The 56883-nt window shown below is 69.4% G+C and carries 50 protein-coding genes (2 of these 50 running past the window's edge); 29 read left to right on the top strand and 21 right to left on the bottom strand.

Going from position 1 to position 56883, the window contains the following annotated elements; genetic code table 11:
• Together DIE04_RS11995 and DIE04_RS11990 are read right to left on the bottom strand one after the other, a co-directional pair.
• Positions 1-2024, bottom strand: partial view of a pyridoxamine 5'-phosphate oxidase family protein gene (locus tag DIE04_RS11995; protein WP_124524417.1) — the 5' portion only. The gene continues 25 nt to the left of window position 1, outside the view; the window shows 2024 of its 2049 coding nt (coding positions 1-2024); the start codon lies at positions 2022-2024; its stop codon lies beyond the left edge, outside the window.
• Positions 2025-2056: 32 nt separating this feature from the next.
• Positions 2057-2701: a glutathione S-transferase family protein gene (locus DIE04_RS11990; RefSeq protein WP_124524418.1), complete on the bottom strand. Its 645-nt coding sequence runs from the start codon at positions 2699-2701 to the stop codon at positions 2057-2059.
• A gap of 126 nt (positions 2702-2827) precedes the next feature.
• Between DIE04_RS11990 and DIE04_RS11985 the strand changes: the two genes are divergently transcribed.
• Complete coding sequence (locus DIE04_RS11985) at positions 2828-3781, top strand: LysR family transcriptional regulator (RefSeq protein WP_124489836.1); 954 nt, start codon at positions 2828-2830, stop codon at positions 3779-3781.
• A 173-nt stretch (positions 3782-3954) separates the two neighbouring features.
• Here the strand turns inward: DIE04_RS11985 and DIE04_RS11980 are convergent, their stop codons facing one another.
• Positions 3955-4611 carry a TetR/AcrR family transcriptional regulator gene (locus DIE04_RS11980; RefSeq protein ID WP_124489837.1) on the bottom strand — a complete coding sequence of 219 codons (657 nt, stop codon included), beginning with the start codon at positions 4609-4611 and terminating at the stop codon, positions 3955-3957.
• Between the two features lie 88 nt (positions 4612-4699).
• On the opposite strand from DIE04_RS11980, the gene DIE04_RS11975 reads away from it, so the two are divergent.
• From DIE04_RS11975 to DIE04_RS11965, 3 genes are read left to right on the top strand one after another with little or no spacing between them, the layout of a single operon-like run.
• Positions 4700-5602, top strand: a complete 903-nt coding sequence (locus DIE04_RS11975; RefSeq protein WP_124520346.1) for an SDR family oxidoreductase — start codon at positions 4700-4702, stop codon at positions 5600-5602.
• Positions 5599-7164, top strand: coding sequence for an NAD(P)/FAD-dependent oxidoreductase (locus DIE04_RS11970; RefSeq protein ID WP_124524419.1), 1566 nt, complete (start codon positions 5599-5601; stop codon positions 7162-7164). The genes DIE04_RS11975 and DIE04_RS11970 overlap by 4 nt, the downstream gene beginning before the upstream one ends.
• Positions 7165-7171: 7 nt before the next feature.
• The gene (locus DIE04_RS11965) at positions 7172-8158 is read left to right on the top strand and encodes an alpha/beta fold hydrolase (protein WP_124524420.1); all 987 of its coding nucleotides are present in this window, start codon (positions 7172-7174) and stop codon (positions 8156-8158) included.
• A 40-nt stretch (positions 8159-8198) separates the two neighbouring features.
• On the opposite strand, the gene DIE04_RS11960 is transcribed toward DIE04_RS11965, so the two are convergent.
• Positions 8199-8597: a carboxymuconolactone decarboxylase family protein gene (locus DIE04_RS11960; RefSeq protein WP_044848113.1), complete on the bottom strand. Its 399-nt coding sequence runs from the start codon at positions 8595-8597 to the stop codon at positions 8199-8201.
• A 369-nt stretch (positions 8598-8966) separates the two neighbouring features.
• Between DIE04_RS11960 and DIE04_RS11955 the strand changes: the two genes are divergently transcribed.
• The 4 genes from DIE04_RS11955 to DIE04_RS11940 all read left to right on the top strand — a co-directional run bounded on the left by DIE04_RS11955 (position 8967) and on the right by DIE04_RS11940 (position 14139).
• Positions 8967-10844: a collagen-like triple helix repeat-containing protein gene (locus tag DIE04_RS11955; RefSeq protein WP_124573034.1), complete on the top strand. Its 1878-nt coding sequence runs from the start codon at positions 8967-8969 to the stop codon at positions 10842-10844.
• Positions 10845-10964: 120 nt separating this feature from the next.
• Positions 10965-12248, top strand: a complete 1284-nt coding sequence (locus DIE04_RS11950; protein ID WP_124522068.1) for an isoprenylcysteine carboxylmethyltransferase family protein — start codon at positions 10965-10967, stop codon at positions 12246-12248.
• A 586-nt stretch (positions 12249-12834) separates the two neighbouring features.
• Positions 12835-13512, top strand: a complete 678-nt coding sequence (locus DIE04_RS11945) for a histone acetyltransferase (RefSeq protein WP_185500348.1) — start codon at positions 12835-12837, stop codon at positions 13510-13512.
• Between the two features lie 54 nt (positions 13513-13566).
• Positions 13567-14139: an NADPH-dependent FMN reductase gene (locus DIE04_RS11940; protein ID WP_124520350.1), complete on the top strand. Its 573-nt coding sequence runs from the start codon at positions 13567-13569 to the stop codon at positions 14137-14139.
• A 30-nt stretch (positions 14140-14169) separates the two neighbouring features.
• Here the strand turns inward: DIE04_RS11940 and DIE04_RS11935 are convergent, their stop codons facing one another.
• The 4 genes from DIE04_RS11935 to DIE04_RS11920 are packed head-to-tail and all read right to left on the bottom strand — an operon-like array spanning position 14170 to position 19257.
• Positions 14170-14805, bottom strand: a complete 636-nt coding sequence (locus DIE04_RS11935) for a DUF2894 domain-containing protein (RefSeq protein WP_124520351.1) — start codon at positions 14803-14805, stop codon at positions 14170-14172.
• On the bottom strand, positions 14802-15446 hold the full coding sequence (locus DIE04_RS11930; RefSeq protein WP_124573032.1) for an OmpA family protein: 645 nt from the start codon (positions 15444-15446) through the stop codon (positions 14802-14804). Before DIE04_RS11930 ends, DIE04_RS11935 begins: the two co-directional genes overlap by 4 nt.
• A 3-nt stretch (positions 15447-15449) precedes the next feature.
• Positions 15450-18497 (bottom strand): DUF802 domain-containing protein, encoded by a 3048-nt coding sequence (locus tag DIE04_RS11925; protein WP_124522065.1) that lies wholly within the window; start codon positions 18495-18497, stop codon positions 15450-15452.
• 10 nt (positions 18498-18507) lie between these two features.
• Positions 18508-19257 carry a DUF3348 domain-containing protein gene (locus DIE04_RS11920; protein WP_124487639.1) on the bottom strand — a complete coding sequence of 250 codons (750 nt, stop codon included), beginning with the start codon at positions 19255-19257 and terminating at the stop codon, positions 18508-18510.
• A 489-nt stretch (positions 19258-19746) separates the two neighbouring features.
• On the opposite strand from DIE04_RS11920, the gene DIE04_RS11915 reads away from it, so the two are divergent.
• Entirely contained in the window at positions 19747-20958 is a 1212-nt protein-coding gene (locus DIE04_RS11915) for a hypothetical protein (RefSeq protein WP_124522063.1), read from the top strand.
• 269 nt (positions 20959-21227) lie between these two features.
• Here the strand turns inward: DIE04_RS11915 and DIE04_RS11905 are convergent, their stop codons facing one another.
• On the bottom strand, positions 21228-21866 hold the full coding sequence (locus DIE04_RS11905) for a LysE family translocator (RefSeq protein WP_124522061.1): 639 nt from the start codon (positions 21864-21866) through the stop codon (positions 21228-21230).
• 178 nt (positions 21867-22044) lie between these two features.
• Between DIE04_RS11905 and DIE04_RS11900 the strand changes: the two genes are divergently transcribed.
• From DIE04_RS11900 to DIE04_RS11870, 7 genes are all read left to right on the top strand, one after another.
• The gene (locus DIE04_RS11900) at positions 22045-22509 is read left to right on the top strand and encodes a GNAT family N-acetyltransferase (RefSeq protein ID WP_044845332.1); all 465 of its coding nucleotides are present in this window, start codon (positions 22045-22047) and stop codon (positions 22507-22509) included.
• The gene (locus tag DIE04_RS11895; RefSeq protein WP_124487641.1) at positions 22509-23084 is read left to right on the top strand and encodes a hypothetical protein; all 576 of its coding nucleotides are present in this window, start codon (positions 22509-22511) and stop codon (positions 23082-23084) included. Before DIE04_RS11900 ends, DIE04_RS11895 begins: the two co-directional genes overlap by 1 nt.
• Before the next feature lie 226 nt (positions 23085-23310).
• Positions 23311-24687 carry an FAD-containing oxidoreductase gene (locus DIE04_RS11890; RefSeq protein ID WP_124487642.1) on the top strand — a complete coding sequence of 459 codons (1377 nt, stop codon included), beginning with the start codon at positions 23311-23313 and terminating at the stop codon, positions 24685-24687.
• A gap of 202 nt (positions 24688-24889) precedes the next feature.
• Positions 24890-26119 (top strand): cyanate transporter, encoded by a 1230-nt coding sequence (locus tag DIE04_RS11885; RefSeq protein WP_124522059.1) that lies wholly within the window; start codon positions 24890-24892, stop codon positions 26117-26119.
• A 150-nt stretch (positions 26120-26269) separates the two neighbouring features.
• Positions 26270-27040 carry an ABC transporter substrate-binding protein gene (locus DIE04_RS11880; RefSeq protein ID WP_124522057.1) on the top strand — a complete coding sequence of 257 codons (771 nt, stop codon included), beginning with the start codon at positions 26270-26272 and terminating at the stop codon, positions 27038-27040.
• A gap of 313 nt (positions 27041-27353) precedes the next feature.
• Positions 27354-28853: an alkaline phosphatase family protein gene (locus DIE04_RS11875; protein WP_124487645.1), complete on the top strand. Its 1500-nt coding sequence runs from the start codon at positions 27354-27356 to the stop codon at positions 28851-28853.
• A 435-nt stretch (positions 28854-29288) separates the two neighbouring features.
• Entirely contained in the window at positions 29289-30851 is a 1563-nt protein-coding gene (locus tag DIE04_RS11870; protein ID WP_124522055.1) for a methyl-accepting chemotaxis protein, read from the top strand.
• A gap of 112 nt (positions 30852-30963) precedes the next feature.
• Here the strand turns inward: DIE04_RS11870 and DIE04_RS11865 are convergent, their stop codons facing one another.
• The 6 genes from DIE04_RS11865 to DIE04_RS11840 form a co-directional block, all read right to left on the bottom strand.
• Positions 30964-31347, bottom strand: coding sequence for a hypothetical protein (locus tag DIE04_RS11865; RefSeq protein ID WP_124522053.1), 384 nt, complete (start codon positions 31345-31347; stop codon positions 30964-30966).
• A gap of 131 nt (positions 31348-31478) precedes the next feature.
• Complete coding sequence (locus DIE04_RS11860) at positions 31479-32963, bottom strand: amidohydrolase family protein (RefSeq protein ID WP_124522051.1); 1485 nt, start codon at positions 32961-32963, stop codon at positions 31479-31481.
• Between the two features lie 103 nt (positions 32964-33066).
• The gene (locus DIE04_RS11855) at positions 33067-34545 is read right to left on the bottom strand and encodes a sodium:solute symporter (protein WP_044845341.1); all 1479 of its coding nucleotides are present in this window, start codon (positions 34543-34545) and stop codon (positions 33067-33069) included.
• Complete coding sequence (locus DIE04_RS11850) at positions 34542-34754, bottom strand: DUF3311 domain-containing protein (protein ID WP_124487649.1); 213 nt, start codon at positions 34752-34754, stop codon at positions 34542-34544. Before DIE04_RS11850 ends, DIE04_RS11855 begins: the two co-directional genes overlap by 4 nt.
• A 39-nt stretch (positions 34755-34793) precedes the next feature.
• Positions 34794-35909 carry a porin gene (locus tag DIE04_RS11845; RefSeq protein ID WP_409333447.1) on the bottom strand — a complete coding sequence of 372 codons (1116 nt, stop codon included), beginning with the start codon at positions 35907-35909 and terminating at the stop codon, positions 34794-34796.
• A gap of 315 nt (positions 35910-36224) precedes the next feature.
• Positions 36225-37115, bottom strand: coding sequence for an IclR family transcriptional regulator (locus tag DIE04_RS11840; RefSeq protein ID WP_124522047.1), 891 nt, complete (start codon positions 37113-37115; stop codon positions 36225-36227).
• Positions 37116-37409: 294 nt separating this feature from the next.
• Between DIE04_RS11840 and DIE04_RS11830 the strand changes: the two genes are divergently transcribed.
• From DIE04_RS11830 to DIE04_RS11795, 8 genes are all read left to right on the top strand, one after another.
• Positions 37410-38492 (top strand): ABC transporter ATP-binding protein, encoded by a 1083-nt coding sequence (locus tag DIE04_RS11830; RefSeq protein ID WP_044845344.1) that lies wholly within the window; start codon positions 37410-37412, stop codon positions 38490-38492.
• Positions 38493-39491 (top strand): ABC transporter permease, encoded by a 999-nt coding sequence (locus DIE04_RS11825; protein ID WP_124522045.1) that lies wholly within the window; start codon positions 38493-38495, stop codon positions 39489-39491.
• Complete coding sequence (locus tag DIE04_RS11820; RefSeq protein ID WP_124522043.1) at positions 39488-40282, top strand: ABC transporter permease; 795 nt, start codon at positions 39488-39490, stop codon at positions 40280-40282. The genes DIE04_RS11825 and DIE04_RS11820 overlap by 4 nt, the downstream gene beginning before the upstream one ends.
• Positions 40282-40629 carry a (2Fe-2S)-binding protein gene (locus DIE04_RS11815; RefSeq protein WP_124522041.1) on the top strand — a complete coding sequence of 116 codons (348 nt, stop codon included), beginning with the start codon at positions 40282-40284 and terminating at the stop codon, positions 40627-40629. The genes DIE04_RS11820 and DIE04_RS11815 overlap by 1 nt, the downstream gene beginning before the upstream one ends.
• Positions 40626-42071: an NAD(P)/FAD-dependent oxidoreductase gene (locus DIE04_RS11810; RefSeq protein WP_124522039.1), complete on the top strand. Its 1446-nt coding sequence runs from the start codon at positions 40626-40628 to the stop codon at positions 42069-42071. Before DIE04_RS11815 ends, DIE04_RS11810 begins: the two co-directional genes overlap by 4 nt.
• Entirely contained in the window at positions 42064-43215 is a 1152-nt protein-coding gene (locus DIE04_RS11805; protein ID WP_124522037.1) for an FAD-binding oxidoreductase, read from the top strand. Before DIE04_RS11810 ends, DIE04_RS11805 begins: the two co-directional genes overlap by 8 nt.
• Positions 43212-44258 (top strand): ABC transporter substrate-binding protein, encoded by a 1047-nt coding sequence (locus DIE04_RS11800; RefSeq protein WP_124522034.1) that lies wholly within the window; start codon positions 43212-43214, stop codon positions 44256-44258. Before DIE04_RS11805 ends, DIE04_RS11800 begins: the two co-directional genes overlap by 4 nt.
• Before the next feature lie 173 nt (positions 44259-44431).
• The gene (locus tag DIE04_RS11795) at positions 44432-45769 is read left to right on the top strand and encodes an MFS transporter (RefSeq protein WP_124522032.1); all 1338 of its coding nucleotides are present in this window, start codon (positions 44432-44434) and stop codon (positions 45767-45769) included.
• Positions 45770-45879: 110 nt separating this feature from the next.
• Here DIE04_RS11795 and DIE04_RS11790 read toward each other — a convergent pair whose 3' ends face one another.
• Both DIE04_RS11790 and DIE04_RS11785 read right to left on the bottom strand, forming a co-directional pair.
• Positions 45880-46890, bottom strand: a complete 1011-nt coding sequence (locus tag DIE04_RS11790; protein WP_124522030.1) for a 3-hydroxybutyryl-CoA dehydrogenase — start codon at positions 46888-46890, stop codon at positions 45880-45882.
• On the bottom strand, positions 46887-47993 hold the full coding sequence (locus DIE04_RS11785; RefSeq protein ID WP_124520361.1) for an NAD/NADP-dependent octopine/nopaline dehydrogenase family protein: 1107 nt from the start codon (positions 47991-47993) through the stop codon (positions 46887-46889). Before DIE04_RS11785 ends, DIE04_RS11790 begins: the two co-directional genes overlap by 4 nt.
• A gap of 149 nt (positions 47994-48142) precedes the next feature.
• On the opposite strand from DIE04_RS11785, the gene DIE04_RS11780 reads away from it, so the two are divergent.
• Together DIE04_RS11780 and DIE04_RS11775 are read left to right on the top strand one after the other, a co-directional pair.
• A complete protein-coding gene (locus tag DIE04_RS11780) occupies positions 48143-49117 on the top strand; it encodes an AraC family transcriptional regulator (RefSeq protein WP_124522028.1) in 975 nt (324 codons plus the stop codon).
• The gene (locus tag DIE04_RS11775; RefSeq protein ID WP_124522026.1) at positions 49114-50145 is read left to right on the top strand and encodes a LysR family transcriptional regulator; all 1032 of its coding nucleotides are present in this window, start codon (positions 49114-49116) and stop codon (positions 50143-50145) included. Before DIE04_RS11780 ends, DIE04_RS11775 begins: the two co-directional genes overlap by 4 nt.
• A gap of 32 nt (positions 50146-50177) precedes the next feature.
• Here the strand turns inward: DIE04_RS11775 and DIE04_RS11770 are convergent, their stop codons facing one another.
• The gene (locus DIE04_RS11770; RefSeq protein ID WP_124522024.1) at positions 50178-51308 is read right to left on the bottom strand and encodes a porin; all 1131 of its coding nucleotides are present in this window, start codon (positions 51306-51308) and stop codon (positions 50178-50180) included.
• 410 nt (positions 51309-51718) lie between these two features.
• On the opposite strand from DIE04_RS11770, the gene DIE04_RS11765 reads away from it, so the two are divergent.
• Entirely contained in the window at positions 51719-53122 is a 1404-nt protein-coding gene (locus DIE04_RS11765) for an MFS transporter (protein ID WP_124522022.1), read from the top strand.
• Positions 53123-53333: 211 nt separating this feature from the next.
• Entirely contained in the window at positions 53334-54314 is a 981-nt protein-coding gene (locus DIE04_RS11760) for a PDR/VanB family oxidoreductase (RefSeq protein WP_124522020.1), read from the top strand.
• A 58-nt stretch (positions 54315-54372) separates the two neighbouring features.
• Here the strand turns inward: DIE04_RS11760 and DIE04_RS11755 are convergent, their stop codons facing one another.
• The 3 genes from DIE04_RS11755 to DIE04_RS11745 form a co-directional block, all read right to left on the bottom strand.
• On the bottom strand, positions 54373-54609 hold the full coding sequence (locus DIE04_RS11755) for a hypothetical protein (protein WP_124487663.1): 237 nt from the start codon (positions 54607-54609) through the stop codon (positions 54373-54375).
• Between the two features lie 9 nt (positions 54610-54618).
• Positions 54619-54957 carry a hypothetical protein gene (locus DIE04_RS29740; protein ID WP_185500347.1) on the bottom strand — a complete coding sequence of 113 codons (339 nt, stop codon included), beginning with the start codon at positions 54955-54957 and terminating at the stop codon, positions 54619-54621.
• Between the two features lie 545 nt (positions 54958-55502).
• A complete protein-coding gene (locus tag DIE04_RS11745; RefSeq protein WP_124520367.1) occupies positions 55503-56423 on the bottom strand; it encodes a LysR family transcriptional regulator in 921 nt (306 codons plus the stop codon).
• A 139-nt stretch (positions 56424-56562) separates the two neighbouring features.
• Between DIE04_RS11745 and DIE04_RS11740 the strand changes: the two genes are divergently transcribed.
• On the top strand, positions 56563-56883 hold the 5' portion of the coding sequence (locus tag DIE04_RS11740; protein ID WP_124522018.1) for a Rieske 2Fe-2S domain-containing protein. 963 nt of this gene lie beyond the right edge of the window; the window shows 321 of its 1284 coding nt (coding positions 1-321); the start codon lies at positions 56563-56565; the stop codon falls past the right edge of the window.

Genomic DNA, 56883 nt, shown 5'->3' with positions numbered 1-56883 from the left:
ATGGTGCCCGTCGCGGGCCGCGCGACGCACAGCAGCGCACAGCCCGGTTCGACCGGCGCGTCGGGCGCTTGCACGTAATCGACCGCACCGGACAGCACGCGCGTCGCGCATGTGCCGCACGACCCCGACCGGCATTCGGACGGCACCGCCACGCCCCGGCCTTCGGCGAATTCGAGCAGCGTGCCGTCGGCGGGCGTCCATGCGGCGTCGCGTGCCGAGCGGCGGAACACGACCGGCACGCTTGCCGCCGGCGGCGCCCCGGCCGCGCGGGTCGCGCTGCGCACGACGCTCGACGGCCCGAACGCCTCGAAGCGGATACGCTCGTCCGGCACGTTCAGCGCGCGCAATCCGTCGTACATATCGCGCATGAACGCGGCGGGTCCGCACAGGTAGAAATCGTAGTCGTCGAACGGCAGGATGCGCTTCAGTTGCGCGATGTCGACACGGCCCGGTCGCGCCGCGCCGTCGCGCTGCGGCCGGCTGTCGAACCAGTGCAGCGACACGCGCGGGTCCGCGTCCGCGATGCGCGTCAGTTCCGCTGAAAACGGCCGGTCGGCCGTATCGCGCGCGCCGTGCACGAACACCACGCGGCGCGACGGTGCGTCGTCGGCCAGCGCGCGGCGCAGCATCGCGATCATCGGCGTGATGCCGATGCCGGCCGACACCAGCACCGCCGGACGCGGGCTCGCGACGTCGAACGTGAAGCGGCCGCGCGGCATCTGCGCATCGAGCGTCATGCCGGCACGCGCGTGGTCGTGCAGCCAGGCCGACACGCGTCCTTCGCGCTTCACGGTGATCCGGTAATGCGATGCGCCGGGTGCATCGGACAGCGTGTAGCTGCGAATCGTCGGCGCATCTTCGTCCGGCAGCGCGACGCGCAGCGTCAGATGCTGCCCGGCTTCGTAGGCCGGCAACGCGTCGCCGTCCGCCGCTTCGAAATGAAACGAGCGGATCGCGCGCGCTTCGTCGACGATCTTCGCGATGCGCAGCGGGCGCCAGCTGGAGGGGGACGAGGACGCAGGTGCCGGTACGGATACCGCCGGCACACCAGCCCTCGCCCTCCCCGCAAACTGCGGCGCCCGCTCGAGCGCCGACCACCGAAACGGCAGCACGCCCCGCGTGCGCCGCACTTCGCGCACGTGAAACCGCACGACCCGCTGCGCGCCGTCGAACGACGCGACGAGCGGCCCGTCCCACACGATCTCCGCGTGCGCAGCGACATACAGCAGGTCGCCGCTGTCGAAATCGACGAACAGCAGCCCCGCGCGCGGATCGTGCTGCAAGTTGCCGAGCGTATTGAAGAAGCGGTTGCCGCTGAAATCCGGCGTCGTCAGCGTGTGCGCGTCGTCGACGCGCACGAAGCCGGGCATGCCGCCGCGATGCGACACATCCGCGCCGCGCGCGGCACCCGCACCGGCCGACGTGTTCGCACTCGCGACGAAGAACGTATCGGCCTGCGCGAGCAGCGCACGATCCGCGTCGCTCAGCCGGTCCGACACGTCGGCCGCGACGGACGCATCGCCTTCGCGCGGCACGAACGTCGGCGTGCGGCCCTGAATGTACTTCGCACAGTTGCCGAAGCTCTGCTCGACCGCGATCGTCAGCGCGCCGCCGTCGACCGCGCGCACGATGCCGTTCACGCGATTGCGCCGGTGCGTGTCGAACTCGATCCCGAGCCCGCCGAGCGGCACGCCGGGCTGCCATGCTCCGGCCAGCGGATCGCCGGGCAGCGCGTCGCCGTCGATGCGCAGCGTGCGCGCGTCCGGCGTCGTCACGAAACCGGGCATCCCGACCCGCAGCGTCGCCCACGGCTGGCCGCCCGCATCGACGCCGCCGAGCACGAAGAACGGCAACTGCGCGAAGAACGTGCGGTGCTGGTCCGGCATGAAGCGCCGGATGCCGCGCCGGCCGGCCGCGTCCGCGGCCTGCGTCACGCCCGCACGCTGCTGCACGGCCAGCTCGCCCGCATGAAACGGCGCAATATCCAGTTCCCAGCCCGGTACGGCGGCGGTCGGCGCGGTCATCGTGTTCTCCCGGTGAAATCGCGGCTTCGCCGTCAGGCGGCGAGCAGGCCGGCGCGGGTCGGCGGCATCGCGACGAAGCCCGGCAGCGCCTCGACGCGCGCGAGCCACGCGCGCACCTGCGGATACGGTTCGAGCGACACGCCGCCTTCCGGCGCGTGCGCGATGTACGTGTAGGCAGCGATGTCGGCGATCGTCGGTTGCGCGCCCGCGGCGAACGGCTTGCCGGCGAGTTCCTGGTCGATCACGGCAAGCACCTTCGCGGCCGTGCGCTTGGCCGCGTCATGATCGAGCGGCGCGCCGAACACGGTGACGAGCCGCGCGGCCGCCGGCCCCGTTGCGATCGGCCCGGCCGCGTACGACAGCCAGCGCTGCACGGTCGCCGCGCCGGCGGCATCGTCGGGCAGCCAGTGCGCGTCGCCGTAGCGCTTTGCGAGATAGACGAGGATCGCGTTCGAATCGGCGAGCACGGTGCCGTCGTCGTCGATCACCGGCACCTGGCCGAGCGGATTGAGCGCGAGGAACGCCGGTTCGCGCTGCGCGCCGGACGCGAGGTCGACGTCGACGGTCTCGAACGGCAGCCCGAGGAGCGACAGGAACAGCCGGACGCGATGCGCGTGCCCGGACAGCGGGAACGAATAGACACGAACCGGACGGGCGGGCTTGCTGGCGGCTGGCATGGGAAAGCTCCTGGATCTCGCGCCGCCGGGAATCGGCGACGAACGGCCCCAGCGTAGCGCTCGCCGTTCGCGGCCAGAAGACGGATAATCGCTGAAACATTATCCGCTTCCATAGGACAATCGACGATGGCCGATCTGCGCGACGTGAACCTGAACCGGCTGGCGATCTTCGTCGCGGTGGTCGACGCCGGCTCGCTGACGGCCGCGGCCGAGCGGCTCGGCCTCGCGAAGACGGTCGTCAGCACGCACATGCAGCGCCTCGAATCCGAGGTCGGCGCGAACCTGCTGGTGCGCACCACGCGACGGCTGAGCGTGACCGATGCGGGGCGCGCGTTCTACGACGCGTGCCGCGACATCGTGCGCGCGACCGAAAGCGCGCTCGACGCGGTGTCGTCCGACGCCGGGCCGCTGCGCGGCACGCTGCGCGTGAGCGTGCCGATCGACTACGGCGCGCTGGTCGTCGCGCCGGCGATCGTCGCGCTGCGCGACGCGCATCCGCGGCTCGACGTCGAACTGATCGCGAACGACCGCATCGCCGATCTCGTCGCGGACAATCTCGACGTCGCGATCCGCATCGGCCGCCTCGCGGATTCGAACTATCGCGCGGTGCAGCTCGGCGAGTACGAGAAATGGCTGGTCGCGAGCCCCGCGTTCGTCGCGCGGCACGGGCTGCCGCGCGACCCGGACGCGCTCGCCGCGCTGCCGTTCGTGATGCTGTCGACGCTGTCGCGCCCGCATACGGTCGAACTCGACCACGCGCGCGGCGGCCATGCGTCGGTGCGTTGCGTCGCGCCGGTCGTGTCGAACACCGCGACGGCCTGCCGCGCGATCGCGCTCGCGGGCGGAGGCTTCGGGCTCCTGACGGATTTCTCGATCGCGGAGGACGTCGCGGCCGGCCGGCTCGTGCGGCTGCTGCCCGCGTGGCGCTCGGCGCGGGCCGGGATCCATGCGGTGTATCCGTCGACGCGGTTGCCGTCGCCGAAGGTGCGCGCGTTCATCGACGCGATGAAGGCAAGGATCGCGGCAACGGCCGCCGCGCCGCGTGTGCGCGCGACACGGGCGCGACGCGCCGACGATTGAAAAGGCAACCGTCCGACACATGACCTTCGCGTAGCGCCGCCTTTTGGCGACCGCTTCGCGTTTCGAGTCTCTTCGGGTTCGTACACAACGCGAATTCGTATTCCTGCGCGAAGGCCTTGCAGCTACGCGCGGCGTTCGCGTGACGGCACACGACAGGCACGCGCTCGCGCCGCCTACCCCGCTTCCCGCAACGTCCCCAGCAGCACCTTCCTGCAACTCGCGACCATCTGCGCCTCCGGGTCGCGATACCCGGTGAGCAGCCACGCCGCGCCGACGTTCGTCATCGCGCCGACCAGCGCGAGCCCGATGAGCCGCTGCTCGGTGCGCTCGGCGGGTGTCGCGGCCTCGCGGGCCGCGCCGATCGCCATGATCAGCTTGCCGAAGTCGAGCAGCATCCGCTGGTACGTCATGTCGGTATCGGCGCTCACGCCCATCACCTCGAGCAGCAGCACGCGCGCCGCGCATGGATCGCGCAGGAAGCCGAAGAACGCGGCGAGCCCCGCGTCGACGCTTTCGCGCAGATCGCCGCCGCGCTCGGCCACCGCGCGTGCGACCGCGTCGTGCAGCTGCTGCGCGTGATGCAGGTAGGTGCAGCGCAGCAGATCCTCGGTGCTGTCGAACGCCGCATAGAAATAACGGTCGTTGAGCTTCGCTTCCTGGCAGATCGACCGCACGGTCGCCTTGCGGAAGCCGACCGTGCCGAACACGCGCGTCGCCGCGCGGATCAACGCATCGCGCCGCTCGGCGGCCCGCACCTCGGGCGCCACGCCGCCGTACGCCCGGCCCCGTTTTTCCGTTTCGAGTGCTTTCTCCATTTCGCTATTTGACATCAGGACACCCGAAAACTAAAGTGGTGACGAATAACACCACAATAGGCGCGCCGCCGATGCAGCGCAAGCGGAACGGGAGGAACGACGCATGAAGGGGTTTTCCGGCAAGGTCGCCGCGATCACGGGTGCCGGTTCGGGCATGGGCCGCAGCCTCGCGGTCGAGCTCGCGCGGCGCGGCTGCGAGGTCGCGCTCGCCGACGTCAACGATGTCGGGCTCGCCGGCACCGCGGCCGCGTGCGCGAAGCACGGCGTGCGCACGAGCACGCGGCGGCTCGACGTCGCCGACCGCGACGCGGTGTTCGCGTGGGCCGATTTCGTGCGCGCCGAACACGGCAAGGTCAACCTGGTCTTCAACAACGCGGGCGTGTCGCTGGCCGCGAGCGCCGAGACTGCGCGCATCGCCGATCTCGAATGGATCGTCGGCATCAACTTCTGGGGCGTCGTGCATGGCACGCAGGCGTTCCTGCCGCACCTGCGCGCGTCGGGCGACGGGCACGTGATCAACACGTCGAGCCTGTTCGGGCTCGTCGCGATGCCGACGCAGAGCGCGTACAACGCGACCAAGTTCGCGGTGCGCGGCTTCACCGAGGCGCTGCGGATGGAACTCGAACTCGACGGCGCGCCGGTCAGCGCGACCTGCGTGCATCCGGGCGGCGTCGCGACCAACATCGTCGACGCGAGCCGCGTCGACACCAGCATCCACGCGCTCACGGGCCAGGACGAAGCGACCCACCGCCGCCAGGCGAACCGCCTGATCAACGCGACGACGGCCGACGACGCCGCGCGGCAGATTCTCGCCGGCGTCGAGCGCAACGCGCGCCGCGTGCTGGTCGGCGCCGACGCGCGCCGCCTCGACAAGCTCGCGCGCCTGCTCGGCGCCGGCTACCAGCGGCTGGTGCTGCGCCACGTGCGCCGCGCCCGCGCACGCAATCTCGAGCGCACCCGTGCCCCCGCCGCGCGGCCGACCACACCGACCAAGGATCCCGCATGACCTCGACGACGACGACCGACCGGCGCGACGCGCCGTCCGCCTCCGGCGATACCCGTGACCTCGACGTGCTGATCGTCGGCGCCGGCCTGTCCGGCATCGGCGCCGCCTATCACCTGAAAAAGCGCTGCCCGCATGCGAGCGTCGCGATCGTCGAGGCGCGCGACGCGATCGGCGGCACCTGGGACCTGTTCCGCTATCCCGGCGTCCGTTCGGACTCCGACATGTTCACGCTCGGCTACAGCTTCCGCCCGTGGCACAGCGACAAGGCGATCTCGGACGGCCAGACGATCCTCGACTATATCCGCGACACCGCGCGCGCGTACGGCATCGACAAGACGATCCGCTACGGCCAGAAAGTGGTCGCGGCCGACTGGGATTCGAACCGCGCGCGCTGGACGGTGCGCATCGAGCGCATGCGGGACGGCGCGCTCGACACGCTGGTCTACACGTGCCGCTTCCTCTACATGTGCAGCGGCTATTACGACTACGACGGCGGCTACCTGCCCGACTGGGCCGGCATGGAATCGTTCGAAGGCCGGATCGTGCATCCGCAGCAATGGCCGAAGGACCTGTCGTACGCGAACCGGCGCGTCGTCGTGATCGGCAGCGGCGCGACGGCCGTCACGCTGGTGCCGTCGATGGCGGTCGATGCGAAGCACGTGACGATGCTGCAGCGCTCGCCGACCTACATCGTGTCGCTGCCCGCCCGCGACAGGATCGCGAACGCGTTGCGCCGCGTGCTGCCGTCGCGGCTCGCGCACCGGCTCGTGCGCATGAAGAACGTGCTGCTGACGATGTACCTGTACAACGTGTCGCGTCGCAAGCCCGAGCGGACGAAACAGTTCATCATCCGCGCGGCAGGCAGGCAGCTCGGCCCCGATTTCGACGTCGCGAAGCACCTGACGCCGCGCTACATGCCGTGGGACCAGCGCGTGTGCCTCGTGCCGAACGGCGACCTGTTCAAGTCGATCCGCGCGGGCCGCGCATCGATCGTCACCGACGAGATCGAGCGCTTCACGCCGACCGGCCTGAAGCTGAAGAGCGGCCAGCAGCTCGTCGCGGACGTGATCGTCACCGCGACCGGGCTGAAGGTGAAGCTGCTCGGCGGCGCGCGCGTCACGGTCGACGGCCGCGCGGTCGATTTGCCGCAGACCGTGTCCTACAAAGGAATGATGTACAGCGACGTGCCGAACCTCGCGTCGTCGTTCGGTTACACGAACGCGTCGTGGACGCTGAAGGCCGAGCTGATCGCGCGCTACGTGTGCCGGCTGCTCAACCACATGCGCGCGAACGGCTACGACACCTGCGTGCCGCGGCTCGGCGCCGGTGACCTCGGCGACGTGCCGGCGGTGAACCTGAGCTCGGGCTACATCCAGCGCGCGGCCGGCATCCTGCCGAAGCAGGGGCACCGCAAGCCGTGGAAGTTCCACCAGAACTACGTGCTCGATCTCGCGTCGCTGAAGTTCAGCGGGCTCGCCGATTCGGCCATGCAGTTCGAACGCCGCGCGAAAGCCGGCCCGGCCGCCGCGCCGGTCGCCGAACCCGTACTCGAAACCCGTTGAGGCCGACATGAGCCATACGCTTCACCTGATCCAGAACGTGCTGCTCGGCGTCGTCGCGATGCTCGCCGCGCTCGCGCTGTTTTCCGGCTACGTCGCGCGGCGCGTGACGCGCGCGTTTCCGCCCGAAGGCCGCTTCGTCGACATCGGCGGCGACCACATCCACTACGTCGAGTACGGCAGCGGGCCGCCGCTCGTGTTCGTGCACGGACTCGCCGGCCAGTGGCGCAACTTCGCGTACCTGCCGCTCACGCGCCTCGCGCAGCACCATCGCGTGATCCTCGTCGACCGGCCCGGCGCCGGCCGCTCGCTGCGCGGCGCCGGCTCGCAGGCGAACGTGTTCGCGCAGGCCCGCACAGTCGCCGCGTTCATCGACGCGCTGAAACTCGACCGGCCCGTGCTCGTCGGCCATTCGCTCGGCGGCGCGATCGCGCTCGCGGTCGGCCTCAACCATCCGGAGCGCGTAAGCCGGCTCGCGCTGATCGCGCCGCTGTCGCACGAGCAGACCGAACCGCCGGCACCGTTCAAGCCGCTGATGCTGCCGTCGCCGCTGGTGCGCCGCTTCGTGTCGTGGACCTTCGCGATCCCGCTGACGATCCTGACCGGCCGCAAGGCCGTCGATCAGGTGTTCGCGCCGGAAGCCGTGCCGCGCGACTTCCCGGTGAAGGGCGGCGGGCTGCTCGGGCTGCGGCCGCACGTGTTCTACGCGACGGCGACCGACCTGCTGTCGGCCCCCGTCGACATGCCCGCGATGGTGCGCCGCTACGCGGACCTCGCGCTGCCGGTCGACGTGCTGTACGGCCGCGCCGATCCGATCCTGAACTGGCGCACGCACGGCGAAGCGCTCGCGCAGAAGTCGGCACGCGTGAGGTTGAAGGTCGTCGAAGGCGGGCACATGCTGCCGGTCACGATTCCCGACGCAACGGCGGACTGGCTGCTCGAAGTCGCCGCCGCGCCGGTCGAGGCGCCGGCGCAGGGCGCGCACGTCGAGCATTGAGCGTCGGCGGGCCTGCCGGCCGCGCCGCGGCGCGCGCCGGTCAGGCTTCGTCGTCGGGCAGCGACAGCCCGAGCTCCGCGATGACCTCGCGCGCGCTGCGAAACGCCTCGACCGCCGCCGGCGCGCCCGCGTACAGCGCGCTGTGCAGCAGCACCTCGCGGATCTCGACGAGGCTCGCGCCGTTGTTGAGCGCGCCACGCACGTGGCCCTTCAGTTCCGTGCCGCGGCCGAGCGCCGCCAGCATCGCGCACGTACAGAGGCTGCGCGTCTTCAGGTCGATGCCGCCGCGCTGCCACGTGCTGCCCCACGCGTGCTCGTTCAGCCAGTTCTGCAGCGGACGCGAAAAACCGTCGAGGTCGCGCATCGCGCGCTCGACGAATGCCTCGCCCATGACTTCGGTGCGGCGCGCCTTGCCCTGTTCCCTGTCCTGTTCGCTCATGTCGTGTCCTGTCTGAAGTCTTGGCCGCTTCGGCGTCGCCCGCGGCCGGGTGGGTTCGCGTCATGTTCGCGGCGCGGGGGTGTTTCGTCAAAGAACGTGCCCTCGGGGCGCGGCCGGCTGCGTCAGACGCGGAACACCGGGCCGAACGCTACGTAACATCCAGCCCGGCGTTACGGCACCTTACGGGAACATCACGGCGCGCACACCGGCGCAACCGGCGCGCCCGTCACGCGAAACCCCCATTCCTCCGTTTAAATCGCGCCGATATTCCCGATTCCCGCAACAAAGCGCCGGCGCATTGCGCGGAAGATGTCATGGCGCGGAATTTGCAGTAATGGCCCGGACACAACTTCCAATGTCGAGGCCACCATGCACCATTACTTAAAAAAGACGACGGTATCGCTGGCCGTCCTGTCGCTGCTCTCACTGTACGGCTGCGGTTCGGTCGACGGGCCGGTCACGCCGTCGATCAAGCCGAGCACGTCGGGGACGTCCGGGACTTCGGGGACTTCCGGAACGTCCGGCGGCGGCTCGTCGGGTACGTCCGGCGGCGGTAGTTCGGGGACGTCGGGGACTTCGGGGACTTCGGGGACTTCGGGTACTTCGGGTACTTCCGGCACGTCGGGTACTTCCGGCACGTCGGGCACTTCCGGTACGTCGGGCACGTCGGGCACTTCCGGTACGTCGGGTACTTCCGGCACCTCGGGCACTTCCGGTACGTCGGGCACCTCGGGCACCTCGGGCACGTCCGGCACGTCCGGCACGTCCGGCACGTCCGGCACGTCCGGCACTTCCGGCACTTCCGGCACGTCCGGCACGTCGGGCACTTCCGGCACGTCCGGCACGTCCGGCACGTCGGGCACTTCCGGTACTTCCGGTACTTCAGGCACTTCCGGTACTTCAGGCACCTCCGGCACCAGCGCCACCCCGCTCGGCAACGTCCTCCAGCAAACCGGCACGCTCGTCACGGCACTGGGCACGACGGTCGCGAACGGCGGGTCGCAGATCGGCGGCGTACAGGTCCCCGGCACGAACCCGACGACGGCCACCAGCATCGGCAATGCGGTCACCAGCCTCGGCAGCGGCGTGCAGTCGCTCGGCAACGGCGTCGCGGCCGGCCTCGGCTCGATCGGCGTGTCGCCGAACCCGCTCGGCCCGACGCTCACGTCGACCACCGGCCTGCTGACCGGCGCCGGCGGCGCCGTCAACAACCTCGGCAACGCGGTGACGAGCCTCGGCACCGGTCCGCTGGCGCCGCTCGCGCCGGCGACGACCCTGGTCGGCAGTCTCGTCAACACGGTCGGCACCGCGGTCAACTCCACCGCATCGGCGCTCAACACGGCGCTGAACAGCGCGCCGGTGCAGCAACTCGAGACGCAGCTCGGCAGCGTGATCAACCCGATCACCAACACGCTGACCGGCGGCGTCACGACGCCTGGCGCCACGCAGACGCTCGGCAACGCGACCCTGCTCGGCGCCCCGCTCAGCGGCCTGCTGAACACGCTCGGCAGCGGCCTCGGCCTCGCCGGTACGCAGGTCGGCAGCGCGACCGGCAACCCGGTCGGCACGAGCGCCGGCAACAGCGTGTCCCAGCTCGGCAACACGGTGTCGTCGACAGGCGGCCTGCTGTCCAGCGGCAGTTCCAGCAGCGGCACCAACCCGCTCGCCCCGATCACGGGCGTGCTCGGTTCGCTGACGGGCGCCCTCGGCGGCGGCAGCAGTTCGAGCGGCTCCGGCGGCACCAGCGGGACGAGCGGCACCAGCGGCGGCCCGCTCGCGCCGATCACGGGCCTGCTCGGCACGGTGACGGGCGCCCTCGGCGGCCTCGGTTCGAGCGGTACGGGCGGCACCAGCGGCACGAGCGGTACCAGCAGCTCGGGCGCCGGCAGCCTGCTGGCACCGGTCACCGGCCTCGTCAATTCGCTGACGCCGCTTGGCGCAAGCCTCACCGGCACGGTCACGACGCCGGGCGGCAACCTGACCGGCAACCTCGGCGGTGCGCTGACGAGCGGCCCGGTCGGCACGCTGACGGGCTCGCTGACGTCGGCGGTCGGCACGCTCGGCGCAGTCGGCACGGCCAGCCCGGGCGGCGCGGCCGGCACGGTGACGACGCCGTCCGGCAGCGGCACCGTCACGGCCGGCCTGACCGGCAGTTCGAACGGCGGCACCGCGGCTGGCGCGACCAACCTGCTGGCACCGGTGACGAACCTGCTCGGCGGCCTGCTCGGCACCGCCCCGAAGAAGTAACGCGTCACGTATCAGAACCACAGGCCAATGGCCGGGCACATACCAATCCAAAGCCCGGCCGATGGCCGGCGCCACCCGCCAAGCGGGGGCGCCGGCCGTCATCCCGACGAGGATCCGATCATGAATTCCACGCTCGACGGCATCGCCGCGGTCCAGGACCGCCCGCCCCGTTCCGCCACGCCGTTCCGCGCCGGCCTGCTCGGCATCGCGGCCGGTCTCTTCGCGCTGTGGATCACGCGCGACCAGCCGAGCCTCGATGCGGCCACGCGCGCGGTCGTCGCCAGCCTCGCGATCATCGGCACGATCGCGCTGCACGAAATCTTCATCTCGCGCGTCTACCTGCGCCCGAGCGCGGGACTGTCGCGCCAGGCCGTGCGCCCGCTCGGGCTCGCCCGCGTCGCGACGCGGCTCGGCGCGCTGACGTCGATCTACGCCGGCATCGCCGCGATCTACTGGCTGCTGCCCGAATATCACGGCGCGTTCTACCTGCCGTTCTGGTCGCTGCTGCGCTCGCTCGCGCCGTACGTGATCGTCGCCGCGCCGTTCTACTTCGCGTGGATGGATCGCCACCAGCGCGAGACCGACGACGCGTACCTGCTGTGGGGCCGCTACCTGTTCCGCCGCGAGCAGCCCGCGAGCTGGCAGCCCGTGCGCGAGATGCTCGCCGGCTGGGGCGTGAAGGCGTTCTTCCTGCCGCTGATGACGGTCTACCTGTCGAAGGACGCCGATCACCTGAGCGCATCGCTTGCGCACGCAGTGAACGCGCCGATGACGATCGCGACCTTCGTGTTCCTGTACGACCTGTCGTTCACGATGGACCTGATGTTCGGCACCGTCGGCTACCTGTGCACGTTCCGCATCCTCGACAGCCACGTGCGCACCGTCGAGCCGACCACGCTCGGCTGGGTCGCCGCGCTGATGTGCTACCAGCCGTTCTGGTCGCTGATCTCGAACAACTACATCCGCTACGAAGGCTCGCTGTTCTGGGACAACTGGCTGCTGTCCGCGCCGACGCTGCGCGTGATCTGGGGCGCGGCGATCATCCTGCTGCTGATGACCTATGCGCTGTCGACGATCTCGTTCGGGCTGCGTTTCTCGAACCTCACGAACCGCGGGATCATCACGTCGGGCCCGTATCGTTTCACGAAGCATCCGGCGTACATCACGAAGAACCTGTCGTACTGGATGGTGTCGGTGCCGTTCGTCGAGCCGCTCGGCTGGCAGGTCGGGCTGATGCACTGCGCGGGGCTCGTCGCGGTCAATCTGATCTACTACACGCGGGCGAAGACGGAGGAACGTCATTTGATGCGTGATCCTGACTATCGCGCGTATGCGGAATGGATCGCGCAGCATGGGTTGTTCGCGCGGGTCAGGCGGGCGTTCGGAGTGCGGCAGGCAGGGTGAGGCGGCGGCGCGACGAGATCGCCGCAACCACCGGGTGAAGAAGGTCGTTGCGGCTCGGCGATCCGTGGACGTGCCCGCTCCCATGAGCAGATCCTGATGAAGTTCGTTTGCCGTGAAGTGTGTGCAATTTCGAGACAAACACCGACAAGCGACATCGACACATCCGCCCCTTGCGACCGATTGTCGCGAAACACCCCCGATTCCCCGCGTTTCGTCGCTTTTCTCCCGCCGTCCGGTTGCCCGCCCCGTGCCCGTCGCGTATGGTGCTGACCGTCCGCGCGCCTGCCGCCCGGACCTTCGACCGTCGTCCCGCACGACGGCCGCGCGGGCCGTGCCCGCCATCACCGTCTCCGCGGCACCGCCGTTCGGCGCCGCGCGTTCATGAGGAGAGAGGCGTGATCCACAAAGTCCTGATCCTGTTCGCACTCTGCATCGCGGGCCTCGCCGCGATCGCCGCCGGTTTCCAGCACATCCCCAGCTGATTCGCGGCCCCGGCTCGCACGTCGAGCCCGGGGGCCGCTGCCATTTCCTTTCCCGTTTGCGATGAACCCCTTTCTCGATGCGCCCGGGACGGGCGCCTTTTGCCATGCGTATCGACGTACAGCATTCCCAGCACGACATCGACGATGAACTCGACATGCTCCACGCGCGTCTGAACCAGCCGGGCCATCGCCTGCACGGCCTGCCGGCCGTCGCGCTCGGCGACTCGGGCCTGATCGTCCGCCACCGCGAGGCCGACGGCGAATATTTCCTTTACGTCGAGGATCCGTCGGCGCGGCAGCTCGCCGGCTACACGATCTTCAACCGGCTTCCCGAACTGCCGCGCCGCGCGGACCGCTACCTGCGCGCGCCGCATACGCGGCTGCGCGGGTCCGCGCAACGCAAGGGGCTTGCGACGACGCTGTATCGATGGGGACTCGACGCGGGTCTCTGCCTGATCAGCGGCGCACGCCAATCGGTCGGCGCGGCACAGCTGTGGACCGCGCTCGCGCACGACTACCGGCACGGCTTCGTCGACGTCGAAGGCCGCGCGCTGCGCTATCTCGGCGAAACCGTCGCGGACGACGTGTACGGTGCGCTGCATACGCGCCGCCTGTTGCTCGGCGACGGATGGACACTCGGTGACCTGGCACGGGCAACCGGGATGCGCGACACGGTTGCCACCCGGGGTCAGGACACGCCGTTGCCGCGGGACGGACGCGAATCGCATCACCTGCGCCGCGTCGCCGACGCGCGGCACGTCGCTCACGCGCCGATGCGATAATCCGGCGGATCCGCGCGCCGTCGCCGCGCAAGACCCCCACCCCTACGCTCCTTGATGGCTACCGAACCCCGAACCGATTCCGAGCGCCGCATCGACATCGTCGCGCTGTGCGGCAGCCTGCGTGCACAGTCGTACAACGCGGCGCTGCTGGACGCAGCCGCCCGCGTTGCGCCGCGCGGGATGCGCATCACGCGTTTCGATCGTCTCGGCGAGTTTCCGCTGTTCAACCCCGATATCGAAGATCCGTCGCCGGCCGCGGTGCGCGACCTGATCGAGCGGCTGAATGCCGCGGACGGCGTGCTGATCGCGAGCCCGGAATACGCGCACGGCGTGACGGGCGTGATGAAGAACGCGCTGGACTGGATCGTGGGATGCGAGGCCGTCGTGTACAAGCCGGTCGCGGTATTGAACGCGTCGCCGCGCGCGACGCATGCGGACGCGGCGCTGCGGGAAACGCTGTCGGTGATGTCGGCGTGCATCGTCGAGCGCGCGTCGATCACGCTGCCGATCCTCGGCAGCCGGCTCGACGCGGCGGGCATCGCAGCGCATCCGCCGTTCGCGTCGGCGCTGACCGACGCGTTGCACGCACTGCGCGCGGCGATCGACGAGCAGGCGACCGCTCGCTAGACAGCGATCGGCGCGACGCAATCGCGTGCGTTATCGCACCTTGGTGCGCGTGGTCTTCTTCGCCGGTTTCAGCGTCTTCGCGGCTTTCGCGCGCGGCGCCTCCTTCTCCGGCTGCGCGCCGCCGCCGGCCAGATCCTCGAGCCACGCCAGCGCATCGATGTACGACAGGAACTGCTGCAGGTATTCCGGCGACAGCTCGCGCATCGTCGCGAGCGACCGGTGCACGAGGCTGTTCGAATTGAGCGGTCCCGCGTTGCGCGGCACCTGGTCGAGCGACTGGCGGTACTGCTGTTCGGTGCGGACCTTCGACCACATCGCGCGGAAGTAGTCGATCAGCGCGGGATCGATCCCGCGCCGGTCAGCCTCTGCATCGCGCGCGAGGCGCTCGACGAGCCCGCCGATCGCACCACGCACAGGCGCCTGCGCGTTCGCTTGCGCCGCCGAGCTGGCGGCTGCCGCTTCACCGGCTCGCGCGACGATCTGCGCAAACCCTTCCAGCAGCATCGCGAGCCGCGCATCGAGCAACGCGCGCGCATCGCCGTCGAGCGCGGCCGCGCGCTTCTCGAGCGCGTCGAGCCGATGGAAGCGCACCGGATCGAGCCGGTCGGCGCCCTGCTCGCGCCACGCGTCGAGCGTCGCGCGCACGTGCGTCGCGTCGTCCGTCACTTCGCCTTCCCTCCGCTCGACGCGGTCTTGCGCGGCACCGGCGCGATCTCCACGCGGCGGTTCTTCGCGCGGCCTTCATCGTCCGCATTCGAGCTGACCGGCTGCTCGGAGCCGAACGCGGCCGCGAACACCGACTTCGCCGGCGCGCCGGCGTCGATCAGCGCACGCGTGACCGTCAGCGCGCGCTTGGCCGACAGTTCCCAGTTGTCCGCGAACTGGCGGTTGCCGGCACGCACCTGCTGGTCGTCGGCGAAGCCGCTGATCATCAGGATCTCGTCGCGCGTCGTCAGGTAGGCGGCCAGCGGCGCAGCCAGCGTCTTCAACAGATCGCGGCCCTCGGGCTGCAACTGGTCGGAGTTCAGCGCGAACAGCACGTTGCCGCTGATGCCGATGCGGCCGTTTACGAGCGTGACGCGGCCGGCCGCGAGCGGCCCGGCCAGCGCCTCCTCGAGCGACTTGCGCTGCTGCGCTTCCTGCTGGCGCGCGCGCACGGCTTCCTCGAGCTTCGACGTGAGCTGCAACTGCATGCCGATCACGCCGACGAGGACCAGCACGAACGCGCCGAGCAGCACCGACATCAGGTCGGCGAACGCGGGCCACACCGGCGCGGAAGGCGCGCCGTCGTCGATTTCGTCGTGCATGCGTTACGCTCCGACCGATGCCCGCCGACCGGCGATCTGCTGCAGGTCCTCGACGATCTGCTTCTGCGACATCATGCTCAGGTCGATCACCTCGCGCGCCTGCGCGACGTAGTACTCGAGCTGCTCGTCGCTGCGCGCGAGCGATTTCTCGAGCGCGGCCTCGATGCGTTGCAGGTGGTTCAGCAGCTTGTCGTTCGACTCGCCGAACACCTGCACGGCCGCACCGAACGCATCGCCGAGGCTCGCGACCTCGACCGCACCGGCCGTGACCTGTGCGGCGACCGAATCGAGCTTGCGCGTTTCGGCATCGACGGTGTCGTTGAAGCGCGCGCCGACGCGCTCGAGCAGGTCGGCCGACGTGCTGACGAGTGCGTCGATCGCGGTGCGCTGTTCGGTCGACGCGTGATTGACCGCGCCGAGCAGCGTCTCGAGCGTCGCGAGCAGGCGGCTGCGCTCCTCGAGCATCGCGGTGTCGCGCACCATGCTGTCGGACAGGCGCTGGCGCAGTTCGGCGACGACGTCGGCCGCGGCCTTCGGCGCTTCCGATGCGGCCTGCACGAGGCGCGAGATCTCGTTGATCGTGTCGCTTGCATGCACCTGCGCCTGCGCGGTGATGTCGTTCGCGGTGCGGGTCAGCGTGTCGCAGATGTCCTGCTGGCGCGTCGCGGCCTGCGCGCTCGTCTGCGCCCATTCGTCGCGCAGCGCGGCGGCCATCGCGGCGAGCGAGTCGTTCCATGCGGACAGGCGTTCTTCGTCGCGCGCGGCCAGTTGCGTTTGCAGGCCGGCGTGCGAATCGCGGATCGTCGACAGCAGGTCGTTCGAGCGTTGTTCGAACGTAGACGCTTGTGCCGCGAGATCGCGCGTCGTTTGTGCGAGTGCGTCGCAGATTTCCTGCTGACGGCCCGCGCTGTGCACGCCCGCGCGCTGCCACTCGTCGCCGAGCTTTGCAGCCATCTCGGCCAGCGAATCGTTCCATGCCGACAGGCGTTCTTCGTCGCGTGCGGCCAGTTGCGTCTGCAGGCCCGTGTGCGATTCGCGAATCGTCGCCAGGAGGTCGTTCGAACGTTGCTCGAACGTCGCTGCTTGTGCGGTCAGATCGCGCGTGGTTTGTGCAAGGGCGTCGCAGATTTCCTGCTGACGGCCCGCACTGTGCACGCCCGCGCGCTGCCACTCGTCGCCGAGCTTCGTCGCCATCGCGGCGAGCGAGTCGTTCCATGCGGAGAGGCGCTCCTCATCGCGCGCGGCCAGTTGCGTTTGCAGCCCCGTGTGCGAATCGCGAATCGTCGACAGCAGATCGTTCGAACGTTGTTCGAACGTAGACGCCTGTGCCGCGAGATCGCGCGTCGTCTGTGCGAGCGCATCGCAGATTTCCTGCTGACGGCCCGCGCTGTGCGCGCCCGCGCGCTGCCATTCGTCGCCGAGCTTCGTCGCCATCGCGGCGAGCGAGTCGTTCCATGCGGACAGACGTTCCTCGTCGCGTGCCGCGAGTTGCGTCTGCAAGCCCGTATGCGACTCGCGGATCGTCGACAGCAGATCGCTCGAACGTTGTTCGAACGTAGACGCCTGTGCCGCGAGATCGCGCGTCGTTTGCGCCAGCGCATCGCAGATTTCCTGCTGACGGCCCGCGCTGTGCGCGCCCGCGCGCTGCCATTCGTCGCCGAGCTTCGCGGCCATCGCCGTCAGCGACGCATTCCACGCCGTCAGGCGTTCCTCGTCGCGCGCGGCCAGTTGCGTCTGCAGCCCCGCATGCGACTCGCGCATCGCGGCGAGCGCCGCGCCGGAATGCCGCTCGAAGGTCGCGGCAGCTTCGCCGAGCGCCTGCGCATGCTGGCCGGCCAGCGTCGCGCCGACCTGCTCCTGGCGCGCGAGCGCATCGCGCCACACGTCGGATAGCCGGCTTTCGGTCGATTCGAGGCGCGTCGCGACGCCGTCGAGCAGGTCCGTCGACCGCTGCGCGAAGGTGTCGGTGAACTGGCCGAGCGTCGTCTGCAATTGCTGCGCGACGGTGTCGCCCGCGCGGCGCTGCTCGTCGAGCGCGCGGTTCCAGACGGCCGTCACGTTCCCGGTGGTCTTCTCGAAACCGTCGGTCAGCCCGTCAAGCTGACGCTGCACGGCGCCCGTCACGGTGTCGCGCAACGCGGCCATCTCCTGCGCGAGCCCCGTCATCGTCGCCGCGACGACCGGCTGCAGCGCGGCACCGGCGACGCGCGCGCTCTCGGCGGCGCTTTCCTTCAGCGCATCGCCGACGTTCGACGCCAGGCCCGCATACGCGCGCTCGGTCCGATCGAAGAACGCCTGCTGGCTTTCGATCTGGCGATCGTGCAGCGCGACGCTGCGCGCCTCGAGCGTCGTCATCATCGTCTGCAGCCGGTCGACCAGGGCCGGCATCACGTCGGCCTGGCGCTGCAGCAGCCGGAAGGATTCGTCGCGCTGGTGTGCGGACGAATGCACGCGCAGCGTCGTCGCGATCTTCGCGTCGAGTTGCTGGCCCGCGTCGAGCCGTTCGCGGCGCACGAGCGCGGACAGGAGGCCGAGCATCGCCGACGTCGCGACGCCCGCGATCGACGTGCCGAACGCGAAGCCGAGGCCCTTCACCGGCGCGATCAGCGACGCGCGGATCGCGTCGAGGTCGGTCGCGCTTTCGAGCGCGGCGCCCGTGCCCTTCAGCGTGACGACCATCCCGAGCAGCGTGCCGAGCATGCCGAGCAGCACGAGCAGGCCGACGAGATACGGCGTCAGCGACGGGCCCGGCAGCGCGACGCGCGCGCCTTCGACGCGCGCCCGCACGGCGCCGCGCAGGCCCGCGGGCAGCGTGTCGAGCCAGGTGTCGAGCTGCGCCGGCGGTTCGGTCAGCCCGGCCACCGCGCGCGACAACGTGGCGGTCGCCTGCCGGTAGCGCCGCAGCTCCCACGCACCGGCGACGTAGCACGCGCCGATCAGCAGCGTGACGGCCGTCGCGAGCGGGTTCGACGCGACATAGCCGACGCCGATCCAGCACACTGCGAGCAGGCCGGCGATGAAGACAACGAGATCAAGACGAATTCTGGACATAGCGTAGGGATTAGCAGGTACGAAGGGCCGCGAGCAGCCCGTCTACCGTTTGAAACCGGACTTCGAGTTCGGCGAGCAGGATGCTTTGCATCTCGTTGCGGAACGTGTCGAGCCACGTGCCGGGCACGATCGCCACAGCGGGCGGTGCGTCGCCGTCGGGATCGGCAGCGGCCGCCGCTTGCGCGTCGGCCAGCGCCTGCCGTTCCGCGTCGCGCAGCCGCTCGAAGCGCGTGCCGAGCAGCGCGGGCACGGCGGACAGCAGGCTGCGCTCGCGCGCGCCGAGCACGCGCTCCATGATCGCGTCGAGCGCCGCGAGCCGCGCCATCCCGGACGCGCGCGCGGCCAGCGCGACCCGCAGGCGGCCGCGCAACTGGCCGATCGCCGTTTCCATTTCCTGCTGCAGGGACAGACAGCTCTGGCGGAAATCCGCGAAGTCCGCCGTGTCGGCGGGCGGCGGCGGCATTTCGCCGGGGCGCCGCCGCGTACGCGGACGGTGGGCGGCCGTGATCGCCTGCGCGAGGTCGTGACGCACGCGCGCGCAGTCGCGCTCGGCGTCGTAACCGCGCACGCCGGCCGCGACGCCGGGCGGGCTCGCATTCAGCGCGGACGACAGCGTGATCGCGTCGGTCCAGCCGAGCCACTGGCTCAGGCGGTCCGACAGCGTCTGCCGGGATTCCGCGACGTCGGCATCGGTCAGGCGCGCGAGCAGCCGGACGAGCGTCGGGCCGCTCAGTGCCGGGCGCGGGGGTGCTTGCACCATGCTGCAAACCGTCAAAAAAGGCAGCAGTTTACACGTCGTCGGGAGGTCGGCCGCCAGAATCGGGGAAGCAGCCCGGCCCGGCACGCCGTGCAACCGGCGCGAACGCCCGCCGTACAAGGCTCGCGGGGCGGTTGTCGGGGTTTCCCGGTGCGCCGGCGTCGGTCAGGCGACGAGTCGGGCCGCGTTCCAGAGCCGGAGCGGGCGGGCGCGGGCCGGTTCGGGGTTCGGTGCTCTCGCCTGCGCATCAACAAACGTTCACCCACACGCGTTTCCATCACGGACGTGCGGTACCATCGCGACACCCGCCACGCGAATCGCGTCCGACGCGGGCCCGCGCCGCCATGCAGCCGGCGCGCGGGCCGCCACCGGCCGCATTCCGGGTATCAGGCCGATATCCGCGGGCCGCAGGCGTCGCGCCCCCGGCAGACGGGTGCCGCCGCTCACGACAACGAGAGATCAATAACAGACGGGCCCGCCCGACCGCATACGATGATTTCCGACTTCGTCGCGCGCCTGCGCGAGCGCTTCAGCAAACCGCCCAGCCGGCAGGACTTCGCCGAACGCCTGATCGCCGCGCTGCGCGCGACCGGCGACACGCGCGAGTGGCTTCACGAACACGACAAGGGCCGACTCGTGCAAGCCGATGCCCCGTCGAACATCATCAACCTCCACAACCTGTTCCGCGATTACGCGGACGCGAAGCCCACCGAGCGCGAAGCGACGCTGCTGCGCCAGGCGAACGCGATGATGCAGCACGAGATTCCGGCGAACTTCGCCGACGTGCGCGCGCGGCTGCGCCCCGTGATCCGCAGCGCGACCGAGCGCGGCACGGTCGCGCTGCAGCTCGCCGGACAGCCCGAAGCGTCGGAGGTGGCGTTCCGGCCACTGTGCGAGAACCTCGAGATCGGCATCGCGTACGACGGCGAATTCAGCGTCGCGCGGCTGACGAGCGCGCGGCTCGCCGAATGGGGCGTCAGCTTCGACGCCGCCTGCGACATCGCGATCGACAACCTGCGCGGCGCGTCGTCGGCACCGTGGGTCGCGTTGCGCGACGGCGTGTTCCTGTCGCAGTTCGGCGACTACTACGACGCGTCGCGGCTGCTGCTGACCGACCTGCTGCATCGCCAGCCGATCTCCGGCGCGCCGGTCGTGATGGCGCCGAACCGGGCCGTGCTGCTGCTCACCGGCGACCGCAACACGGCCGGTCTCGCGACGATGGTCGAACTTGCCGAACACGCGCGCGCGCAGCCGCGTCCGCTGCCGCCGCTGATGCTGCGCTGGGACGGCGCCGCGTGGCGGAACTTCATCCCGGCAGGACTGGAGGCGAAGCTGCACGCGCTGCGCGTGGACGAACTCGCCGGCGACTACCAGGATCAGCGCACGCAGCTGGACGACCTGCACAAGCGGGACGGCACCGACATCTTCGTGGCGACCTACACCGTGTATCGACGGCAGAACGGCGAACTGTTCAGTGTCAGCGTGTGGAGCGACGGCGTGCCGACGCTGCTGCCCGAGACGGACATCGTCGTGCTCTACCGGGAAGCGACGCGGCAGTCGGCGCACGTGCCGATGGCCGCGCTGCGGGACGCGTGCGGCGACCTGATGACAGCCACCGCGCATCGCCCGGTGCGGTATGAAGTGAAGGCGTTTCCGGACGAGGCGCGGTTCGCGGCGCTGCTGGAGCGGTTTCCGGCGGTGTGACGCGCGCTCGCGCGGGCGGATTGAGCGGATTGAGCGGATTGAGCGGATTGAGCGGATTGAGCGGATTGAGCGGATTGAGCGGATTGAGCGGATGAGCGGATGAGCGGATGAGCGGATGAGCGGATGGGCTGATGGACGGACGGATGGGGCGGATGGGCCCAAAAGAATCGCCCGGCTCGGACCGTCCCGCCACCGGACGGAATGACCGGCCGCGCCGGCATGCCCGTCGGGAATGAAACGACGGTGCGCGCGAGCGGCACCGCCTGCCGTCAGATCCCCGCTTTCGGCGCGTTCAGGATCAGCCGCAGGCCGAGCAGCGTGATCGCGCCGGCCGCGACGCGGTCGACCCACTTCTTCGCGCGCAGGTATAGTTCGCGCGGCCGGCGGGTCGAAAAGCACAGCGCAACGATCGTGTACCAGCCGAATTCGACGCCGAACACGAGCGGCGGCAGCGCCAGGTAGCACCACAGCGGCGGATGCTGCGGCAACAGCGCCGCGAAGATGCTGCCGTACCAGATCGCCGTCTTCGGATTGCTCAGCTGGGTCGTGAGGCCGGTCCAGAACGACTTGGGCGCGCTGCCGGCGACGACGGCCTGCGGGTCGTCCATCGCGATCGGCCGGTCGGCGCCGCGCCAGATCTTCGACGCCATGTAGATCAGGTATGCGCCGCCGGCCACCTTGAGCCCGACGTACAGCCATTCGACCGCCTGCAGCAGCGTATAGAGCCCAGCCAGCGCGACGCCGCCGAACGCGATCCCGCCGACACCCATGCCGAGCGCGGTCGCGAGCCCGTCGCGGCGCGACAGCCCGATCGAATTGCGGGCGACCAGCACGAAACTCGGTCCCGGAATCATTGCGCCAAGCCACAGCGCGGCCAGAATGGCGAGTACGGCAGCCGATGCAGTCATCGAAGTCTCCTTGGTCGACGGCGCCGACATGCCGGCGCCTGCGTGTCGCGTCGAGAATCGAGTCGCATTGCATCGATCGCCGACGCTGAAGCCGACGATTCTGGCACGCTTCGCCGCCCGCCGAAAGCGCCCGCGCGCTGCTATGCTGGCTGCCGTTCCCGCCCTCGCGCCCCGCCCCATGATCGAGATCCGCGCCGCCCGCTATCCCGACGATGCCGCCGTCGTCGAAGCGATCTTCCGCGAATACATCGCAAGCCCCACCGTCAGCCTCGCGTTCCAGGACTACGAGCCGGAGCTCGCCGCACTGCCGGGCAAATACGCGGCCCCGCGCGGGCAACTGCTGCTCGCATGGCACGGCGAGCGCGCGGTCGGCTGCGCGGCGTTTCGGGAAATCGACGCGACGACGTGCGAGATGAAGCGCGTGTACGTGCGCCCAGACGCGCGCGGGCTGAACGTCGGCCGCCAGCTCGTCGAACGGCTGCTGCGCGACGCGAAGGCGGCCGGCTATGCGCGGATGTGCCTCGACGTGCTGCCCGAGTTCGTCGCCGCACGGCAACTGTATGGTTCGCTCGGCTTCACGCCCGCGCCGCCGGTCGCGTTCAATCCGGTGCCAGGCACCGAGTTCCTCGGGCGGGATCTGTGATGATCGCCACCGCACGCTGCGCCCTGGTTGCGCTGCTCGCCGCACTGTCGTCCGGCGCACGCGCCGGCGACCTGCCGCCATCGGTCGCGACGCAACTGCCGTCCGGCTACCGGCCGCTCGTTGTACAGGAAGGGCCGGACCTCGGCAACGGACGGCGCAGCTTGCTCGTCGTCGTGCATCGCGAAGCCGATACGCGCGCGCAGCCGTCGCCGCGCCCGCTGCTGATCTTCGAGGAACAGCCCGATCGCGCGTACCGGCTCGCCGCGCGCAACGACCACGTCGTCCTGCGCGCGAACGAAGGCGGCCAGTGCGATCCGTTCGATCCCGAAGACGCCGCCGACAGCGGCCTCGCGGTGAAAGGCCGCTATTTCACCGTGCAGAACTTCGTCGCCTGCGGGCAACACTGGAGCGACTTCGTGACGTTCCGCTACGACCCGCGCACCCGGGGCTGGCTATTCTCCAGCGAGATCTATACCGAATCGTTTCCGCTCGACGAGCAGCCCGACCAAGTCACCGTCACGCGCGCCGATGCGCACCGGCCGGTATCGTTCGGCCAATGGCGGCGCAAGGACTGAAGGACCCGCGCAGCGCAATCCTCAACCGGCGCGCAGCCGCGTTGCCGCCGGCCATGAAGCCTGCCGGCCGTCATGAACAATGTTCCGCGTCGCCCGCATCCGTACGACTCGCCTCCCCCCGCCAACCGGTCTACCATAGGCGCTCGTCGTCGTTCGGGCGCGCGCCGGCGCGGCATGCGGCTTGCGCGTGGTCCCTTCCCACGTTGAACCAGCGCAGGAGGACGTCATGACGCAACACTTCGATGCGATCGTCATCGGCACGGGCCAGGCCGGGCCGCCGCTCGCCGCACGGCTCGCCGGCGCCGGCATGAAAGTCGCGATCGTCGAACGCGGCCGCTTCGGCGGCACCTGCGTGAACACCGGCTGCATCCCGACCAAGACGCTGATCGCAAGCGCGTATGCCGCGCAACTCGCGCGGCGCGCGCAGGAGTACGGAGTGTCGGTCGGCCCCGTCAGCGTCGACATGAAGGCCGTGAAGGCGCGCAAGGACCGGATCTCCGGCCGCTCGAACCACAACGTCGAGCAATGGGTGCGCGGGCTCGACCACACGACGGTGTTTCAGGGTCATGCCCGATTCGAGCGGCCCGATGCGGTGCGCGTGGGCGACGACGTGCTCGAGGCCGAACGCATCTTCATCAACGTTGGCGGACGCGCGCAGATCCCGTCGATGCCGGGCCTCGACTCGGTGCCCTATCTGACCAACTCGACGATGATGGACGTCGACTTCCTGCCGGAGCATCTCGTGATCATCGGCGGCAGCTACGTCGGGCTCGAATTCGGCCAGATGTACCGCCGCTTCGGCTCGAAGGTCACGATCGTCGAGAAAGGCGCGCGCCTGATCCATCGCGAGGACGAGGACGTGTCGCAGGCCGTGCGCGAGATTCTCGAGAACGAAGGCATCGACGTGCAGCTCGACGCGAACTGCCTGAGCGCACGGCGCGACGGCGACGGCGTCGCGGTCGGCCTCGACTGCACCGGCGGCCGCCGCGAGGTCGCGGGCTCGCACCTGCTGCTCGCGGTCGGCCGCGTGCCGAACACCGACGATCTCGGGCTCGAGCGGGCCGGCGTCGCGACCGACGCGCGCGGCTACATCACGGTCGACGACCAGCTGCGCACCAGCGTGCCCGGCATCTGGGCGCTCGGCGACTGCAACGGGCGCGGCGCGTTCACGCATACCGCGTACAACGACTACGAGATCGTCGCGGCCAACCTGCTCGACAACGATCCGCGCAAGGTGTCCGACCGCATCAACGCGTACGCGATGTACATCGATCCGCCGCTCGCCCGCATCGGCATGACGCTCGCGGAAGCAAAGCAGACCGGCCGCCGGCTGCTGGTCGGCACGCGGCCGATGACGCGCGTCGGCCGTGCGGTGGAAAAAGGCGAGAGCCTGGGTTACATGAAGGTGATCGTCGACGCGGACAGCCATGCGATTCTCGGCGCGTCGATCCTCGGCGTGACCGGCGACGAGGTCGTGCACGGCATGCTCGACGTGATGGCCGCCGGCGCGCCGTACACGACGATCAGCCGCACGATGCACATCCACCCGACCGTGTCGGAGCTCGTGCCGACCTTGCTGCAGGATCTGCATCCGGTCGAATGAAGGATCGCGGAAACGGGCGTGCATCCTGCGCGCCCGTTATGCACGCGCGCTGCACATTGCCCATCCGGCCCCGTCACGCGGCGCCGTGCCATCGCAAACCGCACTGATCGCCAGTCGAATATTTAATTTTCACCTGGACGAGCGCGCCTTTACCCTTTCGGCATCGCATCACAGGGCCACCGGCCCCCTCTGGAGCATTCCGATGACCGACCCCGGCACCGCGCAAGCCGTTTCCCGCCCGCACGCGGCTTCCGTGTCCTATGGCGCGCTCGCGCTGCTGGTGCTGGCCGGGCTCAACCTGCGTCCGTTCCTGACCGCGTTCGGCCCCGTGCTCGACCTCGTGCGTGCCGACACGGGCCTCGGTTTCCGCGCGGCGGCGCTGCTGACCACGCTGCCGTTCGTGCTGATGGGTGTCGTCGCCGGCCTCGGCGTCGGGCTCGCGCGGCGCTTCGGCGAGCAACGCGCGCTGCTCGCCGCGCTGGCGTTGATCGCCGCGGGTTGTACCGCGCGCCTGTGGAGCGACGGCAGCACCGGACTGGCCGTCACGGCAATCGTCGCGGGTGCGGGCGTCGCCGTGGTGCAGTCGCTCGCGCCGGGCCTCGCCAAGCGCTGGTTCGTCGACCGGCTGCCGCTCGCGATGGGCCTCTATTCGGCCGCGCTGGTCGGTGGCGGTGCGTTCGGCGCGGTCGCGAGTCCGTGGCTCGCCGCGCACGGCGGCTGGCATCTGTCGCTCGCCGTGTGGGCCGTGCCCGCGCTCGTCACGCTCGCGCTGTGGCGCGCGAAGGCGCCGCGCGACGCGCTGCATGCGGCGGCGGCATCGGCGCCCGTCGCCGCGTTCGTACGCATTCCGCGCGCATGGCAACTTGCGCTGTTCTTCGGCCTCAGCAACAGCGGCTATGCGAGCCTCGTCGCGTGGCTGCCCGCGTTTTATCGCAGCGTCGGCATGAACCCGCAGGCGAGCGGCAACCTGCTCGCGTGGATGGCGCTGTTCCAGGCGGCCGGCGCGCTCGCGATGCCGATGTTCGCGAAACGTTCGCACGATCGCCGCCCGGTGCTGTGGCTCACGCTCGCGCTGCAGACGGCCGGCTTCGCCGGCTTCGCGACGATGCCCGCGCTCGCGCCGTGGATGTGGGTCGCGAGCGTCGGCATCGGGCTCGGCGGCTTCTTCTCGATGAGCCTGATCGTCACGCTCGATCACCTGCCCGATGCGCGGCTCGCGGGTGCGCTCGCCGCGTTCGTGCAAGGCGTCGGCTTCCTGACCGTCGCCGCGAGCCCGTGGTTGATCGGCTGGCTGCGCGACGCCGGCGGCGGCTTCGCGATCGCGTGGTGGATGCATCTCGGCGTGATCGCGTCGATGGCCGCGCTGAACGCCACGTTCTCGCCCGCCGGTTACCGGCGCAGCATGGCGCGCGTCACCGGCGCGGCGCGCTGACACCGCAACATCGGCTTCCCTGATCCGGACGATCGCCGGCCGCTTGCGGCGCTCGTCCAGCCGCCCGCGCATGGCCGGGCGCGGGCCGTCACGCCCATCGGCCGCCATTCGCTTCACCCCAGAACGACATCAATCGGTAAGGAGACAATCATGAAAAAGCTCGTCATCGCCGTCGCGCTCGCGCTGACGGCCGCCGCCGCCGCCGCGAAAGACCCGGCCGTCCTGCGCCTCGGCGTCGATCCCAGCTACGCGCCGTTCGAATCGCTCGCACCCGACGGCACGCTCGTCGGCTTCGACATCGACCTCGGCAACGCGATCTGCGAACGCATGAAGGTGCGCTGCGTGTGGGTCGAGAACGCCTTCGACGGGATGATCCCGGCGCTGAAGGCGCGCAAGTTCGACGGCGTGCTGTCGTCGATGAGCGTGACCGAGAAGCGCCTCGCGCAGATCGCGTTCACCGACAAGATCAACAACGTGCCGCCGCGCCTCGTCGCGCGACGCGGCGCGAACCTGCAGCCGACGGCCGAGTCGCTGACCGGCAAGAGCGTCGGCGTCGAACAGGGGTCGACGCAGGAGACTTATGCGCGCACGTACTGGGAACCGAAGGGCGTGATCGTGCGCACGTACCAGACGCAGGACCTCGTCTATCAGGATTTGATTGCCGGTCGTCTCGACGCGTCGCTGCAATCATCGGTACAGGCCGATCTCGGCTTCCTGAAGACCGCGAAGGGCGCGAACTTCGCGTTCGCGGGGCCGCCGCTGCATGACCCGAAGACGCTCGGCGTCGGTTCCGCGATCGGCGTGCGCAAGGATGACGACGCGCTGCGCACGCAGATCAACCAGGCGCTCGCCAGCCTGATCCAGGACGGCACGTATCAGCGGATCGCGAAGAAGTATTTCTCGTTCGATATCTACAACTGACGGACTCGGCCGGTTGCGGCCGGTGGCTCAAAGGGGGCGGCGCATGCGAGTGCGACGCCCCCTTTCTTCTTTTCCGGAACCGGTTCGTCAACTCCTTTCCACCCACGCCCGGTGCAATGGCATCGACCCATCGTCTGACGACGGCTTCGCTATTCGCAATCACCGACGAAGTGCCACCTGTTCAGCGACAGGCACGAAGCTTGCGCCTTGCGCCCGCTCGCCTGTTCGAACGGCGAGCGCGCGTCGCTTCGCGGCTGCCGCGATGCGTGATCGGCTGGCCAGCGCCGCATTCAATAACGAAGGAGACGTTGTCATGGACGAGACGAATGCATATCGCCGCTACGATCGCCGCCGCTTTCTCGCCGGCGTTGCCGCGGTGGCCGGCAGTGTCGCACTGCCGGGTTGCGGCGGCGGAGGGGACGGCATATCGGCCGTGGACGGCAATGCGCGCGCCCCATCGATCGGCGACACGCCGTCGCCGAACGGCGGCAATCGCTACAGCCTGCCGCGGCCGGCGTTGCCCGATCCGGCGAGTTCCGGCATCGATCACATCGTGCTGGTCACGATGGAAAATCGATCGTTCGACCATTTCATGAGCTGGGTGCCGGGTGCCGAGGGGATGCCCGCCAATCGGCAGTTCAGGGACGCGTTCGGCGGGACCAACGCACCGTTTCCGCTGTCGGCGAATCCCGCCTACGGCTATCAGGCATGCGCGTACCACGACCCGAACCACACCTACCAGGGCGCGCGCACGCAACTGGCTGCGGGCGAGATGAACGGCTGGCTCCTGACGCCCGGGACGAGCCTGACCCAGGGCGACCTGCTGCCCATCGGCTATTACACGTCGGCCGACCTGCCGTTCTTCAGCGCGGCGGCAAGCAGCTACACCATCGGCGACTTCTACTTCAGCGGCGTGCTGACCAATACGTTTCCGAATCGCCTCTACCTGCACAGCGGCGCCACCGACCGCCTCACCGATACCCCCGACAATTCGTCGCTGCGCACGATCTGGGACAACCTGAGCGACGCCGGCATCGGTTGCAGTTACTACTACCACGACGTGCCGTTCACCGCGCTGTATGGCACGCGCTATCTCGGCATCTCGCATGCGTTCGCGGATTTCCTGGCGAATGCGGCGGCGGGAACGCTGCCGCCGTTCTGCATGGTCGACCCGGTTTTCGCGGGCGAGCTGCAAGGTGCGTCCGCGGACGACCATCCGCATGCGGACATCCGCGACGGGCAGGCGTTTCTCAACCAGGTGTACGACGCACTGCGCACGAGTCCCACCTGGAACCGCACGCTGATGATCGTCGTATATGACGAGTGGGGCGGTTTTCTCGAGCACGCGGTGCCGCCGATCCGGCCGATCAGCAACAACGAGCTCGCGCTCGGCAACGACGGCAAGCTCGGCTTTCGCGTGCCGCTCGCCCTGCTCGGCCCGCGCGTGCGGGCAGGCTCGGTGACGCGCTACCCGTTCGACCCGAGCTCGATTCACGCGCTGCTGCAATGGCGTTTCGGGCTGAAGCCGCTCGGCGTGCGCGGCAGCGATCCGGCGACCTTCAATCTCGCTTACGCGCTCGATTTCAACGACGCGCCGCGCACGGACGCGCCGGCGTTCACGGTCCCGCAAGGTCCGTTCGGCGGAACGTGTCCCGGGACGACCGCGCCGTCGTCGCCCGGTTCGGTTACCGGCGTGGATCCGTCGCAAATGGCGGCCAATCCGGCGGCCAATCCCGCAACCAATCCGGCGGTCGACCGCTTCGCCGAGTTGCGCGCGAAGGCCGCGGCACTGGGGTTCAGGACCGGAGGCTGACGGCCGCATGGAGGCGGCGGTCGACACACGATACGGCGACAGGCGAGCGATGGCCGGGGATCCGTAGGGCAACACCCGGCAGTTCGCCACGTATCAGCGCGATCAGTCGATCGCCGAGATCCGGTCGCGACTGGCCGACGGCGACCGGCAGATGGCCGGGGCCACGGACGATTCGCGTGCATCCCGAGCGGCGCATGCGACGTGGCCTCGACGATCGGCGCGCCGTGCTTCGCGAGCACGCATCCACCCTCCGTCCCCCGCTGTCGCAATCATCCAGATTCGCGTCGCGTGCAGATAAAACCTCCGCGCCCGGCCCGCCGTTAACCCGTTCGCAGTCCCGGCGCCCCGCCTTGCAACGCGGCGCCCGTCGTCGTTCGTGATCCGGAATCCACATCCGCCGTCGGCCGCCCGTCGGGCCGCCGGCAAGGGAACGTCATGCGAAAACTCACCATCCGCGGCGGCCTCGTCGCGACCGTCGCCGGCTATACGGCGCTGCTCGTCCTGGTCGTCGGCGCGTGCATCGCCGCGCTCTACGCCGGCAACGGCTCGCTCGAAGCAATGTACCGCGACGACACCGCGTCGCTGCTGCACCTGAAAACCAGCTCGGAGCGCATGCTCGTGCTGCGCGAACGCGTCAGCGACGTCGCGCAGATCATCAGCGCCGGCCAGCCCGCGAAGGCGGAAATCGCGCAGCTCCACACGCTCCTCAAGCAGAGCGACGACGAACTGGACGCGTACTCGCGGTTGCATGCGCGCGACGCCGACGAGCAGGCCTTGTTCGATACGCTGCAGCAGCGCCGTCGCACCTTGCTCGATCGGGCTTTCCTGAAAGCGATGTCGCAACTCGACCACGACAACGCCTTCGACTTCCTCGACACGCACCGCACCGCGCCGCCGGCACTCTTCACCGCCTACCAGGAAGCGATCGATGCGCTCGAATCGTTCCAGGTCGCGCGCCAGAAGGCGCGCTACGACGCGGCCGGCGAACGCTTCCACCGGATCGTGTGGGCCATGGCGGCGGTCGCCGCCTTCGCGCTGGTCGTCGGCTTCCTGGCGCAGCGCGTGCTCGCGAAGGCGATCATCGCGCCGATCCATCTCGCCGTCGCGCATTTCGACAGGATCTCGAAAGGCGACCTGACCGGCGCGGTCGTCATTCCGGGCGAAAACGAAATGGCGTATCTGTTGAATGCATTGAAGCGCATGCAGGACGGCCTCGTCGAAACCGTGAGCCAGGTGCGCGCGAGCACCGAGACGATCGTCGGCGACGTGCGCACGATCGCGAGCGGCAACGTCGACCTGTCCGCGCGCACCGAGCAGCAGTCCGTCTCGCTGCAGCAAGCCGCGGCGAGCGTGGAGCAACTGACGGCAACCGTGCGCCAGAACGCGGACAACGCACGCGATGCGCGCACTTACGCCGAGGGTGCGGCCGGCATCGCGGCAAAGGGCGGAGACGCGATGCAGCGCGTCGTCGAGACGATGTCGGCGATCTCGCACAGCTCCGCGCGGATTTCCGGCATCGTCGGCGTGATCGAAAGCATCGCATTCCAGACCAACATCCTCGCGTTGAACGCCGCCGTCGAAGCGGCGCGCGCGGGCGAACAGGGACGCGGTTTCGCCGTCGTCGCGACCGAGGTGCGCGGGCTCGCGCAGCGCTGCGCATCGGCGGCGAAGGAGATTCGCGAACTCATCGGCAATTCCGCGCAGCGCGTCGAAGACGGCAGCGGTCTCGTCGCACTCGCCGGTTCGGCGATGACTGAGCTCGTCGTCGCGGTCGAGCGCGTGAACGCGATCATGGGCGAAACGAGCATCGCCTTCGACGAGCAGTCCGCCGGCATCGAGCAGGTGAATGCCGCGGTCATCCAGATGGAGCAGACGATGCAGCGCAATGCCGCGCTGGTCGAGGAAGCGGCCGCCGCGGCGTTGTCGCTCGAGGATCAGGGCGCGCGGCTCAGCGATGCCGTCGCGCAATTCCGTCTGCGAGAAGCGGCGGCGGCGTGATGTAACGGCCCGGCCCGTGGCGGGCTGGCCGGCCCGTCACGACACCCGGGCCGCAGCCCGGTGTCGTGACGGGCAACAGGTGGATCGCCGGTGTGCGGTGTGCCGTGTGTGACTAGACCGCCCGCTCCAGCAGGTCGGTTGCGAACGACTTCGCATGCTCGACAGCCTCCTGCGCATCGGGGAATACACCGAGCTGCTCCCAGTGCTCTTCGGCCGCGTAGGTTCCCCTCACCGCCAGCGCCCGCTGAACGCGCAATTGCGCCGCGTATTTGCCGTCGTCCAGTGGCCGGGCCGTCGCGACGACCTTGTGCGGCGGGCTCGCTCGCTCCGGCTGAACCAGCTCGACGGAGCCACCGGCCGTGCCGATCGCCATCAACTCGTTCCTGGCCTTGCAGTCCGGGCAGTAGAAGCACCATCCCGCATCATCCTGGCGAGACTTGACCTGCCCGCGCGCCAGCACGGCACGACATTCAACGTTTTCGCAGATGAACGGCATAGCTGTCTCCGAAGTTGTTTGAGAGAAATCCTAGCATGTCCGTCGGCGGCGAAACCAGAAAAAAAGCCGGCCCCGAAAGGACCGGCCTCGCCGACATCGCACCGCGCAAATGCCTGCCCGCGCGGCCTCGCTCAGTAGTGACTGCGCCCCCACAGCGTCTTCGGTTCGTCGAGCAGGCGACGCAACCCGCTGCGCTCGATCATCGTCTCCGCGACTTCCATCACGCGCTCGAGAATCGCGTTCTCGTCGACCGACAGCACGCGCCGATCCTCCATCAGCACGCGGCCGCCGACCATCGTCATGCACACGTCGGCCGCGTTCGCGAAACACGTGACGCGATACACCGGCATGTTCATCGGCATCATGTGCGGGCGAAACAGGTCGACGAGGATGAGGTCGGCGAGCTTGCCGGCTTCGAGCGAGCCGATCTCGTGATCGAGCGACAGCGCCTTCGCCGCGTCGATCGTCACCATCTCCAGCACCTTGCCGTGCGGCAGCACGTCGGGGTCGCGGAAATGGCGGCGATGGTAGTGCATGCACTGCCACATGTGACGAAACATGTCGTAGCCGCGATCTGGCGCCGCGCCGTCCGACGCGATCGCGACCGTCACGCCCGCATCGATCAGCTCGGGCACCGGGCAGCGGCCGATGATCGACATGATCGCGCTCGGGTTGTGGACGATCGCGGTGCCGGTTTCCACGCACGCGGCGATGTCGTCGTCGGTCAGGTCGATGCTGTGCGACATGAACGACGTCGGGCCGAGCAGTCCGAGTTCGCGATGCGCGAACGCGAGCGTGCCCGCGCGATGGCCGTCCTGCGTGAACGTCAGGCCGCGCTCGCGCGCTAGCGCGCCGTAGCGTGCGGCCTGATCGCGGAAATCCCGCTCGTACTGCGCGAGTTCCGGGTCGTGCTCGGGCCCGTACACCGGCAGCGTGATCGCGATCCTGATTCGACCGTCGGCGTCGCCGTGGCATTCGTCGACGATGCGTTCGCACACGTCGTACATCGTGTCGAAATCGATGTCGCGCGTCTCGCCGCCGTCCGGCGCGTGGCGCGTGTATGCACGCGGCGCGGGCGGGCGCGACGGGCCGACGGCGACGATCGAGCGCGTGCCGGTGCGCACCACGGCATCGCAATGACGCCGCGCGTAGACGGGATCGTCGACGCGCATGATCGAGTTGCCGCCGCCGAGCAGCGACACGCCCGTCGTCACGCCGGCCTTCAGCCGTTCGAGCGCCGCGAGATGCGATTCGGTTTCCCAGAACGCCTCGTCCGACGCGCGCGTATAGATCGTCTCGGCCGCGGCCGACCACGCATCGCCGTCCGCGCCGCCGATCGTGCGCAGCATCGCGTGGCCCGCGTGCGCATGCGCATCGATCAGGCCCGGCAGCACGGCCTTGCGGCGTGCGTCGATCGTGCGCGCGGCACGGAAGCGCGCGTGCAATTCGGCGGTGTCGCCGACGGCGACGATGCGGTCGCCCCTCACGGCAACCGCGCCGTTCTCGATCACGCGCCGCTGCGGGTCCATCGTGATCACGCAGCCATTCGCGATCAGGGTGTCGATCGCTTCGCGCCGGTCGTCGGCCTGGTCGTCGGCCTTGTTCTCGGTCGTCATCGTTTCGGTGTCCTGTTGTAGTTAGAAGGGGCCGGGCGCCGCCGCACGGAAAAACCGCCGGGCAGTCGCCCGGCGGTTCGGCGGCGGCACGCCGATCGGGTCGTCACGCGGAGCGGGCCGGCGCGGCCACGCGCGCCTTCAGCTTGCGCTGCGCCGCGCTGATCGCGATGAACACCACCGCGTTCACCGCGAGTGCGACGAGCCCGGGGTTGATCGACGTCAGCGTGCTGGATGCGCCGGGGAACAGCGACGCGAGCGTCACGCCGTAGTAGTTCGTCAGCGCGATCACGATCGCACCGGCGACGATCCCCGCGAACGCGCCTTCCCGCGTGCCGAACGGCCGCTTCAGGAAGCTCGACGCGAGCATCGGCACGAGCTGCGTGAGCAGGCTCGACGAGAAGATCGCGAGCGTGACGAAGGTGGCGCCGCCGCGCAGCACGAAGTAGACGACCACCAGCGTGAAGATCGGCAGCGCGATCCGCGCGACGCGCGTCACCTCGCGGTCGGTCGCGTTCGGCGCGAAGCCTTCGCGGTAGATGTTGCGCGCGATCGTCGTCGAGGCGTTCAGCATGATCAGCGAGCCCGGCACCAGCGCGGTCAGCAGGCCCGTGCCGCCGACGATGCCGACGAACCACGCGGGGAACGTCTGCTTCACGAGACGCAGCAGCGCGAGATCGGTCTGCGCGCCTTCGAGCCCGTGCACCGTCATCACGGCCGCGAAGCCGACGAGGAACAGGAACGCGATCAGCACCTGGTACAGCGGCATCAGGATCACGTTGCGGCGCAGCGCGCGTTCGTCCTTCGCGACGTAGATCGCGGTGAAGCCGTGCGGGTACAGGTAATAGCCGAGCGACGTGAGCAGGATCGTCGAGTTGTACCAGCTCAGGTTGAAGCCGTGCTCGGGCATGCGCAGCAGTTCGGGATGCGCGGCGTCGATCTTCGCGAACATCTCGCCGAGGCCGCCGTAGTAGTGCATCGGCAGGTACAGGCCGAGGAAGATCGCGATCGCGAGGATCAGCACGTCCTTGAAGATCGCGATGCTCGCCGAACCGTGGATGCCCGACACGACCATGTACACGGCCATCAGCGTCGCGGCGATCCAGATCGCGGCCGCTTGCGGAATCAGCCCGTACGACATCTCGGACACGATCACGCCGAGGCCGCGCAGCTGGATCATCAGCAGCGACACCATCGCGAACACGGCCACGACCGACACCAGCACGCCGATCGCGCGGCTGTCGTACTTCGACGCGAAGTAGTCGGCGAACGACACGAGCCCGCGCGCCTTCGCGTAGCGCCACACCGCGGGCAGCATCCAGTAGCCGATCACGAACGCGAGGCAGCCGTACGACAGGATGTAGAACGCGGGCACGCCCTTGCTGTAGGTCCAGCCGCTCGCGCCGAGGAACGAGAACGTCGAGAACGCCTCGCCGGCCATCAGCAGGAACGTGAGCAGCGAACCGAAGCCGCGCCCGCCGACCGCCCACTGCTCGAGCGTGAGCTTGCGGCCGCGCCGCGCCATCACGCCGATCGCGAGCGCGAACACGGCGAACGCCGCGATGATGATGATCGAGGCGTTCATCGCGCGTCTCCCGTGCGGCCGTCGCGGGCCACGTCGCGCTCGTCGAGGTGGAACAGGATCGCGAGGATCGCGGCGGTCGCCGCCATCCAGATCAGGTTCCACACGAGCAGGAACGGCAGGCCGAACAGCAGCGGCCGCACCTCGGCGATCGAGCCGCCGGTGTACATCCCGACGAACGGCAGCGCCGCCAGCAACAGTCTGAATTTCATCTATGTCTCCTCCGGAAGACGCGCGAACGCGTCAGCGCATCAGAACTTCTGGCGGATGCCGACCACCACCGCCACCTGCGACGTCGTCGACGACGGCCCGTCGGTCCCGTCGATCCACGCGTGGCCCACGCCCGACGACGCCTTCTGGTAGAAGCCGTTCACGTACACGTCGGTGCGCTTCGACAGCAGGTACTGCAGGCCGGCCGACACCTGCTGATAATGACCGTCGTCGGCGCCGCGCGCGACCTTCGTATAGGTGTAGCCGGCCGCGGCCATCAGCGCGGGCGTGATCAGGTAGCGCACGCTGCCTTCGTAGTTGTTGAAGCGCAGCGCGCCGCCCGTCGCCTGGCCGAAGTTCGAGCCCGTGTACAGCAGCCCGAGCGTCGCCGCGCCGATCGTGTAATTGCCGCCCGCGCCCCAGATCTGCTGGCGCACCGCGCTCGACAGACCGGCGCCGAACACCGACGCCGAGCCCGGGTAGTAGTTGTCGGACGCAACGGCGCCCGTCGCGCTGGCCGCCGGATGGTTCACGCGCGCATAGGCGGCGCCTGCATTGAGCGGCCCGTGCGTATAGGTGACGCCGGCGCTCCATGAGTTGTCGTTCGAGAAGCCCGTCGAGTTCGAGAACCCGTACATCAGGTTCGCCTGCAGGCCCGCGATCGTCGGCGACACGTACTTGACCGCGTTGTTGGTGCGGAAACTATTGTTGATGTCGTCGTTGTCGAACGGGTGCGTCGAGTACTGCGCGAGGAAGCTGCTCATCTGCAGCGAGCCGAGGATGTCCTGCGTCGAGTTGTACTGGCGGCCGAGCGTCACCGCGCCCCAGTTCGCGCCGCTCAGGCCGACCCACGCGGAGCGGCCGAACATCCGGCCGCCCTGCCCGAGCGCGCCGTTCGCGACGTTGAAGCCGTTCTCGAGCCGGAAGTTCGCCTTCAGGCCGCCGCCGAGATCCTCGCTGCCGATCAAGCCCCAGCGCGGGCCCGATTCGTTGCCGCCCGTGAACTGCCACAGCGCATGGCCCTTCGAATTGTTCGTGTAGGTCACGCCGGCGTCGACGATCCCGTACAGCGTCACCGTCGACTGCGCGTGCGCGGCGCCGGCGAAACTCATCGCCATGGCCGCGCTCATGCACGCGACGCCCGTCTTCCTGCCCATCGTTCGCACCATCTCCGTCATCTCCTCTCCAAACCGTCTTGTCGATGTTGTGTTTTGTTGATGCTGGCCATACGCGCCGGTCGGCTTGTATAGACAGTGGCTGGATGGTATCCAGCCGCAGTCGCATCAAGAAATGAAATGTTCAACTGGGCGGCAGTTGAAAATCGAATGGAGACGGATGAAGGGGAAACGGGCGGCGAATGCACGCGCCTGCAAGCCGATAGAAAGCATGGAAGCCCGCCGGACGCGACGCATTCTGCTCAGACATGAATGGCTCGCGTAAGCAAGCTGACGAAACGGTAACGCGCGACGCGCCTATGCGGTTTTCCCGGATAGACCGTGCATCGGGCGCCGCAACGCGGCGTCGAACGGATTCGTGCGCGGGCCGATCGCATCGGCCTGGCGCCGGAGCAGCTCGACGACCATCGGCATCCGGTCGTCGCCGAGCCGCGACGCCAGCGTGCCAACGCTCAGCGCGCCGACCGGGTAGCCGGTGCGATCGAGGATCGGCACCGCGACGCCGGCCATCCCGTCGAGCACGCCGCTGTTGCGGCCCGCGTAGCCGAGCTCGCGCACGCGCTCGATCTCGGTGCGCAGGTAGACCTCGTCGAGCACGCCGTAACCGCGAATGCGCGGCACGTTGAAGCGGATCACTTCCTCGCGCTCGGCATCCGGCAGGAACGCGAGGATCGCGAGGCTGCCCTGCCCGACGCCGAGCGCAATGCGCCCGCCGATGTCCCCGGTGAACGAACGGATCGGGAACGGGCCTTCGCACAGATCGAGACACACTGCGTCGAAGCCGCTCTTCACGAGCAGGAAGATCGTCTCGCCGAGGCTTGCGCACAGCCGCAGCAGCGCAGGCCGGCACAGCGTGCGCATGCTGCTCGGGTTGCCGGCCAGCGCGGCGAGCGCGAAGAAGTCGACGCTCAGCCGGTACAGCTTCGACTGTTCGTCCTGCTCGACCATCCCTTCGGCGATCAGCGATTGCAGGATCCGGTGCGCGGTGCCCTGCGTGAGGCCGACGGCCTTCGCGAGGTGCGTGACGCGCACGCCGTCCTGCTGCATGCCGGCCAGCGCGCGCAGGATCGCGAACGCACGCTGCAGCATGCCGGTGCCCGGCGCGCCGGCCGCATCGACGGCGGCGTCCTCGTCCGCGGCCGGCATGCGTACGGCACGCGACGTTCCGGGCGAATGCGGTTCCTGCATGCGGATTCTCCTCGATGATTTCATTGAACGGAATACATCAGCTGCCATTGTCGTGTCGCCAAAATGCGCGCGGCATCCGGGTGTGCACGGGATTGACGCGCGTCTTTCACCACCTGCCCGCGCTTCATTCAACGGAACGATTTGCCGGCGACTCGGCAAAGCATTCCGTTCACTGGAATTTTTCTGAAATTCATCTCGTTGAGCAGAATTCCAAATTGACGCTCCGAAATATGGCTGGCTAGAGTCCGCGTCAATGACGCACCGGCCATGCGGTGTGCGAACCCGGAGTGCTCCATGTCGTTTCTCACGCTTACGGATCTGACGAAATCGTTCGGCGCGCTCACCGCCGTCGCCGACGTCAACCTGTCGGTCGAACAAGGCGAATTCGTGTCGCTGCTCGGGCCGTCGGGCTGCGGCAAGACCACGACGCTGCAGATGATCGCCGGCTTCGTCGACGTCACCCGCGGCCGCATCGCGCTCGACGGGCAGGACATCACGCACATGAAGCCGAACCGCCGCGGGCTCGGCATCGTGTTCCAGAGCTATGCGCTGTTTCCGCACATGAGCGTCGCGGAGAACGTCGGCTTCGGGCTCGACATGCGCGGCGTCGACAAGGCGGAGCGCGCCGAGCGCATCCGCGCGGCGCTCGCGCTCGTGCGCCTCGATGCGCTCGCGCACCGCTTTCCGCGTGAATTGTCCGGCGGGCAGCGGCAGCGCGTCGCGATCGCGCGCGCCGTGGTGATCGAGCCGCCGGTGCTGCTGCTCGACGAGCCGATGTCGAACCTCGACGCGAAGCTGCGCGAGGAGATGCAGTTCGAACTGCGCGCGATCCAGCGCAAGATCGGCACGACGACGATCATGGTCACGCATGATCAATCGGAAGCGCTGTCGATCAGCGATCGCGTGGTCGTGATGGAAGCCGGCCGCATCACGCAGACGGACACGCCGTACCGCGCGTACGAACGCCCGGAGAACCACTTCGTGTCGCAGTTCATCGGCAAGGCGAACCTGCTGCCCGGCACGATCGTCGCGCACGACGGCGACGCGATCCGCATCGATCTCGGCCACGATCTCGCGGAGACCGGCCGCACCGTGCACCTGCCGGCGCGCGAGCGCGACGTGCGCATCGGCGATGCCGTGTCGGTGTGCATCCGTCCCGAGAAGCTACGACTGTGCGCACCCGGCGCGGGCCGCTTCGCCGCGACCGTCACGAGCCGCTTCTTCCTCGGCAGCCAGTGGCTGTACCGCGTCGACAGCGCGCTCGGCGAAGTGCTCGTGTGCTGCCAGAACGAAGGCGCGGAGCCGCTCGCGGAAGGCGCGCCGGTCGGCGTCGACTGGCACAGCGACGCGGTGCGCGTGATGCGCCGGGAGGCCTGAATGCGACAGCCTACCCGTCCGCTTTCGACCGACGGCGCGCCGGCCGGGCTCGCGCCATCGGGCGCGGCCGCGACCGCGGCGGCCAACGCGGCCGACGCCGTTCCGCTTCGCACCGGCAGCGTTGCGCTGCGCGCGACGTGGCGTGCGCACGCGCCGCTGTGGCTGATGTGCGCGCCCGCGTTCGCACTGTTCGCGGCGCTCGTGCTCGTGCCGCTCGCGATGACCTTCGCGCTCACGTTCTACCGTTACGACCCGGCCACAGGTCCGATCGCCGCCTTCCAGCTCGGCAACTACGCGGAGGTGCTCGGCTCGTCGTACTTCCACACGATCTTCGCGCGCACGTTCGGCATCGCCGCGCTGACCACCGCGATCTGCGTCGCGATCGGCACACCCGAAGCGTACGTGCTGTCGAAGATGCGCGATCCGTGGCGCTCGCTGTTCCTGCTCGTCATCCTTGCTCCGCTGCTCGTGTCGGTCGTCGTGCGCGCGTTCGGCTGGAGCATGCTGCTGAACACGAGCGGGCTCGTGAACCAGGCACTCGGGCTCGTCGGCCTCGGGCCGTACAAGCTGGAATACACCACGTTCGCGATCGTGATCGCGCTCGTCCACGTGATGCTGCCGTTCATGGTGATTCCCGTCTGGACGGCACTGCAGCGGCTCGATCCGCAGACCGAGCACGCGGCGCTGTCGCTCGGCGCGTCGCCGTTCACGACGCTGCGCCGCATCGTCGTGCCGCAGCTGATGCCGGGCGTGCTGTCGGGCAGCCTGATGGTGTTCGGGCTGTCGGCGAGCGCGTTCGCGATTCCCGGCCTGCTCGGCGGACGCCGCCTGAAGGTCGCGGCGACCGCCGTCTACGACGAATTCCTCGGCTCGCTGAACTGGCCGCTCGGCGCGACGATCGCGGTGCTGTTGCTGGTCGCGAACCTCGTCGTGATGCTCACCTACTACCGCGTGCTCGAACGCCGCTATGCGCGCAGCCTCGGAGGCGCTTCCCGATGAGAAAGAACGGCCCGTTCGCCCTGGCGTTCCATACGCTCGTGATCCTGTTCGTGCTCGCGCCGCTCGCGATCGTCGTGCTGGTCGCGTTCACGCCCGACGAAACGCTGACGCTGCCAACGCACGAGTTGTCGCTGCGCTGGTTCCGCGCGATCCTCGACTATCCGGACTTCGTCACCGCGTTCGCCAACAGCGTGAAGCTCGCATTCGCGTCGGCGACGCTGTCGCTCGCGATCGCGTTGCCCGCCGGGCTCGCGATCGGCCGCGCGACCTTTCCCGGCCGCGCGTTCCTGAACAGCCTGTTGCTGTCGCCGCTCGTGATTCCCGGCCTCGTGCTCGGCATCGCGCTGCTGCGCTTCTTCGCGCTGATCGGCGCGACCGGCTCGTTCGCGTGGCTGGTGCTCGCACACATGATCGTCATCACGCCGTTCGTGATGCGGCTCGTGCTGGCGTCCGTCGCGGGCCTCGACCGCAGCGTCGAACAGGCCGCATGCTCGCTCGGCGCCGATCCGTGGACGACGTTCCGCCGCATCACGCTGCCGATGATCCTGCCTGGCATCACCGGCGGCTGGCTGCTCGCGTTCATCAACAGCTTCGACGAGCTGACGATGTCGATCTTCGTCACGTCGCCGCAGACGGTCACGCTGCCGGTGCGCATGTACATGTATGCGACCGAATCGATCGATCCGATGATGGCGTCGGTATCGGCTCTGGTCATCTTCATCACCGCCGGCGCGATGCTGCTGCTCGATCGCGTGTACGGCCTGAACCGCATCCTGATCGGCCAACACTGATGACGACCTTCGTTTCCCGCTCCACCGACAACGCGGACGACGGCGCGCAATTCGTGCGCGTCGCCGAACGCGAGCGCGCCGCCGTCGCGTTCACGCTCGACGGCCGCCCCGCGCAGGCGCTCGCCGGCGACACCGTGCTCACCGCGATCCTCGTCGCGCAGCGCCGCGTGCGCGTGAGCGAATTCAGCGGCAAGCCGCGCGCGGGCTTCTGCCTGATCGGCGCGTGCCAGGACTGCTGGGTCCGCACCGAGGCCGGTGCCCGCGTGCGCGCCTGCTCGACGCCGATCGCCGATGGCATGCGGATTCTCACCGGCGCGCAGCCCGACACGGCCGGAGACGCATCATGAGCGACGCACTGCGGCCGGTGATCGTCGGCGCGGGGCCGGCCGGCGTGCGCGCGGCCGAGGCGTTGGTCGACGGGGGGCTGCGCCCCGTCGTGATCGACGAGAACGCGCGCTGGGGCGGGCAGATCTATCGCCAGCCGCCGGCCGACGGCGCGTTCGCGCGCGGCAAGCGCGCGCTGTACGGCTTCGAGGCCGCGAAGGCCGATGCCGTGCACCGCACCATGGCCGCGTTGCTGCCGCACGTCGACTATCGGCCGAACACGCTCGCCTGGGCGTGCGGCGCGGGCCGCGTCGACACGCTGCAGGACGGCCGCGAAACGACCGTGCCGTTCTCGCACCTGATCGTCGCGAGCGGCGCGACCGATCGCATGCTGCCGGTACCCGGGTGGACGCTCGCGGGCGTCTATACGCTCGGCGGCGCGCAAGTCGCGCTGAAGGCGCAGGGCTGCGCGATCGGCAGCCGCATCGTGTTCGCGGGCACGGGGCCGTTGCTGTATCTCGTCGCCTATCAGTACGCGAAGGCCGGCGCGCAGGTCGCGGCCGTGCTCGACACGAGCCCGCTGCGCCGGCAGGCTGCCGCGACGCCCGCCCTGCTGCGCATGCCGTCCACATTCGCGAAGGGGCTGTACTACATCGGCTGGCTGCGCGCGCACGGCGTCGCGATCGAAACCGGCGTCACGCTTGAGCGCGTGCTCGGCGAGCGGCACGTAACGGGCCTCGCATGGCGCGCGGCCGGCGGCGACGCGCCGCCGCGGATGCTCGACTGCGATGCGCTCGGCCTCGGCTTCGGGCTGCGTTCCGAGACCCAGCTCGCGGATCTCGCCGGCTGCCGGTTCCGTTTCGATCCGCTCAACCGCGCATGGCTGCCCGAACGCGATGCGGCCGGCCGCACATCGGTGCGCGGCATCTACGTGGCGGGCGACGGTGCCGGCATCGCAGGCGCCGACGCGGCCGAGGCGTCCGGGCGACGCGCGGCGCTCGCGCTGCTCGGGGATGCGGGTATCGCGATGCCGTCGTCGTCGCCGTCGCTGGCCGGCAAGCCCGATGTAGCGACGCTCGATCGCACGCTCGCCCGGCTCGGCGCGTTCCGTGCCGGCCTCGAAGCGGCGTTCGCGCCGCCCGCCGCACTCGCCGCGCGCTGCCCGGACGACACGATCGTGTGCCGCTGCGAGGAAATCGACGCGGGTACGCTGCGACGCTGCATCCGCGGTGGCGAAGCGACCGAGCTGAACCGGCTGAAGGCGCTGACACGCGCCGGGATGGGCCGCTGCCAGGGCCGCATGTGCGGCGACGCGACCGCACTCGTGCTCGCCGCGGAAACCGGCCGCGCGCTCGCGGACGTCGGCCGGTTGCGCGCGCAACCGCCGGTGAAGCCGTTCCCGATCTCCGCCGCACTCGTGGGCGACGATGTCGCGGCGATTCCCGACGAGGCACGCGATGAGTGAACGCCGTCACTACGACGTCGCGATCGTCGGCGGCGGGCTCGTCGGCGCTTCGGCTGCACTGGCGCTCACGCGGCACGGCTTGCGCGTCGCGCTGTTCGAGCGCCGCGACTGCGGCGCGCAGGCAAGCGGCGTGAACTACGGCGGCGTGCGCTGCCAGGGCCGCCCCGCCGCACAACTGCCGCTCGCGCTGCGCGCGCGGCGCATCTGGGATCGCCTGCCCGAGCTGATCGGCATCGACGGCGAATTCGTCGTGTCGGGTCATTTGCGGCTCGCGCGCAGCGACGCCGATCTCGATGCGCTCGATGCCTACGCGACGCTTGCCGGCGAGCACGGCTTGCCGTTGCAGGTGATGCGCGGCGACGCGTTCCGCCGCCGCTACCCGTGGCTCGGCCGCGCCGCGGTCGGCGGCTCGCTGTGCGCGACCGACGGGCACGCGAACCCGCGTGTCGTGTCGCCCGCGTTCGCGCGCGCGGCCCGCGCAGCGGGCGCCGACGTGTTCGAGCACACGCCGGTCGACGACGCCCGGCACGACGGCACGCGTTTTCATGTCGTTGCGGGCGGCCGTGCGTTCAGTTCGACGTGGCTGATCAACTCGGCCGGCGCATGGGCGAACACGATCGCCGAGCGCTTCGGCGAAGCCGTGCCGATGGAGCCGATCTACCCGAACATGTGGGTGACCGAACCGCTGCCGCCGTTCATCACGCACAACCTCGGCGTGTACGGCGGCGGCGTGTACGCCCGGCAGGTCGCGCGCGGCAACTGCGTGATCGGCGGCGGGCGCGGCCGCGGCGACGGCGAGTTCGGCCAGCCGTCGGTCGACACGACGCGCGCGGTGATGCGCGATGCGTGCGCGCTGCTGCCCGCATTGCGCGACGCGCTGCTGATCCGCACGTGGAGCGGCGTTGAAGGCTGCACGCCCGACCACAACCCGATCATCGGCGCTAGCCGTACCACGCCGAACCTGCTGCATGCGTTCGGCTTTTCCGGCGGTGGCTTCCTGCTCGCGCCGGGCGTCGGCGAAGTGCTCGCCGAGCTCGTCACAATCGGCGAAACCGCCACGCCACTCGATGCATTCTCGATCGGCCGCTTCTTCCCCCAAGCCGCGCCGACCGCCCCTTTCCGTCAAGAGGAGACCCAACGATGAAACTGCTCGGAACGATCGCGGCGGCTGCCGCCCTCTGCCTCGCAGGCGCCGGCGCGCCGGCGTTCGCGCAAACCAAGACGATCTACGTCGGCATGAACGGCGGCCCGATGGAAAAGGCCTATACGAGCCAGGTGCTGCCCGACTTCGAGAAGGCGAACAACGTGAAGGTCATCGTCGTGCCCGGCACCTCGTCCGACGTGCTCGCGAAGCTGCTCGCGAACCGCAACAAACCGCAAATCCACGTCGCGTTCCTCGACGACGGCGTGATGGCGCGCGCGGTCAGCCTCGGTGTATGCCAGAAGCTCGACGACTCGCCGGTACTGAAGGAGCTTTATCCGTTCGCGCGAATGAAGGACGATGTCGGCGCGGGCGTGCAGCTCGGCATGACCGGCATCGCGTACAACAAGAAACTGTTCGCGGAGAAAGGCTGGGCGCCGCCGACGTCGTGGATGGATTTCGCCGACCCGAAATACAAGGGCAAGGTCGTGTTCCAGTCCGCGTCGAGCAGCACGTTCGGGCTGCACGGATTTCTCGCGATCAACCGGCTGCTCGGCGGCAGCGAACAGAACGTCGAGCCCGGCTTCAGCAAGTGGGCGAGCACGGTCGGGCCGAACGTCGTCGAGTACATCCCGAACTCGGCGAAGATCTCCGAGATGGTGCAGACCGGCGAGGCCGGCCTGTTCCCGCTGACGCCGACCGGCGTCGGCGACCTGCAGGACAAGGGCATTCCGGTCGCGTATGCGAACCCGAAGGAAGGCCCGGTGCTGCTGCTCGTCGATCTGTGCGTGGTCGCGAACAACCCGGATCCGCAACTGGCCCAGAAGCTCGCGCAGTTCCTGCTGTCCGCACCCGCGCAGACGAAGGCGGCCGAAGCCGGCAAGCAGATCCCGACCAATCGCCTCGCGAAGATGCCCGCTGCGATGCAGCAAAGCCTTGGCAACGTCGACGATCTGGTGCGCAAGTTGACGGTGGTCGACTGGACGGCGATCAACGCCCGCCGCGCGCAGTGGGACACGCGCTGGAACCGGCAGATCGAGCGGTGACGGGCACCGGCGTGCGCGGGTACGGCCGTGCGCGCCGCGACCATCATTTGCGGGAGTGATGACACTCCCCTTTTTCTGCGGATTTGACCGGGGCGGCGGTGCCGACAACACTAGCCCGCAGTGCCGCATGCGTCGCAGAGACGGCACGCACCCGCCCCCCTTCAGAGTCCGCCATGTACCCGACCGACACCATGCAATCCCCGAGCGCCGCCCGGCCGCTCGCCGACCGGCAGCTTCGCCGCATCGTCATCGCCTCCGTCGCCGGCAACGCGATGGAGTGGTACGACTTCTTCGTCTACGGCACGGCCGCCGCGCTCGTGTTCGGCCACGTGTTCTTTCCGCCCGGCGCGTCGCCGCTCGCGGGCAGCCTCGCAGCGTTCGCCGCGTTCGCGCTCGGCTTCGTCGCGCGGCCGCTCGGCGGGATCGTGTTCGGGCATGTCGGCGACCGTTACGGCCGCAAGGCGTCGCTCGTGTGGACGCTGCTGATCATGGGCGCGTCGACGTTCGCGATCGGCCTGCTGCCGACCTACGCGCAGGTCGGCCTGTGGGCGCCGGCGGCGCTCGTCGTGCTGCGGCTGCTGCAAGGCATCGCGTCCGGCGGCGAATGGGGCGGCGGCGTGCTGATGATCAGCGAGAACGCGCCGCCCGAGCAGCGCGGCTACTACGCGGCGTGGAGCCAGCTCGGCGTCGGCGGCGGCTTCGTGCTGTCGTCGGCCGCGTTTCTCGCCGCCCAGGCGCTGCCCGACGACGCGTTCCGCACGTGGGGCTGGCGGCTGCCGTTCCTCGCGAGCATCGCGATCTTCGCGATCGGCATCTACATCCGCCGCCACCTGCCGGAAAGCCGCGACTACGAGCAGGCCGGCAAGCGCGGCGCGCACACGCACTTGCCGATCGTCGAATGCATCCGCCGCCATCCGAAGGAAATCCTGCTCGCGATGGGGCTGCGCGTCGCCGAAAACGGCGGTGCGTACATCTTCCTCGCGTTCTCGCTCGTCTACGGCAAATACGTCGGCATCCCGAACGGCGTGATGCTGACCGGCGTGATGATCGCGATGATCGTCGAAATGGGCGCGATGCTCGCGTGGGGCCGGCTGTCCGACCGGATCGGCCGCAAGCCCGTGTACCTGATCGGCGCGCTGAGCCTCGTCGCGTGCGCGTTTCCGTTCTTCTGGCTGCTCGACACGCGCGCGACGCCGCTCGTGTGGCTCGCGCTGACGGTCGGCACCGCGGTGAGCCACGGCGCGATGATCGGCACGCTGCCCGCGCTGGTCGGCGAGCTGTTCAGCACCGAGGTGCGCTATTCGGGCGTCGCGCTCGGCCATGAAGTCGCCTCGATCTTCGCGGGTGGCATGTCGCCGCTGATCGCGACCGCACTGCTCGCGCGCTATCACGCGTCGTGGCCCGTGTCGCTGTTCCTCGTGGCGCTCGGCCTCGTGACCGTCGTGACGCTGTGCGTGATGCGCGAGACGCGCGGCGCGCCTGCTGCCGACACGCGCGGCGACGCGGCATGAGCGTAGCCGCCGCGCACGCGACGCTTCCGGCCGGCGAACGGCACACCGTTTTGCGGTACCGCATGCACGCGTGCGCGGCGCGACGATCGCACCCGGCCGCGACGACCGCGCTATGCGTCGGTGCTGCGCCGCGCGCCGTCGAACTCGGGCGCCAGTCCCAGGTGGTCGAGCAGCCGCGCGAATTCGCCGAGCCGCTGCCGCATGTAGGCCGGCACGTCGGCCTGCGCATAGTCGTGGAACCCGGCGCCGCTACGCACGCCGTCGCGCCCGGCCGCCATGTTGCGCACGACGCTGTCGGCCGGCGCGAAGCGCGGGCCGATCTCGCCGGCGAGATACGTCGACGCGTAGTACAGGATGTCGCAGCCGCCCCAGTCGATGAACTCGAGCAGCCCGAGCACCGCGAAACGCGGGCCGAAGCCGGTGCGGATCGCCATGTCGATGTCCTCGGCGCTCGCGACGCCCTCTTCCACCATGCGTGCCGCCTCGTTCATCGCGAGCGCCTGGATGCGCGGCACGATGTAGCCGGGCGCCGGCCCGCAGATCACCGGCTTCTTGCCGACGCGTTCGAGCAGCGCGGCCAGTGCGTCGACGACCCGCTGATCGGTCGCGTCGCTGCGGCTGATCTCGACGAGCGGCATCAGCAGCGCCGGGTTCAGCCAGTGCGCATTCAGCATCCGTTCCGGATGCGCGACATAGCGCTGCAACTCGGTGACGACGAACGTCGACGTCGTCGACGCGATCGTTGCATGCGCATCGACATGTGCGCCGAGCCAGCGCAGCGCGTCGGCCTTCGCGTCGAGCACTTCGGGCAGCGCTTCGAACACGATGCCGGCGTCGCGCAGGGCGGGCGCCGCGCCCTCACGCGCGACCAGTGCGATGCGGGCGACGACGGCCGCGGCCTGGTCGGCATCGATCCGGCCGAGAGCCACCTGCGCATGCAGCGGCCGCGCGATCTCGCCGCGCGTGCGATCCTCGAATACGCGCCGGCCTTGCGCGTCGCGCGGCTTGAAGTCGATCAGCGTCACGTCGAGGCCCGCGAACGCAAAGACGAGCGCGATCCCCTGCCCCATGCGTCCCGCGCCGAGCACGTGCACGCGCGTCACGTCGGCGGCGGGCGTCATGCGGCGTACCCCGCATCGAGCAGCGCGCGCATCGCGTCGCGCGACAGCGCGGCGAGGCCGAGCGCCTCCAGCGTGCGCCCTTGCGCATACAGGTCGCGGCCGGTCACCGCCGACGCGACGCTCAGCAGCCCCTGCGCAACGCGCGTCGGCACGTTGGCCCAGCGCCCGCACGACACGATGAAGGACAGCCCGAGCCGGGTGTCCTCGAGCATGTAGCGATGCGTGCGCAAATCGATCTTCTCGCGCCAGTCGCCGCTGTCGGTCAGCTTGCCGTGCGCGCCGCGCCCGTACATCCATTCGTCGCCGTCGGTCGCGTAGTGGTCCGCCAGCGGGAAATGCGGCGCGCGGTAGCCCAGTGCCTCGCGCACCGCGATGCGTTCGGCATCGAGCGCATTCGTCACGCGGCGGATCGACGGCTGCGTGCCTTCGTTGTGGATGTCCCACGCGTCGAAGTGTTCGAGCGGCCCGGCGTTCATCAGGATCAGCGGCGGATGAATCACCGGGCCCGCGTTCATCAGCGCGCCGGACAGCGCATCCTCGACCGGCTCGACCGACGGGTAGCCCGCGCGCAGCACGTCGAACGCCCAGGCCGCCGCGTTCGCGGGAAACACGCCGGTCGGCAGGCGCGTCGCATACGCGCTGATCACGACCGCGTTGTCGCCATGCTTGCGTACCAGGTACGGCAGCGTGCCGGTCTCGGCAAAAGCGACGCGCGCGCGGTTGCCGGCATCGGCCGCCGCACGCGCGAACACGACGCTGCCGAACGTGCCGGGCGGCAGGAACACGACCTGATCGTCCTCGAGCAGGGGCGCGACCTGCGCGGCGAGCGCATCGTGCGAGACGGCCGGCAGCGGCACCACGACAAGCCGCGCGCCGCGCAGCGCGGCCGCGAGATCGTCGCTCAGGCGGATCGCGCCGGGTGCGTCGCCGAGCGGCACGGCACGCCTGCCGCGATAGTCGGTCACCTCCAAGGCGCCGAGCTCGCGCAGCCGCGCATGCGGTTCGCGGTCGCGCCGCCACCACGTCACGTCGTGGCCCTTCTCGAACAGGTCGATCGCGGCCGCATGGCAGCCGTGGCCGCCGCCCAGTACACATACCTTCATCGTCGTCTCCCGGTGAGTGAGTGTTGCCGAGACTACGCGGCGGCGCACATCGCGTCGCTTCAAAACGCGCAACGGCGCGCCCGTTCGCGCAACGCAATCGCGGCGACGCGCACGACGTCGCATCCATCCATCCGACACGAGGCCACCGCATGGATATCGCCCTTTCCCGACATGCGCCGAACCGGCTCGGCACGCTGCATGCGCCCGACGAAGTCGAACGCGCGGTCGCGCACCGGCTCGGGCCGCATCGGATGGCCGCGCGCGGCCGCGATCCGTTTCATGCGGAGCTGTACGAGGTGCCGCTGCATCACGGCGCACTGCTCGAGCTCTGCTACGGCCGCGAGACGCGCATCGAGTTCGGCGACGATGCCGGGCATTTCCTGTTCCGGCTGACGCTGTCGGGCGCATGTGAGCTGCAGGCCGGCGACGTGGTCGCACGCGCCGGGCCGGGCCAGCTGACGGTGTCGTCGCCGGCGCTCGCGAGCCGCCTGAGCACGAGCCCCGATTGCCGCAACCTGGTGCTGCGGCTCGAACGCGGCGCACTCGAGCGCAAGCTGCAGGACATGCTGCACACGACGCTCACGCGGCCGCTGCAGTTCGATCTCGCGGCCGGCGGCAACGGTGCGGGCGCGGCGCTCGTGCTGCCGACCTTCGAATACCTGTGCCGGCTCGGCGCGCAGCCGGGGATCGGCACGTCGATCACGACGTTCGGCGCCGATCTCACCGCGTGGCTGATGGCGCTGCTGCTCACGCACCTGCCGCATTCGTACAGCGCCGCGCTCGCGCGCGGCACGCCGCCGCTGCCGGCGCACGTGCGCCGCGCGTGCGACCACGTCGACGCGCACCTGGGCGACCCGCTCGCGCTCGCCGCGCTGGCGACCGTCGCGGGCGTCGCGCCGCGCACGCTCCAGCATGCGTTCCGCGCGTTCCTGAACACCACGCCGGCCGCCTACGTGCGCGAGCGCCGGCTGGCCGCGGTGCACGCCGCGCTGCAGCGCGGCGACGCGCGCAGCGTGACGGACGTGCTGATCGCGCACGGCATTCACGGCTTCGGCCATTTCGCGAAGGCGTATGCGCGGCGTTACGGCCACCTGCCTTCCGTCACCGCGAGGCAAGCACCATGACGCACTTCGCCACCGGCCGGCCGCCGGCCCGCCCCGAGCCCGCGGCGCACGACGCGGACGCGCCCGACGGCCTGCGCGTGCAGGACCTCGACCTGAACCTGTTGAAGACGTTTCGCGCGGTGTACGAAGAACGGCACGTCGGCCGCGCAGGGTTGCGGCTCGGCGTCACGCAGCCGTCGGTGAGCTACGCGCTCGGCCGGCTGCGCCTGATGTTTCGCGACGCGCTGTTCGTGCGCACCGGCACCGGCGTCGAGCCGACGCCGCGCGCGCAACGGCTCGCACTATCGGTCGACAAGGCGCTCGCGATCCTGCAGGACGTGCTCGACGAAGGCTCGCGCTTCGCGCCGGACAGCACCCAGCGCGTGTTCCGGCTGCATATGAGCGACTTCGCGGCGAGCGCGTTCCTGCCGACGCTGCTCGCGGCATTCGACCGGCGCGCGCCGGGCGCGGTGATCGAGACGCTGCATGTCGACGAATGCCAGCTCAACGTCGCGCTCGAATCGGGCCGCATCGACTTTGCGCTCGGTCATTTCGCGGATGCCTCGAGCCATTTCCAGCGGACCGCGCTGCTGCACGAACGCTGCGTGCTGCTGATGCCGCGCCGCACCGCGCAGCGCCTCGCGCTGCCCGGCGGTTTCGTGCTCGACGGCGACGCGCCGGACGCGCTGCGCTTCGTCGCGGTGACCGCGCATCCGCAATCGATGCAGCTGCTGGAACGACACGGCCTGATGCCGCGCGTGCGGGCGGCGCTGCCGGACTTCCTGGTGGTGCCGGCGCTGCTCGAACACGGCGATTACGCGCTGATCCTGCCGGAGACCGTCGCGCTCACGTTCGCGGCGCGCCAGCCGTGCACGCTCTACGAGATCGCGGACGCGGGCGAATGGGCCGTCAACGCGTACTGGCACCGGCGCTTCGATGCGGACCCGGGCCATCGCTGGCTGCGCGCGCTGCTGCTGGAGCTGTTCGACATCGGCCGGCAGGCACCGTTCGACGCATGGCTCGCGCCGCAACCGCCCGCCTGCGCATAGCGGCGCGGGCGGGCGCAGGCCGGCCTCGGCGGTCAGAACGCCGTGAGGATGCCCGCGACGATCGAGCTGGCGGTCGCGCCGGGTTTCGCGACCGCGACGCCGCCGCCCGCCGCGCCATTGACGACGAAGCGCGCGTGCGCGCCGTTGCGCACCATCGCGGCCCCCGTGTACAGCACCGTGCGCTTCGACAGCGGATAGTCGAAGCGGATGCCGTACGAATCGGCGTTGCCGTCGCTGTCGGCGACCTTCCGGTAGTGGCCGATGCTCAGCAGCAGCGACGCGCGCCCGATCGGCACCGTCGCGCTGAGTTCCATCGTGTCGCTGTGCGGATACGCGCTCTGGCTGTCGATCGCGGCCGCGACGTCGGGGCCGCCGCGATGCCGCATGTACAGCGCGGCGACCTTCACGACGTTGAAGTCGTACGAGATCGCGCCGACCGTGTAGTTGCCGTTCGCGGCCGAACTGGTGACGCCGAGCGCGGATGCCGCCACCGGGCTGAACTTCTGCTGCATGTAGTCGACGTCGACCGACAACCCGCCGCGCACGTAGTTGAGGCCCGCGCCGTACGTGTCGCCGAGCGTCGCCGGCTGGCCGGCCGTGCCGTTGGTGCCGCGCGCGGCCATCGCGCGCAGCATGAAGCCCGCGTAACGCGGCGACGTGTAGCGCAGCGAGTTGCGCACGCGCAGGAACGCGGGGCCGACGAAGTTGTTCGTCGCGTTGCCCCATGCGAGGCCCGCGCCGAGCCCGGGCAGGCTGTACGTGACGAGCGTCGTGTGCACGATCGTGTAGAGCTCGCCGAACTGTACGCCGCCGAACGGCCCGGTGATGCCGACCCACGCCTCGCGGCCGAACAGCGCGCTGCCGTTCGACAGCGCGCCGCTCGCCGCGTTGAAGCCGTCCTCGAGCTTGAAGATCGTCGCGTAGCCGCCGCCGAGATCCTCGACACCCTTCAGCCCCCACTGCGACGCCCACAGGTTGCCGCTGCCCACGCGCATCACGTGGCTCGGCCCGGCGTTCGCATATTCGATCGCGGTGTCGATGCGGCCGTAGAGCGTCACGCTCGATTGCGCGACAGCCGGCAGCGATGCGCACGCAAGGAGCGCGGCCGCCAGCGTGGCAAGCGGTACGGCAAGCCGGTCGGCCCGCCCGTTCGAATGGTTCATCTTGGTCGTCCCGTGGAAATGCCGGCGCTTGTCGGCATCGCGCCGTTTGACATGAAGCGCGTTCGCATTCGGATGCGAACGCTGCCGATCAAAAACGGGCCGAGTCTAGGAACGACAATTTCGGACGTCGACGCAATGCGCTCTATAACGCTTATAGACGCGCCGCATGATGCGCGCACGCGCCGCCGCACGTGCGCCGCGCGGCGGCCCGCGCGCACGGCCTCGGTGTTTTCTTTATCCGCGTCGGTAAATGTCCGTGTGGCGCGGCTGTCACTCCGGCTATGGCGGCCGAATTTGGCCGACTACGCTGCGTCTCCGATCGTGTCACCCGCACGCTTTCGCACCGCGACGGCACCCGGCCCGCGAGGCCCGCGCCGCGCTTTTCCATCGCCCGCTCCTGGAGAATCCGCATGTCCGCACCCACGGCCCGCGCTGCCGACGGCAAGCGCTATACGTACGAATGGTATGTCGTCGTCATCTGCATGCTCGCGTATGTCTTTTCGTTCGTCGATCGCCAGGTGCTCGTCCTGATGATCGAACCGATCAAGCGCGACCTGCACCTGACCGACACGCAGTTCAGCCTGCTCAACGGCTTCGCGTTCTCGCTGTTCTACGCGGTGATGGGCCTGCCCGTCGCGTATCTCGCCGATCGCTACGCGCGCCCGCGCATCATCGCGCTCGGCATCGCGCTGTGGAGCGTCGCGACCGCCGCATGCGGGCTCAGCCAGCAATTCGTGCAGATGTTCGTCGCGCGGATGGGAGTCGGCATCGGCGAGGCCGCGCTGTCGCCCGGCGCGTATTCGATGCTCGCCGACTACTTCCCGAAGGAGAAGCTCGGCCGCGCGATCGCCGTGTATTCGCTCGGCTCGTTCATCGGCGGCGGCGTCGCGTTCCTGATCGGGGGCTACGTAATCGCGCTGCTCAAGCATGCGAGCGCGTTCACGCTGCCGGTCGTCGGGCAGGTGCATGCGTGGCAGGTCACGTTCCTGATCGTCGGGCTGCCGGGGATCCTCGTCGCGCTGCTGTTCGCCGCGACCGTGCGCGACCCGCAGCGCAAGGGGCTCGCGCAGGACCGCTCGGGCGCCGTGCGGCGCGTGTCGATGCGCGATTCGCTGCGCTTCGTCGGCACGCATCGCGCGACCTTCGCGTGCCACTATCTCGGCTTCTCGTTCTACGCGATGACACTGTACTGCCTGCTGAGCTGGACGCCCGCGTTCTATATCCGCCGCTTCGGGATGACGGCCGTCGAAGCCGGCTACACGCTCGGCATCGTGCTGCTCGTCGCGAATACCGCCGGCGTGTTCTGCGGCGGCTGGCTCAACGACTGGCTGCTGCGCCGCGGCCGCACCGATGCGCCGATGCGCGCCGGTGCGATCGGCGCCGCGTGCATGGTGATCCCCGCGACGCTGTTCACGCAGCTCGACAGCCTGCCGGCATCGCTCGCGATGCTCGTCGTCGCGATGTTCTTCGCGTCGTTCCCGATGCCGACGTCGACCGCCGCGATGCAGACGCTCGCGCCGAACCAGATGCGCGCGCAGATCTCCGCGCTGTTCCTGCTCGTGTCGAACCTGATCGCGCTCGGGATCGGCACGACCGTCGTCGCGCTGTTCACCGATCGCGTGTTCGGCGCGCCGGCGGCGGTCGGCCATTCGATGTCGATCGTGAACATCGCGGCGGCCACGCTCGCCGCGATGTTGCTGGCCGTCGGCTGCCGGCAGTATCGACGCAGCCTCGAGCGCGAACGCGGCCATGCGTCGGCTTCGGCTTCGGCTGAGGCGGCCGTCGACGGTGGCCGCGCCGCGGCCGCACGCTGAAGTCGCGCTGTTCAGCGATCGCGTGTTCGGCGCACCGCCTGCGCGATCGTCGACGCCGCGGCCGTCATGCTGGTCGCCGACCATCATCCACCCCACTGATTCTGGCATCGCTTTTTTATCGATTTGATTTATGCGATGCCCGTCCTTATTCTCGGTTGCATGACGGCGCGGTATCCGCCGCGCCGGTTTCTTCTACCCCACGGAACACCCCATGCAAGCGAACCGCCACCAGGTCCGGATCGACGCGCTGATCGACGCGGCGCAGGACATCCGCTGTTTCCGGGTCTCGCGCGTCGACGGCCAGCCGTTCGACGCGTACGAGCCGGGTGCCCATATCGACGTCACCGCGCCGTCCGGCGTCACACGGCAATACTCGCTGTGCGGCCGCCCCGACGAGCGCGGCAGCTACCTGTTCGCGGTGAAGAGGGAAGCGCAGTCGCGCGGCGGCTCGCGCTCGCTGCACGACGACGTGCGCGTCGGTGCCGAGCTGTCGATCGGCGCGCCGCGCAACCTGTTTCGTCTGGCCGACGACGCGAGCGAGCATGTGCTGGTCGCGGCCGGGATCGGCATCACGCCGCTGCTGTCGATGGCGTACGCGCTCGCGCAGCGCGGCGCGCGTTACCGGTTGCACTACTTCGCGCGCAGCCGTGAACACGCGGCCTTCGTCGACGAACTGTCGGCCGAACCGTTCGCGTCGCGCGTGACCTTCCATTACGGGATCGCACCCGATGCGCTCGCGGCCGAACTGAGCCGCTGCGTCGAGTCGATCGACGCGAAAGCGCACGTCTATACGTGCGGGCCCGGGCCGTTCATGGATGCCGTCGTCGCGGCGGCAGCCACGCGGCTTCCGGAAGACGCGATTCACCTCGAACGCTTCGCGGCGGAACCCGTCGCGGCCGACGCCGCTGTCGATGCCGCCCCGGCGGAAGGCTTCGAAGTGCGCCTGCGGCGCAGCGGCCAAGCGGTGCGCGTCGCGCCCGGCACGTCGATCGTCGACGCGCTCGCGCGCATCGGCGTCGAGGTCGATACGTCATGCGGCGAAGGCGTGTGCGGCACCTGCATGGTGCCGGTGCTCGACGGCGAGCCGGATCATCGCGACCACTGCCTCAGCAAGGCCGAGCGCGCGAGCAACACGGTGATCTGCTGCTGCGTGTCGCGGGCGCGCTCGGCGGTGCTCGTTCTCGATCTGTGATGCGCCCCGTATCATCGGTGCAATGCGTCGGAAGATGCGGGCGGGCGGCGCTCAGCAATCAATCCCGATTTGCTTCGATGATACGTTCGAGCTCATTCGCATCGTCCGTGGGTTCCTCCGTGCCGCGAAAGATGCAAACCTCGGTGTGCCCGTCTCGGAACACGTCAACCTCTACCCGCATCCCGACCACCGTGATCGAAACCAGCACCGTATCCGGTCGGTTGCGGCTCAGGGTGTAGTGGATCTTCGCAGATTCGAGCTGATCGAGCAGATCGAACAGTGTGTTGGGGGTCATGTCGGGCACCTATTTCTTGAAACGGTTATCGTTGAGCAAGTTGAGCGCCTTACGCGCCTCTTTGATGCCATCGCTCGCATCACCTTGAATCTCGTTGAGCGTCGAATTCAGATATTGCCCTGGGAACTCGCGCAACACTGAGCCTTTGCACTCAGCCTTGATGATGTCGCAGGCCATCATATCGCCTCGGTCGACACCCGCGACTTGAACCGCGTCTCCCAACGCATCTGGCGAAAAATCGAATGGCGATGCCTCACTGAGCGAAGTCGAATCAGCGAAGCCCGCGCCGCCCGCCATCGCGGCCGCACCACCTGCACCGCCCGAGACAACACTCTGCAGATAGCTCATGAGCTCGCCCGCAGACACATCGCTGGGTGTCGCCCAACCAGGCAAGGGCTTGTCTATCGGTAGCGGGGCCATTCTCGGCACACTGGCGAGCCTATTGGCTTTTGGGAATGGCGGAGTTGTGGCAGAACCTCCAGCCGAACCCCCACCACCAACCGCTTGTCGTTCGATCTGTACCGCCACGCGTCCATTTTCGATGGCAGCCTTGAGCGCATCAAGCGGAGTGCCTTGGAGTGCGTCTAGGCCAAGTTGGCGAAGGTATGTCAGCACGTTCGTGGTCAGACCACTGTATTTCGGCTAGTGCAACATTAATTCGGACACGTCGCTGCGTTGACTGGCGGACAAGCTGGTACCGCTTGAACGTGACGCACGCGTGAGCGTAGCGCGCTTTCCGGCACCCAGATCAATCGTCACTGAAGCCATGAATCCTGTTCTCCGTATCGGCTTTGCAGAACATAACGTTGCTCTCTCAACGTCAGGCCTAGCACTTCGAAGCCGATACTTTAGCAGTCCTCCTCGATCTCTGACGCGCTCACGCAGCCCGACCGTCACGCGTCGTCGAACCGCTCGACGATCTCGGCGAGCAGCGCGCGCATCCACGCGATCCCCTCGTCCTCGTGAAAATGCTCGTGCCAGTGCATCGTGACCGACGCGGGCGGCAGCGTGACCGGCAGCTCGTAGAGCCGGAACGCGTTGTCGCGGTTCAGGATCCGCGCGAGCCGCTTCGGCAGCGTCGCATAGAGATCGGTCACCGACAGCACGCTCGGCAGCGCGACGAAGTGCGGCACTTCGAGCGCGATGTTGCGGCCCACGCCCTGCGCGCGCAACGCGTCGTCGAGCGCGTGGTGGCTGTGCTCGACCGATTTCACGTTGACGTGCGCGGCGCGCACGAACTGCTCGAGGCTCAGCGCCGCACCGGCCGGCAACCCGCGCCGGCGCCCCGTCATGCACACGTAGGTTTCCTCGAACAGCAGCTGGTGGCGCGTGCGCGGCATCAGCTCCGGCAGGTTGCCGATCGCGAAGTCCAGCCGGCTCGCGCGCAGCGCCTCCTCGATCTCCTCCACCGGCAGCGGCTGCACGCTGAGCGTCACGCGCGGCGCGCGCTCGCGCAGCGCCTGGCAGATCGCCGGCAAGTACGCCATCTCGCCCGCATCCGACAGCGACAGCCGGAACGTGCGCGTGCTCGACGCCGGATCGAAACGCTCCGCATAGCGCAGCGCGACGCGCACCATGTCGAGCGCCTTGCCGACGATCCCCGCGAGTTCGAGCGCGACCGGCGTCGGCTGCATCCCCGCGCGCGTGCGCACGAACAGCGGATCGTCGAACAGCGTGCGCAGCCGCCCGAGCGAATAGCTGACGGCCGGCTGCGACAGCGCGAGCCGCTCGCCGGCCTTGGTCAGGCTGCGCTCCTCGACGATCGCCTGGAACACCCGCAACAGGTTCAGATCGAGATGATCGACCGATGTCATCGTGACCTCCATCATTTGCCGCATTTATTTGATCGGCAATTTTAGATCAATTTGACGGATATGTAGAGGAAGACGAGACTGGGTACCCGATGCCGCGCGTGACGCGGCCCGATTTCGCGACTCTTTCCCCACGACGACGATGAGCGACATTCCCACCCAGACGATCGACACCCGCGCGTTGCACGGCTTCGCGCAGCCCGACCGCATCGCGCCCGCGATGTATCACGACCCCGCGCTGTTCGAGGCCGAGCTCGACCGCATCTTCTACCGCACCTGGATCTGGGTCGCGCACGAGAGCGAGCTGCCGAACCCGGGCGACTTCGTCACGACGACGATCGGCCGCCAGCCGGTGATCGTCGTGCGCGACAGGACCGGCGAGATCAACGTGCTGCAGAACCGCTGCCGCCACCGCGGCGCGACCGTGTGCGAATCGCACAAGGGCAACGCGAAGGGCTTCACG

Source organism: Burkholderia sp. Bp8994 (genome assembly GCF_003853805.1).
GTDB lineage: Bacteria > Pseudomonadota > Gammaproteobacteria > Burkholderiales > Burkholderiaceae > Burkholderia.
The sequence above is the reverse complement of the archived record's forward strand: the minus strand, read 5'-3'. Positions and strand labels throughout refer to the sequence as shown.

Coding starts and splice junctions, on each gene's coding strand:
- DIE04_RS11765 (WP_124522022.1), top strand. CDS start 51,719: ATGTCCGCACCCACGGCCCGCGCTGCCGACGGCAAGCGCTATACGTAC.
- DIE04_RS11865 (WP_124522053.1), bottom strand. CDS start 31,347: ATGCCGTTCATCTGCGAAAACGTTGAATGTCGTGCCGTGCTGGCGCGC.
- DIE04_RS11810 (WP_124522039.1), top strand. CDS start 40,626: ATGAGCGACGCACTGCGGCCGGTGATCGTCGGCGCGGGGCCGGCCGGC.
- DIE04_RS11805 (WP_124522037.1), top strand. CDS start 42,064: ATGAGTGAACGCCGTCACTACGACGTCGCGATCGTCGGCGGCGGGCTC.
- DIE04_RS11800 (WP_124522034.1), top strand. CDS start 43,212: ATGAAACTGCTCGGAACGATCGCGGCGGCTGCCGCCCTCTGCCTCGCA.
- DIE04_RS11960 (WP_044848113.1), bottom strand. CDS start 8,597: ATGAGCGAACAGGACAGGGAACAGGGCAAGGCGCGCCGCACCGAAGTC.
- DIE04_RS11875 (WP_124487645.1), top strand. CDS start 27,354: ATGGACGAGACGAATGCATATCGCCGCTACGATCGCCGCCGCTTTCTC.
- DIE04_RS11885 (WP_124522059.1), top strand. CDS start 24,890: ATGACCGACCCCGGCACCGCGCAAGCCGTTTCCCGCCCGCACGCGGCT.
- DIE04_RS11920 (WP_124487639.1), bottom strand. CDS start 19,257: ATGGTGCAAGCACCCCCGCGCCCGGCACTGAGCGGCCCGACGCTCGTC.
- DIE04_RS11925 (WP_124522065.1), bottom strand. CDS start 18,497: ATGTCCAGAATTCGTCTTGATCTCGTTGTCTTCATCGCCGGCCTGCTC.
- DIE04_RS11975 (WP_124520346.1), top strand. CDS start 4,700: ATGAAGGGGTTTTCCGGCAAGGTCGCCGCGATCACGGGTGCCGGTTCG.
- DIE04_RS11990 (WP_124524418.1), bottom strand. CDS start 2,701: ATGCCAGCCGCCAGCAAGCCCGCCCGTCCGGTTCGTGTCTATTCGTTC.
- DIE04_RS11815 (WP_124522041.1), top strand. CDS start 40,282: ATGACGACCTTCGTTTCCCGCTCCACCGACAACGCGGACGACGGCGCG.
- DIE04_RS11785 (WP_124520361.1), bottom strand. CDS start 47,993: ATGAAGGTATGTGTACTGGGCGGCGGCCACGGCTGCCATGCGGCCGCG.
- DIE04_RS11870 (WP_124522055.1), top strand. CDS start 29,289: ATGCGAAAACTCACCATCCGCGGCGGCCTCGTCGCGACCGTCGCCGGC.
- DIE04_RS11860 (WP_124522051.1), bottom strand. CDS start 32,963: ATGACGACCGAGAACAAGGCCGACGACCAGGCCGACGACCGGCGCGAA.
- DIE04_RS11825 (WP_124522045.1), top strand. CDS start 38,493: ATGCGACAGCCTACCCGTCCGCTTTCGACCGACGGCGCGCCGGCCGGG.
- DIE04_RS11950 (WP_124522068.1), top strand. CDS start 10,965: ATGAATTCCACGCTCGACGGCATCGCCGCGGTCCAGGACCGCCCGCCC.
- DIE04_RS11940 (WP_124520350.1), top strand. CDS start 13,567: ATGGCTACCGAACCCCGAACCGATTCCGAGCGCCGCATCGACATCGTC.
- DIE04_RS11795 (WP_124522032.1), top strand. CDS start 44,432: ATGTACCCGACCGACACCATGCAATCCCCGAGCGCCGCCCGGCCGCTC.
- DIE04_RS11970 (WP_124524419.1), top strand. CDS start 5,599: ATGACCTCGACGACGACGACCGACCGGCGCGACGCGCCGTCCGCCTCC.
- DIE04_RS11745 (WP_124520367.1), bottom strand. CDS start 56,423: ATGACATCGGTCGATCATCTCGATCTGAACCTGTTGCGGGTGTTCCAG.
- DIE04_RS11845 (WP_409333447.1), bottom strand. CDS start 35,909: ATGGGCAGGAAGACGGGCGTCGCGTGCATGAGCGCGGCCATGGCGATG.
- DIE04_RS11930 (WP_124573032.1), bottom strand. CDS start 15,446: ATGCACGACGAAATCGACGACGGCGCGCCTTCCGCGCCGGTGTGGCCC.
- DIE04_RS11880 (WP_124522057.1), top strand. CDS start 26,270: ATGAAAAAGCTCGTCATCGCCGTCGCGCTCGCGCTGACGGCCGCCGCC.
- DIE04_RS11900 (WP_044845332.1), top strand. CDS start 22,045: ATGATCGAGATCCGCGCCGCCCGCTATCCCGACGATGCCGCCGTCGTC.
- DIE04_RS11820 (WP_124522043.1), top strand. CDS start 39,488: ATGAGAAAGAACGGCCCGTTCGCCCTGGCGTTCCATACGCTCGTGATC.
- DIE04_RS29740 (WP_185500347.1), bottom strand. CDS start 54,957: ATGAGCTATCTGCAGAGTGTTGTCTCGGGCGGTGCAGGTGGTGCGGCC.
- DIE04_RS11965 (WP_124524420.1), top strand. CDS start 7,172: ATGAGCCATACGCTTCACCTGATCCAGAACGTGCTGCTCGGCGTCGTC.
- DIE04_RS11755 (WP_124487663.1), bottom strand. CDS start 54,609: ATGACCCCCAACACACTGTTCGATCTGCTCGATCAGCTCGAATCTGCG.
- DIE04_RS11780 (WP_124522028.1), top strand. CDS start 48,143: ATGGATATCGCCCTTTCCCGACATGCGCCGAACCGGCTCGGCACGCTG.
- DIE04_RS11890 (WP_124487642.1), top strand. CDS start 23,311: ATGACGCAACACTTCGATGCGATCGTCATCGGCACGGGCCAGGCCGGG.
- DIE04_RS11915 (WP_124522063.1), top strand. CDS start 19,747: ATGATTTCCGACTTCGTCGCGCGCCTGCGCGAGCGCTTCAGCAAACCG.
- DIE04_RS11905 (WP_124522061.1), bottom strand. CDS start 21,866: ATGACTGCATCGGCTGCCGTACTCGCCATTCTGGCCGCGCTGTGGCTT.
- DIE04_RS11985 (WP_124489836.1), top strand. CDS start 2,828: ATGGCCGATCTGCGCGACGTGAACCTGAACCGGCTGGCGATCTTCGTC.
- DIE04_RS11770 (WP_124522024.1), bottom strand. CDS start 51,308: ATGAACCATTCGAACGGGCGGGCCGACCGGCTTGCCGTACCGCTTGCC.
- DIE04_RS11760 (WP_124522020.1), top strand. CDS start 53,334: ATGCAAGCGAACCGCCACCAGGTCCGGATCGACGCGCTGATCGACGCG.
- DIE04_RS11840 (WP_124522047.1), bottom strand. CDS start 37,115: ATGCAGGAACCGCATTCGCCCGGAACGTCGCGTGCCGTACGCATGCCG.
- DIE04_RS11945 (WP_185500348.1), top strand. CDS start 12,835: ATGCGTATCGACGTACAGCATTCCCAGCACGACATCGACGATGAACTC.
- DIE04_RS11790 (WP_124522030.1), bottom strand. CDS start 46,890: ATGACGCCCGCCGCCGACGTGACGCGCGTGCACGTGCTCGGCGCGGGA.
- DIE04_RS11775 (WP_124522026.1), top strand. CDS start 49,114: ATGACGCACTTCGCCACCGGCCGGCCGCCGGCCCGCCCCGAGCCCGCG.
- DIE04_RS11830 (WP_044845344.1), top strand. CDS start 37,410: ATGTCGTTTCTCACGCTTACGGATCTGACGAAATCGTTCGGCGCGCTC.
- DIE04_RS11850 (WP_124487649.1), bottom strand. CDS start 34,754: ATGAAATTCAGACTGTTGCTGGCGGCGCTGCCGTTCGTCGGGATGTAC.
- DIE04_RS11855 (WP_044845341.1), bottom strand. CDS start 34,545: ATGAACGCCTCGATCATCATCATCGCGGCGTTCGCCGTGTTCGCGCTC.
- DIE04_RS11895 (WP_124487641.1), top strand. CDS start 22,509: ATGATCGCCACCGCACGCTGCGCCCTGGTTGCGCTGCTCGCCGCACTG.
- DIE04_RS11980 (WP_124489837.1), bottom strand. CDS start 4,611: ATGTCAAATAGCGAAATGGAGAAAGCACTCGAAACGGAAAAACGGGGC.
- DIE04_RS11955 (WP_124573034.1), top strand. CDS start 8,967: ATGCACCATTACTTAAAAAAGACGACGGTATCGCTGGCCGTCCTGTCG.